55 protein-coding genes (1 of these 55 running past the window's edge) are annotated in these 54,703 nt (G+C 74.2%); 19 read left to right on the forward strand and 36 right to left on the reverse strand.

Going from position 1 to position 54,703, the window contains the following annotated elements; genetic code table 11:
- Positions 1 to 118: 118 nt before the first annotated feature.
- Positions 119 to 904: a S1 family peptidase gene (locus AC068A_RS22545; protein ID WP_478587494.1), complete on the reverse strand. Its 786-nt coding sequence runs from the start codon at positions 902 to 904 to the stop codon at positions 119 to 121.
- A gap of 123 nt (positions 905 to 1,027) precedes the next feature.
- Here AC068A_RS22545 and AC068A_RS22550 point away from each other — a divergent pair, with 123 nt between their 5' ends.
- Complete coding sequence (locus tag AC068A_RS22550; RefSeq protein ID WP_478587496.1) at positions 1,028 to 1,987, forward strand: hypothetical protein; 960 nt, start codon at positions 1,028 to 1,030, stop codon at positions 1,985 to 1,987.
- A gap of 135 nt (positions 1,988 to 2,122) precedes the next feature.
- Here the strand turns inward: AC068A_RS22550 and AC068A_RS22555 are convergent, their stop codons facing one another.
- The 3 genes from AC068A_RS22555 to AC068A_RS22565 all read right to left on the reverse strand — a co-directional run bounded on the left by AC068A_RS22555 (position 2,123) and on the right by AC068A_RS22565 (position 4,208).
- Positions 2,123 to 2,260 carry a hypothetical protein gene (locus AC068A_RS22555; RefSeq protein ID WP_478587498.1) on the reverse strand — a complete coding sequence of 46 codons (138 nt, stop codon included), beginning with the start codon at positions 2,258 to 2,260 and terminating at the stop codon, positions 2,123 to 2,125.
- Between the two features lie 210 nt (positions 2,261 to 2,470).
- Positions 2,471 to 3,442 (reverse strand): SDR family oxidoreductase, encoded by a 972-nt coding sequence (locus AC068A_RS22560; RefSeq protein WP_478587500.1) that lies wholly within the window; start codon positions 3,440 to 3,442, stop codon positions 2,471 to 2,473.
- Position 3,443: 1 nt separating this feature from the next.
- Complete coding sequence (locus AC068A_RS22565) at positions 3,444 to 4,208, reverse strand: SDR family oxidoreductase (protein ID WP_478587502.1); 765 nt, start codon at positions 4,206 to 4,208, stop codon at positions 3,444 to 3,446.
- Positions 4,209 to 4,264: 56 nt separating this feature from the next.
- Here AC068A_RS22565 and AC068A_RS22570 point away from each other — a divergent pair, with 56 nt between their 5' ends.
- Genes AC068A_RS22570 through AC068A_RS22590 form a run of 5 tightly spaced genes read left to right on the forward strand, consistent with a single transcriptional unit; the run spans position 4,265 to position 8,069 of the window.
- Positions 4,265 to 5,014: an enoyl-CoA hydratase family protein gene (locus AC068A_RS22570; protein ID WP_478587503.1), complete on the forward strand. Its 750-nt coding sequence runs from the start codon at positions 4,265 to 4,267 to the stop codon at positions 5,012 to 5,014.
- The gene (locus AC068A_RS22575) at positions 5,011 to 5,871 is read left to right on the forward strand and encodes a CoA transferase subunit A (protein ID WP_478587505.1); all 861 of its coding nucleotides are present in this window, start codon (positions 5,011 to 5,013) and stop codon (positions 5,869 to 5,871) included. Before AC068A_RS22570 ends, AC068A_RS22575 begins: the two co-directional genes overlap by 4 nt.
- Positions 5,868 to 6,641 carry a CoA-transferase subunit beta gene (locus AC068A_RS22580; RefSeq protein WP_478587507.1) on the forward strand — a complete coding sequence of 258 codons (774 nt, stop codon included), beginning with the start codon at positions 5,868 to 5,870 and terminating at the stop codon, positions 6,639 to 6,641. The genes AC068A_RS22575 and AC068A_RS22580 overlap by 4 nt, the downstream gene beginning before the upstream one ends.
- Before the next feature lie 5 nt (positions 6,642 to 6,646).
- On the forward strand, positions 6,647 to 7,723 hold the full coding sequence (locus tag AC068A_RS22585; protein ID WP_478587509.1) for an NAD(P)H-dependent flavin oxidoreductase: 1,077 nt from the start codon (positions 6,647 to 6,649) through the stop codon (positions 7,721 to 7,723).
- Between the two features lie 31 nt (positions 7,724 to 7,754).
- The gene (locus AC068A_RS22590; RefSeq protein WP_478587511.1) at positions 7,755 to 8,069 is read left to right on the forward strand and encodes a tyrosine-protein phosphatase; all 315 of its coding nucleotides are present in this window, start codon (positions 7,755 to 7,757) and stop codon (positions 8,067 to 8,069) included.
- Positions 8,070 to 8,085: 16 nt separating this feature from the next.
- Here AC068A_RS22590 and AC068A_RS22595 read toward each other — a convergent pair whose 3' ends face one another.
- The 5 genes from AC068A_RS22595 to AC068A_RS22615 all read right to left on the reverse strand — a co-directional run bounded on the left by AC068A_RS22595 (position 8,086) and on the right by AC068A_RS22615 (position 13,008).
- Positions 8,086 to 9,753, reverse strand: coding sequence for a DEAD/DEAH box helicase (locus AC068A_RS22595; protein WP_478587513.1), 1,668 nt, complete (start codon positions 9,751 to 9,753; stop codon positions 8,086 to 8,088).
- Between the two features lie 102 nt (positions 9,754 to 9,855).
- A complete protein-coding gene (locus AC068A_RS22600) occupies positions 9,856 to 10,059 on the reverse strand; it encodes a cold-shock protein (protein WP_008743912.1) in 204 nt (67 codons plus the stop codon).
- A 210-nt stretch (positions 10,060 to 10,269) separates the two neighbouring features.
- Positions 10,270 to 11,427, reverse strand: coding sequence for an acetyl-CoA C-acetyltransferase (locus AC068A_RS22605; protein ID WP_478587515.1), 1,158 nt, complete (start codon positions 11,425 to 11,427; stop codon positions 10,270 to 10,272).
- A gap of 37 nt (positions 11,428 to 11,464) precedes the next feature.
- A complete protein-coding gene (locus AC068A_RS22610; RefSeq protein WP_478587517.1) occupies positions 11,465 to 12,127 on the reverse strand; it encodes a TetR/AcrR family transcriptional regulator in 663 nt (220 codons plus the stop codon).
- 20 nt (positions 12,128 to 12,147) lie between these two features.
- On the reverse strand, positions 12,148 to 13,008 hold the full coding sequence (locus AC068A_RS22615; protein ID WP_478587519.1) for an SDR family oxidoreductase: 861 nt from the start codon (positions 13,006 to 13,008) through the stop codon (positions 12,148 to 12,150).
- 147 nt (positions 13,009 to 13,155) lie between these two features.
- Between AC068A_RS22615 and AC068A_RS22620 the strand changes: the two genes are divergently transcribed.
- Positions 13,156 to 14,337 carry an acyl-CoA dehydrogenase family protein gene (locus AC068A_RS22620; protein ID WP_478587521.1) on the forward strand — a complete coding sequence of 394 codons (1,182 nt, stop codon included), beginning with the start codon at positions 13,156 to 13,158 and terminating at the stop codon, positions 14,335 to 14,337.
- On the forward strand, positions 14,337 to 15,488 hold the full coding sequence (locus AC068A_RS22625) for an acyl-CoA dehydrogenase family protein (protein ID WP_478587522.1): 1,152 nt from the start codon (positions 14,337 to 14,339) through the stop codon (positions 15,486 to 15,488). Before AC068A_RS22620 ends, AC068A_RS22625 begins: the two co-directional genes overlap by 1 nt.
- Here the strand turns inward: AC068A_RS22625 and AC068A_RS22630 are convergent.
- From AC068A_RS22630 to AC068A_RS22645, 4 genes are all read right to left on the reverse strand, one after another.
- A complete protein-coding gene (locus tag AC068A_RS22630; protein WP_478587524.1) occupies positions 15,413 to 15,820 on the reverse strand; it encodes a VOC family protein in 408 nt (135 codons plus the stop codon). The two genes, AC068A_RS22625 and AC068A_RS22630, sit on opposite strands and share 76 nt — an antisense overlap.
- A gap of 105 nt (positions 15,821 to 15,925) precedes the next feature.
- Positions 15,926 to 16,441 carry a hypothetical protein gene (locus tag AC068A_RS22635; protein ID WP_478587526.1) on the reverse strand — a complete coding sequence of 172 codons (516 nt, stop codon included), beginning with the start codon at positions 16,439 to 16,441 and terminating at the stop codon, positions 15,926 to 15,928.
- Positions 16,438 to 17,262 carry a class I SAM-dependent methyltransferase gene (locus AC068A_RS22640; protein WP_478587528.1) on the reverse strand — a complete coding sequence of 275 codons (825 nt, stop codon included), beginning with the start codon at positions 17,260 to 17,262 and terminating at the stop codon, positions 16,438 to 16,440. Before AC068A_RS22640 ends, AC068A_RS22635 begins: the two co-directional genes overlap by 4 nt.
- Before the next feature lie 58 nt (positions 17,263 to 17,320).
- Positions 17,321 to 17,656, reverse strand: coding sequence for a hypothetical protein (locus tag AC068A_RS22645; RefSeq protein ID WP_478587530.1), 336 nt, complete (start codon positions 17,654 to 17,656; stop codon positions 17,321 to 17,323).
- A 111-nt stretch (positions 17,657 to 17,767) separates the two neighbouring features.
- On the opposite strand from AC068A_RS22645, the gene AC068A_RS22650 reads away from it, so the two are divergent.
- On the forward strand, positions 17,768 to 18,496 hold the full coding sequence (locus tag AC068A_RS22650; RefSeq protein ID WP_478587531.1) for a VWA domain-containing protein: 729 nt from the start codon (positions 17,768 to 17,770) through the stop codon (positions 18,494 to 18,496).
- A 36-nt stretch (positions 18,497 to 18,532) separates the two neighbouring features.
- Positions 18,533 to 19,036, forward strand: coding sequence for a pyridoxamine 5'-phosphate oxidase family protein (locus AC068A_RS22655; RefSeq protein WP_478587533.1), 504 nt, complete (start codon positions 18,533 to 18,535; stop codon positions 19,034 to 19,036).
- 756 nt (positions 19,037 to 19,792) lie between these two features.
- Here AC068A_RS22655 and AC068A_RS22660 read toward each other — a convergent pair.
- The 3 genes from AC068A_RS22660 to AC068A_RS22670 all read right to left on the reverse strand — a co-directional run bounded on the left by AC068A_RS22660 (position 19,793) and on the right by AC068A_RS22670 (position 26,931).
- Complete coding sequence (locus tag AC068A_RS22660) at positions 19,793 to 21,256, reverse strand: glutamate synthase subunit beta (protein ID WP_478587535.1); 1,464 nt, start codon at positions 21,254 to 21,256, stop codon at positions 19,793 to 19,795.
- The gene (gltB, locus tag AC068A_RS22665) at positions 21,249 to 25,790 is read right to left on the reverse strand and encodes a glutamate synthase large subunit (RefSeq protein ID WP_478587640.1); all 4,542 of its coding nucleotides are present in this window, start codon (positions 25,788 to 25,790) and stop codon (positions 21,249 to 21,251) included. The genes AC068A_RS22660 and gltB overlap by 8 nt, the downstream gene beginning before the upstream one ends.
- 409 nt (positions 25,791 to 26,199) lie before the next feature.
- Positions 26,200 to 26,931, reverse strand: coding sequence for a VIT1/CCC1 transporter family protein (locus AC068A_RS22670; protein WP_478587537.1), 732 nt, complete (start codon positions 26,929 to 26,931; stop codon positions 26,200 to 26,202).
- A gap of 268 nt (positions 26,932 to 27,199) precedes the next feature.
- Here AC068A_RS22670 and AC068A_RS22675 point away from each other — a divergent pair, with 268 nt between their 5' ends.
- The 7 genes from AC068A_RS22675 to AC068A_RS22705 all read left to right on the forward strand — a co-directional run bounded on the left by AC068A_RS22675 (position 27,200) and on the right by AC068A_RS22705 (position 35,616).
- Positions 27,200 to 28,207 (forward strand): ADP-ribosylglycohydrolase family protein, encoded by a 1,008-nt coding sequence (locus tag AC068A_RS22675; RefSeq protein ID WP_478587539.1) that lies wholly within the window; start codon positions 27,200 to 27,202, stop codon positions 28,205 to 28,207.
- On the forward strand, positions 28,204 to 29,553 hold the full coding sequence (locus AC068A_RS22680; protein WP_478587540.1) for an ADP-ribosylglycohydrolase family protein: 1,350 nt from the start codon (positions 28,204 to 28,206) through the stop codon (positions 29,551 to 29,553). Before AC068A_RS22675 ends, AC068A_RS22680 begins: the two co-directional genes overlap by 4 nt.
- Before the next feature lie 7 nt (positions 29,554 to 29,560).
- Positions 29,561 to 30,703 (forward strand): ADP-ribosylglycohydrolase family protein, encoded by a 1,143-nt coding sequence (locus AC068A_RS22685; RefSeq protein ID WP_478587541.1) that lies wholly within the window; start codon positions 29,561 to 29,563, stop codon positions 30,701 to 30,703.
- An 80-nt stretch (positions 30,704 to 30,783) separates the two neighbouring features.
- Positions 30,784 to 32,355, forward strand: coding sequence for an ADP-ribosylglycohydrolase family protein (locus AC068A_RS22690; RefSeq protein ID WP_478587642.1), 1,572 nt, complete (start codon positions 30,784 to 30,786; stop codon positions 32,353 to 32,355).
- Positions 32,352 to 33,257, forward strand: a complete 906-nt coding sequence (gene rbsK / locus AC068A_RS22695) for a ribokinase (protein WP_478587543.1) — start codon at positions 32,352 to 32,354, stop codon at positions 33,255 to 33,257. The genes AC068A_RS22690 and rbsK overlap by 4 nt, the downstream gene beginning before the upstream one ends.
- 374 nt (positions 33,258 to 33,631) lie before the next feature.
- Complete coding sequence (locus AC068A_RS22700; protein WP_478587644.1) at positions 33,632 to 34,798, forward strand: CaiB/BaiF CoA transferase family protein; 1,167 nt, start codon at positions 33,632 to 33,634, stop codon at positions 34,796 to 34,798.
- On the forward strand, positions 34,795 to 35,616 hold the full coding sequence (locus tag AC068A_RS22705) for an HpcH/HpaI aldolase/citrate lyase family protein (protein WP_478587545.1): 822 nt from the start codon (positions 34,795 to 34,797) through the stop codon (positions 35,614 to 35,616). The genes AC068A_RS22700 and AC068A_RS22705 overlap by 4 nt, the downstream gene beginning before the upstream one ends.
- A 29-nt stretch (positions 35,617 to 35,645) precedes the next feature.
- On the opposite strand, the gene AC068A_RS22710 is transcribed toward AC068A_RS22705, so the two are convergent.
- From AC068A_RS22710 to hisI, 12 genes are all read right to left on the reverse strand, one after another.
- Entirely contained in the window at positions 35,646 to 36,995 is a 1,350-nt protein-coding gene (locus AC068A_RS22710) for a glycosyl hydrolase family 28-related protein (RefSeq protein WP_478587547.1), read from the reverse strand.
- 134 nt (positions 36,996 to 37,129) lie between these two features.
- A complete protein-coding gene (gene lgt / locus AC068A_RS22715; RefSeq protein WP_478587548.1) occupies positions 37,130 to 38,137 on the reverse strand; it encodes a prolipoprotein diacylglyceryl transferase in 1,008 nt (335 codons plus the stop codon).
- Between the two features lie 124 nt (positions 38,138 to 38,261).
- Positions 38,262 to 39,251 (reverse strand): DsbA family protein, encoded by a 990-nt coding sequence (locus tag AC068A_RS22720; protein ID WP_478587550.1) that lies wholly within the window; start codon positions 39,249 to 39,251, stop codon positions 38,262 to 38,264.
- A 110-nt stretch (positions 39,252 to 39,361) separates the two neighbouring features.
- On the reverse strand, positions 39,362 to 40,198 hold the full coding sequence (trpA, locus tag AC068A_RS22725) for a tryptophan synthase subunit alpha (protein ID WP_478587551.1): 837 nt from the start codon (positions 40,196 to 40,198) through the stop codon (positions 39,362 to 39,364).
- Positions 40,195 to 41,445, reverse strand: a complete 1,251-nt coding sequence (trpB, locus tag AC068A_RS22730) for a tryptophan synthase subunit beta (protein WP_478587553.1) — start codon at positions 41,443 to 41,445, stop codon at positions 40,195 to 40,197. Before trpB ends, trpA begins: the two co-directional genes overlap by 4 nt.
- A gap of 214 nt (positions 41,446 to 41,659) precedes the next feature.
- Positions 41,660 to 41,872: a tryptophan biosynthesis modulator TrpM gene (gene trpM, locus AC068A_RS22735; RefSeq protein WP_478587555.1), complete on the reverse strand. Its 213-nt coding sequence runs from the start codon at positions 41,870 to 41,872 to the stop codon at positions 41,660 to 41,662.
- Between the two features lie 8 nt (positions 41,873 to 41,880).
- Positions 41,881 to 42,690 (reverse strand): indole-3-glycerol phosphate synthase TrpC, encoded by an 810-nt coding sequence (gene trpC / locus AC068A_RS22740; RefSeq protein WP_361088113.1) that lies wholly within the window; start codon positions 42,688 to 42,690, stop codon positions 41,881 to 41,883.
- Positions 42,691 to 42,851: 161 nt separating this feature from the next.
- Entirely contained in the window at positions 42,852 to 43,340 is a 489-nt protein-coding gene (locus AC068A_RS22745) for a DUF2752 domain-containing protein (RefSeq protein WP_478587557.1), read from the reverse strand.
- Between the two features lie 73 nt (positions 43,341 to 43,413).
- Positions 43,414 to 43,656 (reverse strand): HGxxPAAW family protein, encoded by a 243-nt coding sequence (locus AC068A_RS22750; protein WP_478587559.1) that lies wholly within the window; start codon positions 43,654 to 43,656, stop codon positions 43,414 to 43,416.
- Positions 43,657 to 43,739: 83 nt separating this feature from the next.
- Positions 43,740 to 44,438 (reverse strand): TIGR02234 family membrane protein, encoded by a 699-nt coding sequence (locus tag AC068A_RS22755; RefSeq protein ID WP_478587561.1) that lies wholly within the window; start codon positions 44,436 to 44,438, stop codon positions 43,740 to 43,742.
- Between the two features lie 22 nt (positions 44,439 to 44,460).
- Positions 44,461 to 45,951 (reverse strand): anthranilate synthase component I, encoded by a 1,491-nt coding sequence (locus AC068A_RS22760; protein ID WP_478587563.1) that lies wholly within the window; start codon positions 45,949 to 45,951, stop codon positions 44,461 to 44,463.
- Positions 45,952 to 45,959: 8 nt separating this feature from the next.
- Positions 45,960 to 46,337 carry a phosphoribosyl-AMP cyclohydrolase gene (hisI, locus tag AC068A_RS22765; RefSeq protein WP_360635151.1) on the reverse strand — a complete coding sequence of 126 codons (378 nt, stop codon included), beginning with the start codon at positions 46,335 to 46,337 and terminating at the stop codon, positions 45,960 to 45,962.
- A gap of 85 nt (positions 46,338 to 46,422) precedes the next feature.
- Here hisI and AC068A_RS22770 point away from each other — a divergent pair, with 85 nt between their 5' ends.
- The gene (locus tag AC068A_RS22770; RefSeq protein ID WP_478587565.1) at positions 46,423 to 47,055 is read left to right on the forward strand and encodes a TIGR03085 family metal-binding protein; all 633 of its coding nucleotides are present in this window, start codon (positions 46,423 to 46,425) and stop codon (positions 47,053 to 47,055) included.
- 163 nt (positions 47,056 to 47,218) lie between these two features.
- Here AC068A_RS22770 and hisF read toward each other — a convergent pair whose 3' ends face one another.
- Genes hisF through hisD form a run of 8 tightly spaced genes read right to left on the reverse strand, consistent with a single transcriptional unit; the run spans position 47,219 to position 52,986 of the window.
- Entirely contained in the window at positions 47,219 to 47,974 is a 756-nt protein-coding gene (gene hisF / locus AC068A_RS22775) for an imidazole glycerol phosphate synthase subunit HisF (protein ID WP_478587567.1), read from the reverse strand.
- Positions 47,974 to 48,375: a RidA family protein gene (locus AC068A_RS22780; RefSeq protein ID WP_478587569.1), complete on the reverse strand. Its 402-nt coding sequence runs from the start codon at positions 48,373 to 48,375 to the stop codon at positions 47,974 to 47,976. Before AC068A_RS22780 ends, hisF begins: the two co-directional genes overlap by 1 nt.
- A complete protein-coding gene (priA, locus tag AC068A_RS22785) occupies positions 48,372 to 49,115 on the reverse strand; it encodes a bifunctional 1-(5-phosphoribosyl)-5-((5-phosphoribosylamino)methylideneamino)imidazole-4-carboxamide isomerase/phosphoribosylanthranilate isomerase PriA (RefSeq protein ID WP_478587571.1) in 744 nt (247 codons plus the stop codon). The genes AC068A_RS22780 and priA overlap by 4 nt, the downstream gene beginning before the upstream one ends.
- Complete coding sequence (gene hisH, locus AC068A_RS22790; protein WP_478587573.1) at positions 49,115 to 49,765, reverse strand: imidazole glycerol phosphate synthase subunit HisH; 651 nt, start codon at positions 49,763 to 49,765, stop codon at positions 49,115 to 49,117. The genes priA and hisH overlap by 1 nt, the downstream gene beginning before the upstream one ends.
- Positions 49,762 to 49,929: a hypothetical protein gene (locus tag AC068A_RS22795; RefSeq protein WP_478587575.1), complete on the reverse strand. Its 168-nt coding sequence runs from the start codon at positions 49,927 to 49,929 to the stop codon at positions 49,762 to 49,764. The genes hisH and AC068A_RS22795 overlap by 4 nt, the downstream gene beginning before the upstream one ends.
- Positions 49,930 to 49,931: 2 nt before the next feature.
- Positions 49,932 to 50,531, reverse strand: a complete 600-nt coding sequence (gene hisB / locus AC068A_RS22800; protein WP_385430402.1) for an imidazoleglycerol-phosphate dehydratase HisB — start codon at positions 50,529 to 50,531, stop codon at positions 49,932 to 49,934.
- The gene (locus AC068A_RS22805; RefSeq protein WP_478587577.1) at positions 50,528 to 51,667 is read right to left on the reverse strand and encodes a histidinol-phosphate transaminase; all 1,140 of its coding nucleotides are present in this window, start codon (positions 51,665 to 51,667) and stop codon (positions 50,528 to 50,530) included. Before AC068A_RS22805 ends, hisB begins: the two co-directional genes overlap by 4 nt.
- On the reverse strand, positions 51,664 to 52,986 hold the full coding sequence (gene hisD, locus AC068A_RS22810) for a histidinol dehydrogenase (protein WP_478587579.1): 1,323 nt from the start codon (positions 52,984 to 52,986) through the stop codon (positions 51,664 to 51,666). The genes AC068A_RS22805 and hisD overlap by 4 nt, the downstream gene beginning before the upstream one ends.
- Before the next feature lie 125 nt (positions 52,987 to 53,111).
- Between hisD and AC068A_RS22815 the strand changes: the two genes are divergently transcribed.
- Positions 53,112 to 54,703: the 5' portion of an oxidoreductase gene (locus AC068A_RS22815; protein ID WP_478587580.1), read on the forward strand. 10 nt of this gene lie beyond the right edge of the window; the window shows 1,592 of its 1,602 coding nt (coding positions 1-1,592); the start codon lies at positions 53,112 to 53,114; the stop codon falls past the right edge of the window.

The following is a 54,703-nucleotide window of genomic DNA, read 5'->3' on the forward strand; positions in this document are numbered from 1 at the left end:
CACTCCGCACGGATACGCGGCCCGCCCCCCCCCCCCCCCCACCCCCCCCCCCCCCCCCCCCCCCCCCCCCCCCCCCCCCCCCCCTCCCCCGCCCCCCCCCCCCCCGGGCCGGTTTCGGTCAGAGGTTCGCGGCTGCCGCCTTGATCTCGGCGGCGAAGGTCGAGACCTCGGTGTAGACGCCGGGGTAGTTGGGCCGGGCGCAGCCCTGGCCCCAGCTGACGATGCCGACCTGGATCCAGTTGTTGCTCTCGTCGCGGCGGAACATGGGGCCGCCGGAGTCGCCCTGGCAGGTGTCGACGCCGCCCTGGGCGTAGCCGGCGCAGATTTCCTCGGCGGGGACGAGGGAGCTGCCGTAGGAGCTCTGGCAGGAGGCGTCGGAGACGAAGGGGACGGTGGCCTTGAGCAGGTAGCGCTGCTGGCCGCCGCCTTCGCGGGCGGCGCCCCAGCCGGCGACGGTGAAGGTGCCGTTGTCGTACTGCTTGGTCTCGGCGATCTTGAGGGTGGGCAGGTTGACGGGCCTGGCGAGCTTGATCAGGGCCCAGTCCTTGCCCTGGCCGTCGTAGCCGGGTGCCTGGAGGACCTTGGTGGACTTGACCTTGATCGCGCTGGGGCTCCTGAGGTCGACGACTCCGGCGGTGGCGGTGATGGAGGTGTTGTTGCCGGAGCCGTCTACGCAGTGGGCGGCCGTCAGGACGATCTGCTGGGTGTAGAGGGCGCCGCCGCAGCCCATGGAGAGGCGGACCATGAAGGGGAACTCGCCCTGGGCGGCGCGGGTGCCGCCGACGACGGGGTTCGGGGAGGCGGTGGCGGTGCCGGGCTGGAGGCTGGCGGCGGCGAGGGCGACGGCGCCGACGGCGAGGGTGCGCTTGAGGAGGGTGCCGAGGGTCTTGGACACGGTCAACACACTGCCTTTCGTGGGGGGTTGGGCGGTGCGCGTCATCGGGGTGAATGACGAGTACATGTCACACCCGCGGCTGTGCGGGCATCAAGGGCCCGTTTTCGGACACCGGCCGTCGGGGGGTGCGGCATGACCGCGTACCGCAGGCGGGGCACCCCCGTCGAGCACGGCTTTCCCCACCTCGCCACCGTCCGCGCGGCGATCACCGCCCTGCTGCGGCGGCTGCCGGATGACGGGATCCGGCCGTACGCCGTGAGCCTCTCCCCCGCCGATGCCGCCTTCACCGACGCCGACGACCTCCATCTCGGGGCGCACCGCGTGGCCTCCGCGGTCGTCGCCGCGCTGGGGCTGCCCGATGCCCGGATGGTGGTCGCGTTCCGGCCGGTGCGGGAGGCGGCCACCGTCGAACTGGCCGCCGGGCCCGAGTACTTCATCGAGGTCAACGACCGCTTCCGCACCCACCGCGGCGACCTGGCGGCGGCCCTGGCGCACGAGGTCACCCACGTCCTGCTGCACCGGCTGGGCCTGCGCTTCCCCGCCACCGCCGACGACGAGATCCTCACCGACACCGCCGCCGCCCTGCTGGGGGTGGGCTGGCTGCTCCTCGACGCCTACCGGGAGGACGCGCTCGGCCACCAGAAGCTGGGCTACCTCACCCCGGAGGAGTTCGGGTACGTCCTCGCCAAGCGGGCCGTGCTGGTGGGCGAGGACCTCTCCGCCCGGTTCACCAGCCCGCAGGCGTACGAGGCCTACGTACGCGGGTGCGCCCTCGCCGACCGGGACCTGCGCCGGGCTCCCCTGGCGGCGGCGGACCCGGTGGAGCGGCGCCGGTACGCGCGTGAGCGCCGCGCCTGGACACAGGCGGACGGACCGGGCGCGGGCGGGGGCGCCTCCGGGGGCGCCGGTGCCGCCGGTACCGGCCCGGCCGCCCGCGGCGCCGCCCCCGAGTACCGCTTCGAGCGGCACGGCGGCGGGCTGCGGGTGACCTTCGGCTGCCCGGTGTGCGGGCAGCGGCTCCGGCTGCCGGTGGCGGGCCGGCTGCGGGCCCGGTGCGGGCTGTGCCGAACGGTCCTGGACTGCGACACGTAGCGGACGGACGGGGGTGCCCGGGCCTGACCGCCCGCGTCCGCCCGGCCCGGGTCCGCCCGGCCCGGGGGCGGTCAGGCCCGGCAGCGGTCAGGCCCGGCCGCCGTCAGGCTTCGGCGCCGTCAGGCCCGGGCGCCGTCAGGCCTCGTCGGCGACGCCGTCGTTGTCGTCCTCTCCCGTGCCGCGGGGCCCGTGGTCGGAGCGGATCTCCGCAACGGCGATCCTGAGGGCGATGTACGCCAGACAGATCCACAGCAGGGCATGCGGCCAGTCCATGCACCCGGCCTGCCCGGCCCGGTCGGCCGGAACACCCGCGTCCGGCGGATGCACCGCACAACTTGTCGCCGCGGACGCGGTTCGGCCAGGGGGTGCAGTGGGTAGTGATACCTCACCGCACGAGTGCCGGACCGGTCCCGACCCCTCGCCAGGGGGCCGGGGCCGATCCGCGACCGGGCCCGGTCGCCCCGAGGCCGCGCCGCCCCGTTGTCACGGCGCCGGCTCCGCCCCGTAGACCGGGTGCGGCAACCGGGCCGCGGCCAGGAGGCCCGCCGCGGCCTCGCCGGCCTCCGCCGGGGTCCAGCGGGCGCCGCGGTCGGCGGTGGGGCCGGGGTGCCAGCCCTCCATCACCGTGATCCGGCCGCCCTCCGCCTCGAAGACGCGGCCCGTGACCCCCGCCGAGGCGTCGCTGCCCAGCCACACCACCAGCGGGGAGACGTTCTCCGGGGCCATCGCGTCGAACTTCCCCTCCCCCGGGTCCGCCATCGTCCGCGCGAAGACCTCCTCCGTCATCCGGGTCCGCGCGGCCGGGGCGATGGCGTTGACCTGCACCCCGTACCGGCCCATCTCCGCCGCCGCGACCAGCGTCAGCCCGAGGACGCCCGCCTTGGCCGCGCTGTAGCAGCCCTGCCCGACCGAGCCGGCCAGACCCGCCCCCGACGAGGTGTTCACCACCCGCGCCGCGACCCGGCGGCCCGCCTTCGCCTCCGCGCGCCAGTACGCCGCCGCGTGCTTCAGCGGCAGGAAGTGCCCCTTGAGGTGCACCCGCACCACCGCGTCCCAGTCGTCCTCCGCCAGGTTGACGAGCATCCGGTCGCGCAGGAAACCCGCGTTGTTGACCAGGGTGTCCAGCCGGCCGAAGGCGTTCCGCGCGCAGTCGACCAGCGAGGCCGCGCCCTGCGCGGTGGCGATGTCCCCGCCGTGCGCCACCGCCTCCCCGCCGCGCGCCCGGATCTCGGCGACGACCTGCGCCGCCGGGCCGCCGGAGCCGTCCGCGCCGTCCCCCTCGGTGCCGGGTTCCCCCTTCCGGCCCACGCCCAGGTCGTTGACGACGACCTTCGCGCCCTCCGCCGCGAACGCCAGCGCATGGGCCCGGCCCAGCCCCCGCCCCGCGCCCGTCACCGCGACGACCCGCCCCCGCGCCATGCCGCCGGCCGAGCCGCCTGCCGTGCCATCCGCCATGTCAGTCCTCCTTGTTGACCGTTGCCGCGTCCAGGAAGGCCGGGCGTTCGCCGCCCCCGTGCACCAGCAGGCTCGCCCCGCTCACGTACCCCGCCCGGCCCGAGGCCAGGAACACCGCCGCCGCGCCGACGTCCGCCGGCTCGGCCAGCCGGCCCAGCGGGACCGTGGCCGCCACCGCCGCCACCCCGGCGGCGTTCCCGTAGTGCAGGTGCGCGAGCTCGGTCCGCACCATGCCCAGGACCAGCGTGTTCACCCGTACCTCGGGCGCCCACTCGACCGCCATGGAGCGCGCCAGGTGCTCCAGGCCCGCCTTGGCGGCCCCGTACGCCGCGGTCCCCGGCGAGGGCCGGGAGCCGCTGACGCTGCCGACCATCAGCACCGAGCCGCGGGCGGCGCGCAGCAGCGGGTAGGCGGCGAGCGAGGCGGCCATGGGGGCGAGCAGGTTCAGCCCGAGCACCCGGGTATGCCGCTCGGCGCCGCCGTCGGCCAGGGGCCGGTACGGGGTGCCGCCGGCGTTGTTGACCAGGCAGTCGAGGCGTCCGCGGGAGCGGGCGAGCATGTCGAAGAAGTCCTGTACGGCGGCGGGTTCGCGCAGGTCGAGCGGGGCGTAGGCGGCCGTGCGGCCGCCCGCGGCGACCGGCCGGTCGGGCGGGCGGCGGGCGCAGACGACGACGTCCGCTCCGGCTTCGAGGAACGACCGGGCGATGCCGGCGCCGACGCCGCGGGTGCCGCCGGTGATGACGGCGACCCTCCCGTCGAGCTCCATGGGCTGCTACCTTCCTCACCTAACAAACGTTTGGTGGAAAGGTAGCTGATGCGCTCATGGGTGTCTCCACCTCACGCGCCGGCAAGGGCATCGCACTGGTCACCGTCGACTACCCGCCCGTCAACGCGCTGCCCGTCCGGGGCTGGTACGAGCTCGCCGACGCCGTGCGCGCGGCCGGCCGCGATCCGGACCACCGGTGCGTGGTACTGGCCGCCGAGGGCCGCGGCTTCAATGCCGGGGTCGACATCAAGGAGATGCAGCAGGACCCGGGGCACGACCGCCTGATCGGGGCCAACCGCGGCTGCTACGAGGCGTTCGCCGCCGTGTACGAGTGCGAGGTGCCGGTGGTGGCGGCCGTGCACGGGTTCTGCCTGGGCGGCGGCATCGGGCTCGTCGGCAACGCGGACGCGATCGTCGCCTCCGACGACGCCACGTTCGGCCTGCCCGAGCTCGACCGGGGGGCGCTCGGCGCCGCGACCCACCTGGCCCGGCTGGTCCCGCAGCACCTGATGCGCGCCCTGTACTACACCTCGCGCACCGCCACCGCGGCAGAGCTGCACGGGCACGGGTCGGTGTGGGAGGTGGTCCCGCGGGAGCGGCTGCGGGAGGCGGCCCTCGGCCTGGCCGCCGAGATCGCCCGCAAGGACGGGTACCTGATCCGGCTGGCCAAGGCGGCGATCAACGGCATCGACCCGGTGGACGTGCGCCGCAGCTACCGCTTCGAGCAGGGGTTCACCTTCGAGGCCGGCCTCAGCGGGGTGGCCGACCGGGTCCGCGGCACCTTCGGAAGGGCGGGCAGCGCATGACGGCCGACGACGGCAAGGTGATGTCCCCCGAGGAGGTCGTGGGGCGGCTGCGCAGCGGGATGACGCTCGGCATCGGGGGCTGGGGGTCGCGGCGCAAGCCCATGGCCCTGGTGCGAGCACTGCTCCGCTCCGACATCACGGATCTCACCGTGGTCTCGTACGGCGGCCCCGACGTCGGCCTGCTCGCGGCCGCCGGCCGGATCCGCCACCTCGTGGCCCCCTTCGCCACCCTCGACTCCATCCCGCTGGAGCCGCACTTCCGCGCCGCCCGCGAGAGCGGCGCCCTCACCCTGACCGAGCTCGACGAGGCCATGTTCATGTGGGGCCTGCACGCCGCCGCCAACCGGCTGCCGTTCCTGCCCGTGCGCGCCGGCCTCGGCTCCGACGTCATGCGGGTCAACCCGCACCTGCGGACCGTGACCTCGCCCTACGCCGACGGCGAGGAACTCGTCGCCGTGCCCGCTCTGCGGATGGACGCGGCGCTCGTCCACCTGAACCGCGCCGACCGGTTCGGCAACGGCCAGTACCTGGGCCCCGACCCGTACTTCGACGACCTGTTCTGCGAGGCGGCCGGCACCGCGTACGTCTCCTGCGAGCAGCTCGTCGAAACCGCCGACCTCGCCAAGGCCGGGCCGCCGCAGTCCCTGCTGGTCGGCCGGCACAGCGTCACCGGCGTCGTGGAGACCCCGAACGGCGCGCACTTCACCTCCTGCGTCCCCGACCACGGGCGCGACGAGGCCTTCCAGAAGCTGTACGCGACCACCCCCTGGCCCGAGTTCGCCGCCCGCTTCCTGTCCGGGCCGGACGAGCAGGCGTACCAGAGCGCGGTCCGGGCCTGGCACGAGGAGCAGCATTGACCACACCCGTACCCCCCTCCCCCTCCCCCGCCCCCGACCTCTCCCCCGCCGCGAGCCGCGCCGAGTACTGCGTGATCGCCTGCGCCGAGGCGTGGCGGGGCGACGGCGAGGTGCTCGCCAGCCCCATGGGCCTGATCCCCTCGCTGGGGGCCCGCCTGGCACGGCGGACCTTCTCCCCCGACCTGCTGCTGACCGACGGCGAGGCCCTGCTCGTCGGGCCGGACGGGGAGGTCGAGGGCTGGCTCCCGTACCGCCGCCACCTGACGATGGTCACGGGCGGGCGGCGGCACGTGATGATGGGCGCGAGCCAGCTCGACCGGTTCGGCAACCAGAACATCTCCTGCATCGGCGACTGGGAGCGGCCGGCCCGCCAGCTCCTCGGGGTGCGGGGCGCGCCCGTCAACACCCTCAACAACCCGGTGAGCTACTGGGTGCCCCGGCATTCGCCCCGGGTGTTCGTCGAGCGGGTCGACATGGTCAGCGGCGTCGGGTACGACCGGGCGGCGGCGGCCAGGGTGACCCGCTTCCACCGGATCCGGCGGGTGGTCAGCGACCTCGGGGTCTTCGACTTCGCCACGCCCGACCGGTCGATGCGGCTGGCCTCCCTCCACCCGGGGGTGACCGTCGAGGAGGTCCTGGCGGCCACCGGGTTCGCGCCGGCGGTGCCCGAGGAGGTCCCGTACACGCGGGAGCCGACCGGGGAGGAGCTGCGGCTGATCCGCGCCGTCCTGGACCCGGAGGCCCTGCGCGAGCGCGAAGTGCGGGGCTGAGGGCCGTGGAGACGGCACTGACCAGGCTGGTCGGGGTGCGCCACCCGATCGTGCAGACGGGCATGGGCTGGGTGGCGGGGCCCCGGCTGGTGTCGGCGGCCGCGCGGGCCGGCGCGCTGGGCATCCTGGCGTCGGCAACGATGGCGCCGGAGCAGCTGCGGGCGGCGGTGCGCGAGGTGAGGTCCCGTACGGATGCCCCGTTCGGGGTCAATCTGCGGGCGGACGCGGGGGACGCGGCCGAGCGGGTGCGGCTGATCGTCGAGGAGGGCGTACGGGTCGCGTCGTTCGCGCTCGCGCCGTCCAGGGAGCTCATCGCCCGGCTGAAGGACGCGGGCGTGGTGGTGATCCCGTCGGTCGGGGCCCGCCGGCACGCCGAGAAGGTCGCGGCCTGGGGGGCCGACGCGGTGATCGTGCAGGGCGGCGAGGGCGGCGGCCACACCGGGGACGTGGCCACGACGGTGCTGCTGCCCCAGGTGGCCGATGCCGTGGACATCCCGGTGGTCGCGGCGGGCGGCTTCCACGACGGCCGCGGCCTGGTCGCGGCGCTGTCGTACGGGGCGGCGGGCATCGCGATGGGCACCCGGTTCCTGCTGACCTCCGACTCCACGGTGCCGGACGCCGTCAAGGCCCGCTACCTGGCGGCCGGCGTCAAGGACATCACCGTCACGACGGCCGTCGACGGGCTGCCGCACCGGATGCTGCGCACCGAGCTGGTCGCCGCCTTGGAGCGGTCGGGCCGGGCCGGGGCGCTGCTGCGGGCGGTCCGGCACGCGGCCGGGTTCCGGAAGCTGTCGGGCCTGTCGTGGTCGCGGATGGTGCGCGACGGGCTGGCGATGAAACACGGCAAGGACCTGTCCTGGAGCCAGGTGCTGCTCGCCGCGAACACCCCCATGCTCCTCAAGGCGTCCATGGTCGAGGGCCGTACGGACCTCGGCGTCATGGCATCGGGCCAGGTCGCCGGTGTGATCGAGGACCTGCCGTCGTGTGCGGAGCTCGTCGGCCGGGTCATGGCCGAGGCGGAGTCCGTGCTGGCCCGGCTGGAGCAGCTGCACGTGTCCGGCACCCTGCCGCCGGCAGGGTGATCCCCCTTCTGTGCCACAGGAGTCGACACCGATGAGCCGTGCCCGAACCCGCGCCACGCTGCTGCGCGCCCTGGCGGTGCCCGAGGAGGCCGCGGAGCGGGACTACCTGGCGTCGAACACCTTCCGGGCGGCGTACGACGCCCGGCTGCGGGAGGCGCTCAAGCAGTCGGGGCGGATGCAGAACCCGGACCTGCTGATCCCGCTCCAGGAGGTCCGCGGCGACTACCTGGACGCGGCGAACGCCCAGCTGGAAGCCGACTACGGCGGCCTCTACGGCTATCTGACGGACGGACTGGGCCTGGACCTGCGCACACTGGCGAAACTCCAGTCCCGCCTGGTCCGCTGAGCGGCCTCGGGGCCGCTCAGGCAGCCCCGCCGGCAGACCGGCGGCCGGCGCCGGCACCGCTCGAGCGGGCACCGCCCGAGCGGCCGCCGCCCTGGGGCGCGCCGCTGCGGCCCGCGGTGGTGCGGCCCGCGGCGGTGCGGGTCCGGCGCGGGCGGGCCTCGCCCGTGCCGGTGGCGGCTGCGGCGGGAGCGCCCTGGGCGCCGCCCTGGGCGCCGCTGCGGCTGCGGCCGGAGCGGCGTCGGCCGCCGCCCGAGCCGGAGCCCGAGCCGGAACCGGAGCCGGAGCCGGAACCGGAGCGGCCGCCGCTGCGCGGCTTCGGCGGGGTGGGCTGCGGCACCTCCAGCACGACGGGGATGCCGGAGGGCAGCCGGGCGCCCGTCAGCCGGGCCAGTTCCTCGTCGGAGGACTTGATCTGGGCGGTGCGCGGGGAGATCCCGGCGTCCGACATCAGGCGGGTCATGTCCCGCTTCTGGTCGGGCAGCACCAGCGTCACGACGCTGCCGGACTCGCCGGCGCGCGCGGTGCGGCCGCCGCGGTGCAGGTAATCCTTGTGGTCGGTGGGCGGGTCCACGTTGACGACGAGGTCGAGGTCGTCGATGTGGATGCCGCGGGCGGCCACGTTGGTCGCGATCAGCGCGGTGACCTCGCCGGTCTTGAACCAGTCGAGGGTCCGGTTGCGCTGCGGCTGCGAGCGGCCGCCGTGCAGCCCGGAGGCGCGTACGCCGTCGGCGAGGAGCCGCTTGACCATGCGGTCGACGCCGCGCTTGGTGTCCACGAACATGATCACGCGGCCGTCGCGGGCGGCGATGCGGGTCGCCACGGCCCGCTTGTCGGTCTCGTCCATGACGTACAGGACGTGGTGCTCCATGGTGGTGACCGCGCCCGCCGACGGGTCGACGGAGTGGCCGACCGGGTCGTTCAGGAACATCTTGACGAGCCTGTCGATGTTCTTGTCGAGCGTCGCCGAGAACAGCAGCCGCTGGCCGTCCGGCTCGACGAGCTTCAGCAGGGCCGTGACCTGGGGCATGAAACCCATGTCGGTCATCTGGTCGGCCTCGTCGAGGACGGTGATCGAGACCTGGTCGAGGACGGCGTCGCCGCGGTCTATGAGGTCCTTCAGGCGGCCCGGCGTGGCGACGAGCACCTCGGCGCCGCGGCGCAGGGCGCCCGCCTGCCGGTTGATGGACATGCCGCCGACGACGGTCGCGATGCGCAGGCCGAGGGAGGCTGCGTACGGGGTGAGGGCGTCGGTGACCTGCTGGGCGAGTTCGCGGGTCGGTACGAGGACCAGCGCGAGCGGCGCCTTCGGCTGTGCGCGGCGGCCGGCGGTGCGGGCGAGCAGGGCCAGGCCGAAGGCGAGGGTCTTGCCGGAGCCGGTGCGGCCGCGGCCGAGCAGGTCGCGGCCGGCGAGGGAGTTCGGAAGGGTGGCGGCCTGGATGGGGAAGGGCTCGGTGACGCCCTGGGCCGCGAGGGTCTTCAGCAGTGCCTCGGGCAGGTCCATGTCCTCGAAGGCGGCGGCCGGCGGGAGTGCGGGCACGACCGGCTCGGGCATGGTGAATTCCTGGGGCCTGGGGACGGCGGGCGCAGACTTCTGCCGTCCCGCGCCAGTCTTCGGACGTCCCTGGGCCGCTTCTCGACCCCGGCTGGGGCGGCGGCTGGGTCGTGCGGAGCTGGAGCTGGTCATGCGAGAAAGCCCTTCCTGAAACCGGCAGGTACAACAAAGGTCGAGACAGCACGCACGCCGGGGCCCGCACCTCTCGGTGCGGGCCCCGGCGTGTGGTACGCGTCAGGCAGGCAGGATGTTCTCGGCCTGCGGGCCCTTCTGGCCCTGGGTGACGTCGAAGGACACGCGCTGGCCCTCGGTGAGCTCACGGAAGCCCTGGGTGGCGATGTTCGAGTAGTGGGCGAAGACGTCCGGGCCGCCGCCGTCCTGCTCGATGAAGCCGAAGCCCTTTTCCGAGTTGAACCACTTCACGGTACCGAGTGCCATGTTGAATCTCCCTGATCAGGCGGCAGGGCCCCATCCGGCGATTCCGGCGAGAAAACAGTAAAAGCGCCTGAGGAACATGTCCCGTCAGGCGCACATAAAGTTCATGGGTACCACAACTGCAACGCCCCCTAAGCTAGCACACATCGCCGGAGCCGGACCGGAGCCGCAACGGGAGGCGGAGCCGGGGGGCGCGGACCCCGGCACCGCCCGTCACAGCCGCTCGATGACGGTGACGTTGGCCTGGCCTCCGCCCTCGCACATCGTCTGCAGGCCGTAGCGGCCGCCGGTCCGCTCCAGTTCGTGGAGCAGCGTGGTCATCAGCTTCACGCCGGTCGCTCCCAGCGGGTGGCCGAGGGCGATGGCGCCACCGTTGACGTTGACCCGCTCGGGGTCGGCGCCGGTCTCCTTCAGCCAGGCCAGGACGACCGGGGCGAAGGCCTCGTTGATCTCCACCAGGTCGATGTCGTCGAGCGCCATGCCCGTCTTCTTCAGGGCGTGGGCGGTGGCGGGGATCGGCGCGGACAGCATGCGGATGGGGTCCTCGCCGCGGACCGACAGGTGGTGGATGCGGGCCCGCGGGCGCAGGCCGTGCTCGGCGACGGCCCGCTCGGAGGCGATCAGCAGTGCCGCCGCTCCGTCGGAGACCTGGGAGGAGACCGCCGCGGTGATCGTGCCGCCCTCGAGGACCGGCGGCAGGGCGGCCATCTTCTCCGGGCCGGTGTCCCTGCGGGGGCCCTCGTCGTGCACGACGTCCCCGTACGGGACGGTCTCGCGGTCGAAGCGGCCCTCGTCGATCGCGCGGACCGCCCGCCGGTGGGAGCGGAGGGCGTACTCCTCCATGTCCCGGCGGGAGATCCCCCACTTGCGGGCGATCAGCTCGGCGCCGTGGAACTGGTTGACGGGGGCGTCGCCGTAGCGGGCCCGCCAGCCGCTGCTGCCCGCGTACGGGCCCTCGGTCAGGCCGAGCGGTTCGGCGGCCTGCCGCGAGGCGAAGGCGATCGGGATCATCGACATGTTCTGGGTGCCGCCGGCGACCACCAGGTCCTGGGTGCCCGACAGCACGCCCTGGGCCGCGAAGTGGACGGCCTGCTGCGAGGAGCCGCACTGGCGGTCCACGGTGACGCCCGGCACCTCCTGGGGCAGTCCCGCCGCCAGCCAGGCCGTCCGGGCGATGTCGCCGGCCTGCGGGCCGACCGTGTCGAGGCAGCCGAAGACCACGTCGTCCACGGCGGCCGGGTCGATCCCGGTGCGCTCGACGAGGGCGGTGAGGACGTGGGCGCCCAGATCGGCCGGGTGGACCGCGCTGAGCCCTCCCCCGCGCCGCCCCACGGGGGTGCGTACGGCGTCGACGATGTAGGCCTCGGGCATGGCGGCTCCTCCGGTCGTGGCCCGCGCGGGTCGCGGGTCAGCTGCGCAGGGAGATCCCGTACAGGACCATCGAGAGGTACTGGCGGGCGATCTCCTCGGGGCTGTGCTGTCCTCCCGGCCGGTACCAGGACGCCGCCACCCACACCGTGTCGCGGACGAAGCGGTAGGTGAGGCGGATGTCGAGGTCGGCCCGGAAGACCCGGGCGGCGACCCCGCGTTCCAGCGTACCCAGCCAGGCCTTCTCGAACTTGGCCTGCGATGCGGCGAGGTAGTGGAAGCGGGGCTGGTCGGTGAGGTGGCGTGCCTCCTTCTGGTAGATCGCGACGGCGGCGCGGTGCCGGTCGATCTCGCGGAAGGACTCGGTGACGAGGGCTTCGATGGTCTCCCGGGGGCCGAGCCCGGCGGCGAGGACGGCGTCGTAGCCCTCCCACAGCTCGTTCAGGAAGGTGGAGAGGATCTCGTCGAGCATCGATTCCTTGGAATCGAAGTGGTAGTAGAGGCTGCCGGCGAGCATGCCGGCCGCGTCGGCGATCTTGCGGACGGTGGTGGCGTTGTAGCCCTGGGCGGCGAACACCTCGGCGGCGGTGTCGAGGAGCTCGCGGCGGCGTTCGGGGGTGGCCGCCGCCTGGGCCTTCTTCTTGTCCGCCGGCTTGCCCGTCGGCCGGTTCGTCGTCTTGTTCGTCGTCTTGTTCGTTGGCACGCGCCCATTCTCGGGGCCGCTCAGGCCCGCTGGCTGCTGACCGACACGGTCTCGCCGGTCATGTACGAGGAGTAGCCGCTGGCCAGGAAGACGATGACGTTGGCGACCTCCCAGGGCTCGGCGTACCGGCCGAAGGCCTCGCGGGCCGTCAGCTCGCGCAGCAGTTCCCCGCTCGTGACCTTCGCCAGGTGCGGGTGCATGGCCAGGCTGGGGGCAACCGCGTTGACCCGTACGCCGAACGCGGCCGCTTCCAGCGCCGCGCAGCGGGTCAGGGCCATCACCCCGGCCTTGGCAGCGGCGTAGTGGGCCTGGCCGGCCTGGGCGCGCCAGCCGATGACGGAGGCGTTGTTGACGATGGCCCCGCCGCCGTGCGGGGGCGGGGCGGACCGGGTTTCGGCGGCGGCTTTGAAGGAGCGCAGGGCCGCGCGGGTGCAGCGGAAGGTGCCGTTCAGGGTGACGTCGAGGACCTTGCCCCACTGCTCGTCGGTCATGTCGACGAGGGCGGCGGTGCCGCCGAGGCCGGCGTTGTTGACGACGATGTCGAGGCGGCCGTGGGTGTGTTCGGCGTGCGCGAAGAGGGCCCGGACCTGGGCCTCGTCGGTGACGTCGCAGGGCAGGGAGGTGACGCGGTCCGGTCCGAACTCGGCGGCGAGTGCCTCCTCGGTCTCCTTCAGGCGGCGGGCGTGGGCGTCGCCGAGGACGATGCGGGCGCCTTCCTGGAGGAAGCGGCGGGCCGTGGCCCCGCCGATGCCGGCTCCGGCGGCGGCGGTGACGACGGCGCTGCGGCCGTCGAGCAGCCCGTGTCCGAGGACGGGAACGGGGACGGGGGGTGCGGGAGGCCCGGGGGGTGCGGGCGGTGTTGGCGGTGCGGGGGTGCTCACGTCGGTGCCTCCTCGACGCCTGCGCCTGCTCCCGGTCCGCGTCCGTACGGCCGGCCGCGGTTCCGGTGGCGGCGCCCTCGACTCCGGTCACGCCCGCACGTTAACCTACCAAACACTTGTTAGGGAAGCGCGGGAGGCGAGCACCTGATGGACCTGACCCATCCGCCGGAGGTGGAGGCCTTCCGGGCCGAGGCCCGGGACTGGCTCGCCCGCCGCGTCCCCGCCTCCCCGCTGCCCTCCCTGGAGACCGAGGAGGGCTTCGCCGCCCACCGCGCCTGGGAGGCGGAGCTGCACGCAGACCGCTGGTCGGCGGTGGCCTGGCCCGAGGAGTACGGGGGCCGGGGCGCGGACATCGAGCGGTGGCTGGTCTTCGAGGAGGAGTACTGGGCCGCGGGCGCGCCCGGCCGGGTCTCGCAGAACGGCATCGGCCTGCTCGCGCCCACCCTGTTCGACCACGGGACGCAGGAGCAGCGGGCCCGGGTGCTGCCGTCCATGGCGAGCGGGGAGGTGGTCTGGGCGCAGGCGTGGTCCGAGCCGGAGGCCGGCTCCGACTTGGCCTCGCTGACCTCCAGGGCGGTCCGCACGGACGGCGGCTGGCTGCTGTCCGGCCGGAAGACCTGGTCCTCGCGGGCCGCGTTCGCCGACCGGGCTTTCGGGATCTTCCGCACCGACCCGGGGGCGGCCCGGCCGCACCACGGGCTGACCTGCCTGATGTTCGGCCTGCGGGCGCCGGGTGTGGCGGTCCGGCCGATCGGGCGCCTCGACGGCAAGCCCGCCTTCGCCGAACTCTTCCTCGACCGGGTCTTCGTGCCGGACGAGGACGTCATCGGGGAGCCGGGGCAGGGCTGGCGGATCGCGATGTCCACCACCGGGAACGAGCGGGGGCTGACCCTGCGCTCCCCCGGACGGTTCCTGGCCGCGGCGGACCGGCTGGCCGCGCTGTGGCGGGCCGGGGGCGGGCCGGGGGGCACCGCGCTGCGGGACCGGGTGGCGGACGCACTGGCCGGGGCCCGCGCCTACGAGCTGTTCACCTGGGCGAGCGCCTCGCGGTTCGCGGCGGGCGGCGGGGGCACCCCCGCTCGAGCGGAGCCGGGAGTCCGGGAGATCGACGCCGAGTCCAGCCTCAACAAGGTGTTCTGGAGCGAGTACGACATCGCCCTGCACGAGACGGCGCTGGACCTGCTCGGCCCGGACGGCGAACTGGCCGACGGGGAGTGGGCCGAGCCGTGGGTGTTCTCCCTGGCGGGCCCCATCTACGCGGGCACGAACGAGATCCAGCGCGACATCATCGCCGAGCGGCTGCTCGGCCTCCCGAAGGGCCGCCGCTGATGCGATTCCTGCCGACCGGCGAGCAGTCGGAGTTCGCCCGTACGCTGCGCCGGCTGCTCGGCGCCTCGGACCTGCCGGGGGCGGTCCGCGCCTGGCAGGCCGGCGACACCGGGCCGGGCCTGGGGGTGTGGCGGAAGCTGGCCGGCACCGGGCTGTTCGCGCTGCCCGTCCCCGAGGCGCACGGCGGGCTGGGCCCGCTGCCGGTGGAACTGGCCATGGGCTTCGTGGAACTGGGCCGGGCCGCAATGCCCGGGCCGGCGGTGGAGACGGCGACGGCGTCCGTACTGCTCGCGGCACTGGCCGGGGAGGACGGCGCGCCGGGAGCGGAGGGGGCGGAGGGCGCGGCCGAGTCGGCGAAACGCTTCCTCCCGGCCCTGGCCGCGGGCGAGGCCCGGGCCGCGGTCGTGCTGCCGGGCGGCGGACCGTACGCGCTGGACGCGGACACCGCGGACCACCGCTTCACGGTGTCGGCCGGCGGGGAGCTCCGGCTGGCCGCGGCGCCGGACGCCGGGGCGGTACGGGTCTCCACGGACCCCGCGCGACGGCTGGCCGCGCTGCCGCCGGGCGGCGAACTGCTGGCCTCCGGGCCGGCGGTGCTAACGGCGGCGGCCACCGCGCTGCGCTGGGCGCGGCTGCTGACGGCCGCGCAGTGCGTGGGGCTGGGCGAGGCGCTGCTGGCCCGGACGGTGGAGTACACGCAACAGCGCACCCAGTTCGGCGCCCCCATCGGCAGCTTCCAGGCGGTGAAGCACCGCCTGGCGGACGTACTGCTCCGCCTGGAGTTCGCCAAGCCGGTGCTCTGGGCGGGCGCACTGGCCCTGACGGACGGCGCGGCGGGCGCAGGCGGCGCCGGCGCCGGCGCCGGCCGGACCGTGGTCGATGACGTGGCCGCGGCAAAGCTCATGGCCGGGGAGGCGGCGTACGCCGCGGCCCGGGCCGCGCTCCAGCTGCACGGCGCCATCGGCTACACCGAGGAACTGGACCTGTCCCTGTGGCTGCGCAAGGCCCGCCCCCTGCGGGACGCCTGGGGCACCCCGCAGGACTGCCGGGCGGCGCTCGCGGCGCAGGCGCCCGGTCAGGCGGGCAGGTTCAGCTGCCAGGAGACGCCGAAGCGGTCGTTGACCCAGCCGAAGCGGGCGCTGAAGCCGTAGTCGCCGACGGGCATCAGCTCGGCGCCCTGCTCGGCGAGGGCCGCGTAGAGGCGGTCGAGTTCGGCCTCGGAGTCGCACCGGACGAAGAGCGAGACCGCCGGCGTGAAGCCGAACTCGTGCTTGACATGGCTGTCGATGCACATGAACTGCTGCCCGGCGAGCGAGAACGTGGCGTGCTGCACGCTGCCCTCCGGGCCGGGCCCCTCGGCGCCGTAGCGGGTGATGTCGATGACCTCGGCGTCGTCGAACAGCGAGGTGTAGAAGGTCATCGCCTCCTCCGCCCTGCCCTCGAACATCAGGAACGTGGTGATCTTCTGGGGTGCCGGGGCCATCGTCGCGCCTGCCTTCCCGGGGGGGGGTGGGAGCCTTCCGGGGCCGAGGTTAGGGCACGCCGGTGACACCGGCCCGGCGGCTCACGGCCCCGCCCGCCCTCCGGGTCAGAGTCGGGCGCAGGGCGGCAGCGGCTCCGGCGGCGCGCCCGGGGGCTCGTTCATCCGTACGCGCCAGCCGTCCTCGCCGCCGTTGCCGTCGAGGCGGACGTGGAGGACCTTGCTCCGGCCCGTGCCGGGGAAGTGCAGCACCACCGTCTGGCGGGCGTCGCCGGGGTCGCAGAAGACCGCCGTGGCCTTCCCCTCGGCCGCCTTGCGGAACTCGGCGACCCAGCGCCGCGCCGTGGAAGCCCGCTCCTGCGGCGTGGCGTCGCTGCTGGAGAGGTCCGCCAGCCGGTCCGGGGCGCCGTCCGCGATCCGCCAGACGACCTGCTGGACGAGGCGCAGCGATCCGGCGGACGGGTAGCCCTGCACCCGCAGCGGCTCGTGGCGGTCGAAGTCCTCGCTGTAGCGGACGTCCGCCTCGGCGGCGCCGAACGGCAGGCACGCGGCCAGGCCCGCGCAGCACAGCACCGGCAGGGCGGCGGCCCGCACGGCGCGGGCGAGCAGCGGTGCCCGTCTCATACGACCGCCACCCCGACGGTGGTGACGTAGCACTCCTCGACCGTGCCGTCGGGGAAGAGCGGGCCCAGCAGGGCCCGTTCGGCGTCCAGGAACTCCCGGGTGCGGTCGGGGCCGAGGACGAGGAACGGGGAGTGGCTGGCGTGGCTGGCGAGGTGCGCTTCGAGGGGGATCCGGCGCGACCACCGCACGGCGCGGGTGGTGAACGGGAGCTCGGCGGGCAGCACATGGGGCACGGTCACGTCGGCGTGGAAGAAGTCGCGGATCCGGGCCTCCTGCCCGGCGATCCAGTCGACGGCGGTGTCCGGGGTGTTCCACCAGAGCGCGAGGGCGCCGCCGGGCCGCAGCACGCGCCGGGCCTCGGGGACGGCTCGGGCGGGGTCGGTCCAGTGCCAGGCCTGGGCGTAGGTGAGCAGGTCGAAGGCGGAGTCGGCGAGCGGCAGGCGGTTGCCGTCGCCGCGTACGAGGGGGATGCGGGGGTGGGCGCGCCGGAACTCGGCGGCCATGCCGTCGCCCGGCTCGACGGCGAGGACGCGGGCTCCGCGGGCGTGGAGCAGGGCGGTGGAGATGCCGGTTCCGGCGCCGATGTCGGCGACCCTGGCCCCGCGCAGCGGGCGCCCGGCGAGTTCCTCGACGGCGCCGAAGAGCCCGTCCGGGTAGCCGGGCCGGTGCGCGGCGTACAGCGGGGCACCGCGGTCGAAGGACCGGGCCCGCTCCCGGGGGTTCAGCTCCGGGACGGCCCCGGCGCCGGCCTGAGGCGCGGACGCGTCCCCGGGCGCGGGCTCGGGTACGGGCGTGGGCTCGGGCTCGGATGCGGGCGTCATGCCGGCATTCTTTTCGATCTCCCGGGCCCTCAGCCAGGGCCGCCGGGCCGGGGCGGCCTCAGGCGCGGCGCCGCCGCCGGCGCGGCCGCCGCGCGTACCGGGCCACGGTGGCCGTCTGGACGACGAGCAGCACCCCGGCCCCCATCCCGGCCGCCATCGCCGGCGGGTCCGGCAGCCCCCAGGCCCGGACGGTGAGTTCGGCGACGCCGACGGCGGCGAGCGCGACCGCGAAGCGCGGGGTGAACTCGGCGTCGGTGCCGTGCAGTACGCCCGAGCCGACGACGAAGACGGCCAGCAGGACCGGGATCCACGGCACGGGTCCGCGCAACAGCAGCACAGCGCCGCACTCCACCGCCAGCAGGAGCAGGGTGCGCGACAGCAACCACATCGGCATGCACACATCATGCCCACCGCGTTCCCGTGTCCGGGACCCGGGCACGGGAACGGGGCGGCCGGGCACCGGTTCCGGCACCGCCGCGCCCGCGCCCTGCCGTACCCTCGCCCCATGACGGGCAGCGCGATCGACCTCCGCAAGATCGAACAGACCGCTCCGGCCCTCGTGAGCCTCTACAAGAGCGCCGGGACCGCACTGCGCGAGCGGGGCCTGGAGGGCGGCCGCGCCTCGGTCTACCTGGTCCTCGACCATTCGGGATCGATGCGCCCGTACTACCGGGACGGCACCGTGCAGGCGCTCGCGGACCGGGTCCTCGGCCTCTCCGCGCACCTGGACGAGGACGGCCGCGTCCCGGTGGTGTTCTTCTCCACCGACGTCGACGCGGTCGAGGAGATCCCGATCGCCGGGCCCGCCGGGCGCGTCGCCGAGATCGCCTCCCGCCTCGGCCACATGGGCAAGACCTCGTACCACGCGGCCATGGACGCGGTCATCGACCACTACCTGGACTCGGGATCGGACGCCCCCGCCCTGGTCGTCTTCCAGACCGACGGCGGCCCGGTCAGCCGGCTCGCCGCGGAGAAGTACCTCTGCAAGGCGGCCAGGCTGCCGCTGTTCTGGCAGTTCGTCGGCTTCGGCAACACCCACAGCAAGCAGTTCGACTTCCTGCGCCGCCTCGACGAACTGCCCGTGCCGTCCCGGCGGGTGGTCGACAACGCGGGCTACTTCCACGCGGGCCCCGACCCCCGCGCGGTGCCGGACCGGGAGCTGTACGACCGGCTGGTCGGGGAGTTCCCGGCCTGGCTGGCGGCGGCCCGGGCGGCGGGCATCGTGCGCGCCTGACCGGCGGCCGCCGGTGCCGCGCGCTTTGATGGAGGTATGACGACGAACAACTGGGCAGCGTTCGAAAAGCAGGAACCGGAATTCGCGGCCACCGTCCGGGCCCGCTTCGCGCAGTACCCCCACCACGTCCTCGGCACCCTCCGCAAGGACGGCTCCCCGCGGCTGACCGGGCTGAACGTCGACATCCGCGGCGGGGAACTGTGGCTCGGCATGATGCAGGGCTCCATGAAGGCCCGCGACCTCCAGCGCGACCCGCGCTTCGCCCTGCACAGCAACCCGGGCGAGGGCGAGACGATGCCCGACGGGGACGCGCGGATCTCCGGGCGTGCGATCGAACAGGTGGACCCGCCCGAGCTGCACCGGTACGCGGAGGAGACGCAGACCCCGCACCCGTTCCACCTGTTCCACGCGGACCTGACGGAGGTCGTCCACGTCAGCGTCGACGGAGACGAGCTGGTGATCCGCACCTGGACCCCGCAGCGCGGGCTCCACACCCTCCGCCGGGGCGACGACGAGCCGCCCCACGAGGACCCGGCGTAGAACGCCCGGGGCGGGGCGGGTGGTGCGCACCCCCGCGGCGCACCCGGCGAAGTCGACCGAGGTCCACTTCAGCGAGGTCGCGCCGCTCCGGAGGCTGACCTGGAGCGGGAAGCCGCCGGTACGTAGCGATCCGTCGCGGTCCCCGCCCCGGACGGCGGCCGGACGCCGACGAAGAGGAGCGCGTAGCGATCTCGGGCGCCTGCCGCGCCCCGATGGGCTTCTGGTCGACATTTCCCGCAGGTTGGGGCTGCATCGCCGCCGAACCGGTCCTCACATGGGACTTTGGGGGCGGCTTTTCGTGCCCGCGCCCCCGGCGCCGGGCAGGCCTGTGGTGGTCCTGGGGCAGCGGCAGGTTGCGGGGCGGAGCCGGGGCCCTGCTGCTCAGGCGGGGGCCGTCCCTCGACCCGTCCCCCTGGCCATCCTTCGGGGGCTTCCCGGCAGCTCTTTGGCATTCCGGGGCGGGTCGGTCCGTCAAGGGTGGAGCGCAGCGACATCGCGCAGCGACGCGACGACGAAGGAGGAGCGCCCTTTACGGGCCGGCCCGCACCGGAAGGACAATCGGCTGCCGGGAAACCCCGGGCACTCCCCCGACCCCGGCCGGCCGCCCGCGGCCTGATGCCGCACGCGCCACGGCGCCCGCCATCCCTTGGTCGAGGACGGTGGCGGGCGCCGTGTCGAGTTCCGTACGCCGTTGTACGGACCGTATGAGGGGCCCCCGGCCGAAGCCGGAGGGTTACTTGTCCGGCGTCCGGAGGATCAGACCGCCAGCGCGCGGTCCGTCGGCTTGACCGGGTACGGGAGGGTGCTGCTGCCGGTCAGGTAGCGGTCGACGCCGCGGGCCGCGGAGCGGCCCTCCGCGATGGCCCAGACGATGAGGGACTGGCCGCGGCCGGCGTCGCCGGCGACGTAGACGCCGTCGACGTTGGTGGCGTAGGAGGCGTCGCGGGCGATGTTGCCCCGCTCGTCCAGCTCGAGGCCGAACTGCTCGACGAGGCCGTTGGACCGGTCGGTGCCGGTGAAGCCCATGGCGAGGGTGACCAGCTGGGCCGGGATGCGGCGCTCGGTGCCCGCGCGCTGGACCAGCTTGCCGTCGACGAAGTCGACCTCGACCAGGTGGAGGGCCTGGACGTTGCCGTCCTCGTCGCCCTCGAAGTGGGTGGTGGAGACGGAGTAGACCCGCTCGCCGCCCTCCTCGTGGGCCGAGGTGACCTTGTAGAGCATGGGGAAGGTCGGCCACGGCTGGGCGACCGGGTTCCGCTCCTCGTTGGGGCGGGGCATGATCTCCAGCTGGGTGACCGAGAGGGCGCCCTGGCGGTGGGCGGTGCCCACGCAGTCGGCGCCGGTGTCGCCGCCGCCGATGACGACGACGTGCTTGCCCTCGGCGGTGATGGGCGGGGCGACGAAGTCGCCTTCCTGGACCTTGTTGGCGAGCGGCAGGTACTCCATGGCGAAGTGGATGCCGTTCAGGTCGCGGCCGGGGACGGGCAGGTCGCGGGAGACCGTGGCGCCGGCGGCGATGACGACGGCGTCGAACCGCTTGCGCAGGTCGGTGGCGGTGATGTCGCGGCCGACCTCGATGCCGGTGCGGAACTTGGTGCCCTCCGCGCGCATCTGCTCGATGCGGCGGTTGATGTGCACCTTCTCCATCTTGAACTCGGGGATGCCGTAGCGCAGCAGGCCGCCGATGCGGTCGGCGCGCTCGTACACGACGACGGTGTGGCCGGCGCGGGTCAGCTGCTGGGCGGCGGCGAGGCCGGCCGGGCCGGAGCCGATGACGGCTGCCGTCTTGCCGGAGAGGCGTTCGGGGGCCTGCGGTGCGACGCCGCCGTTGTCCCACGCCTTGTCGATGATGGAGACCTCGACGTTCTTGATGGTGACGGCCGGCTGGTTGATGCCGAGCACGCACGCCGACTCGCACGGGGCGGGGCACAGGCGGCCCGTGAACTCCGGGAAGTTGTTCGTGGCGTGCAGGCGCTCGGACGCGGCCGCCCAGTCCTCGCGGTAGGCGTAGTCGTTCCACTCGGGGATCAGGTTTCCCAGCGGGCAGCCGTTGTGGCAGAACGGGATGCCGCAGTCCATGCAGCGGCCGGCCTGCTTGCTGATGACGGGGAGCAGGGAGCCGCGGACGTAGACCTCGTTCCAGTCCCTCAGCCGCTCCTCGACGGGGCGGGAGCAGGCGGTCTGGCGGGTGGTGGTGAGGAAGCCCTTCGGGTCAGCCATGGGTCGCCGCCTCCATCATCTTCTCGGTGGTCTCGGACTCGGAGAGTCCGGCCCGCTCAGCGGCGTCCTTGGCGGCGAGCACTGCCTTGTACGTGGTCGGGATGATCTTGCTGAAGCGGGCCGCCGAGGCGGGCCAGTCAGCGAGGAGCTTGGCGGCCACGGTCGAGCCGGTCTCCTCCTCGTGGCGGCGCACCACATCGTGCAGCCACTGCTTGTCCTCTGCGGAGGGGGCCTCGACGGCCCCGACGTTGCCGGCGTTGACGTTGTTGCGGTCGAGGTCGATGACGTAGGCGACGCCGCCGGACATGCCGGCCGCGAAGTTGCGGCCGGTCTCGCCGAGGATGACGGCGGTGCCGCCGGTCATGTACTCGCAGCCGTGGTCGCCCACGCCCTCCGAGACGACCAGGGCGCCGGAGTTGCGGACGCAGAACCGCTCGCCGGTGCGGCCGCGCAGGAACATCTCGCCGCCGGTGGCGCCGTAGCCGATGGTGTTGCCGGCGATGGTGCTGTATTCGGCGAGGTGGTCGGCGGCGCGGTCCGGGCGGACCACGATGCGGCCGCCGGAGAGGCCCTTGCCGACGTAGTCGTTGGCGTCGCCCTCGAGGCGGAGGGTGACGCCGCTCGGCAGGAAGGCGCCGAAGGACTGGCCGGCGGAACCGGTGAAGGTGAGGTCGATGGTGTCGGCGGGCAGGCCCGCGCCGCCGAACTTCCTGGTGACCTCGTGGCCGAGCATGGTGCCGACGGTCCGGTTGATGTTGCGGATGGCGACCTGGGCGCGGACGGGCCGGGCCTCCTCCGCGGTGGCCGCGCCGAGGGCGTCGGCGGCGAGCTCGATCAGCTCGTTGTCGAGGGCCTTCTCCAGGCCGTGGTCCTGCGGGACCAGGGCGTGGCGGACGGCGCCGTCGGGCAGGTCCGGCACGTGGAAGAGCGGCGCCAGGTCCAGGCCCTGGGCCTTCCAGTGGGTGACGGCCTTGGTGGTGTCGAGCAGCTCGGCGTGGCCGACGGCCTCCTCGAGGGTGCGGAAGCCCAGCTCGGCGAGGAGCTCGCGGACCTCCTCGGCGATGAACTCGAAGAAGTTGACGACGAATTCGGGCTTGCCGGAGAAGCGGTCGCGCAGGACCGGGTTCTGGGTGGCGATGCCGACCGGGCAGGTGTCGAGGTGGCAGACGCGCATCATGACGCAGCCGGAGACGACGAGCGGGGCGGTGGCGAAGCCGAACTCCTCGGCGCCGAGCAGCGCGGCGATGACGACGTCGCGGCCGGTCTTGAGCTGGCCGTCGGTCTGCACGACGATCCGGTCGCGCAGCCCGTTGAGCAGCAGGGTCTGCTGGGTTTCGGCGAGGCCGAGCTCCCAGGGGCCGCCCGCGTGCTTGAGCGAGGTGAGCGGGGAGGCGCCGGTGCCGCCGTCGTGGCCGGAGATCAGGACGACGTCGGCGTGGGCCTTGGAGACGCCTGCCGCGACCGTGCCGACGCCGACTTCGGACACCAGCTTCACGTGGATGCGGGCGGCCGGGTTGGCGTTCTTGAGGTCGTGGATGAGCTGGGCCAGGTCCTCGATGGAGTAGATGTCGTGGTGCGGCGGCGGGGAGATGAGGCCGACGCCCGGGGTGGAGTGCCGGGTCTTGGCGACCCACGGGTAGACCTTGTGGCCGGGCAGCTGGCCGCCCTCGCCGGGCTTGGCGCCCTGGGCCATCTTGATCTGGATGTCGTCCGCGTTGACCAGGTACTCGCTGGTGACGCCGAAGCGGCCGGAGGCGACCTGCTTGATGGAGGAGCGGCGCGCCGGGTCGTACAGGCGCTCCGGGTCCTCGCCGCCCTCGCCGGTGTTCGACTTGCCGCCCAGCTGGTTCATGGCGATGGCGAGGGTCTCGTGCGCCTCCCGGGAGATGGAGCCGTACGACATGGCGCCGGTGGAGAAGCGCTTGACGATCTCGGAGACCGGCTCGACCTCGTCCACGGAGACGGCCGGGCGGTCGCTCTTGAAACCGAACAGGCCGCGGAGCGTCATCAGGCGCTCGGACTGCTCGTTCACCCGGTCCGTGTACTTCTTGAAGATGTCGTACCGGCGGTTACGGGTGGCGTGCTGGAGGCGGAAGACGGTCTCCGGGTCGAACAGGTGCGGCTCGCCCTCGCGGCGCCACTGGTACTCGCCGCCGATCTCCAGCGCGCGGTGCGCGGAGGCGATCCCGGAGGCGGGGTAGGCCTTGGCGTGGCGGGCGGCGACCTCCTTGGCGATGACGTCGAGGCCGGCGCCGCCGATCTTGGTGGCGGTGCCCTGGAAGTACGTCTCGACGAACTGCTCGTCGAGGCCGACGGCCTCGAAGACCTGGGCGCCGCGGTAGGACGCGACAGTGGAGATGCCCATCTTGGACATGACCTTCAGGACGCCCTTGCCGAGGGCGTAGATCAGGTTCCGGATGGCCTTCTCGGGCTCGATGCCGTCGATGAACGTCCCGGCGCGCAGCAGGTCCTCGACGGACTCCATGGCGAGGTACGGGTTGACGGCGGCGGCGCCGTAGCCGATGAGCAGGGCGACGTGGTGGACCTCGCGGACGTCGCCGGCCTCGACCAGCAGGCCCACCTGGGTGCGCTGCTTGGTGGCGATGAGGTGGTGGTGCACGGCGGCGGTGAGCAGCAGCGACGGGATCGGCGCGTGCTCGGCGTCGGAGTGGCGGTCCGAGAGGACGATGAGGCGGGCGCCGCCCGCGATGGCGGCGTCGGCCTCGGCGCGGATCTCGGCGATCCGGGCGGCGAGGGCGTCGGCGCCGCCGGAGACCCGGTAGAGGCCCGAGAGGGTGGCGGCCTTCATGCCGGGCATGTCGCCGTCGGCGTTGATGTGGATGAGCTTGGCCAGCTCGTCGTTGTCGATCACCGGGAAGGGGAGCGTGACGCTGCGGCAGGACGCGGCGGTCGGCTCCAGCAGGTTGCCCTGCGGTCCGAGGGAGGACACGAGCGAGGTGACGAGCTCCTCGCGGATGGCGTCCAGCGGCGGGTTGGTGACCTGTGCGAAGAGCTGGGTGAAGTAGTCGAAGAGGAGCCGGGGCCGCTCGGAGAGCGCCGCGATCGGGGAGTCGGTGCCCATGGAGCCGATCGGCTCGGCTCCGGTGCGGGCCATCGGCGCGAGGATGACGCGCAGTTCTTCCTCGGTGTAGCCGAAGGTCTGCTGGCGGCGGGTGACCGAGGCGTGGGTGTGCACGACGTGCTCGCGCTCGGGCAGGTCCGTCAGCTCGATCTCGCCGGAGTCGAGCCATTCGGCGTACGGGGCGGCGGCGGCCAGCTCGGCCTTGATCTCGTCGTCCTCGATGATCCGGTTCTGGGCGGTGTCGACGAGGAACATCCTGCCGGGCTGGAGGCGGCCCTTGCGGACGACCTTGGCGGGGTCGATGTCGAGGACGCCGACCTCGGAGGAGAGCACGACGAGGCCCTCGTCGGTGACCCAGTAGCGGCCGGGGCGCAGGCCGTTGCGGTCGAGGACCGCGCCGACCTGGGTGCCGTCGGTGAAGGTGACGCAGGCCGGGCCGTCCCAGGGCTCCATCATCGTGGAGTGGTACTGGTAGAAGGCGCGGCGGGCCGGGTCCATGGAGGTGTGGTTCTCCCAGGCCTCCGGGATCATCATCAGCACGGCGTGGGGCAGCGAGCGGCCGCCCAGGTGCAGGAGCTCCAGGACCTCGTCGAAGGAGGCGGAGTCGGAGGCGTCCGGGGTGCAGATCGGGAAGATCCGGTCGAGGGCGCCCTGCCCGAAGGTGTCGGTGGCGAGCTGGGACTCGCGGGCCCGCATCCAGTTCCGGTTGCCCTTGACCGTGTTGATCTCGCCGTTGTGGGCGACGAACCGGTACGGGTGGGCGAGCGGCCAGGACGGGAAGGTGTTGGTGGAGAAACGGGAGTGGACCAGGGCGAGCGCCGAGGCGAAGCGGCGGTCGGAGAGGTCCGGGAAGAAGGGCTCCAGCTGGCCGGTGGTCAGCATGCCCTTGTAGACGATGGTGCGGGCGGACAGCGAGGGGAAGTAGACCCCGGCCTCGCGTTCGGCCCGCTTGCGCAGCACGAACGCCTTGCGGTCGAGGGCGATCCCGGTGTTCTCGCCGTCGGCGACGAACAGCTGCGAGAAGGCCGGCATGGTGGCGCGGGCGCCGTTGCCGAGCAGGTCCGGGGTGACCGGGACCTCGCGCCAGCCGAGGACGGTGAGGTTCTCCTCGGCGGCGATGGCCTCGATCTGCTCCACGGCGGCGGCCTGTGCGGTGCCGTCGCCGGGGAGGAAGGCGATGCCGACGGCGTACGCGCCGGCTTCGGGGAGCTCGAATCCGGCGACCTCGCGGAGGAAGGCGTCCGGGACCTGGCAGAGGATGCCGGCTCCGTCGCCGGAGTCCGGCTCGGAGCCGGTGGCGCCGCGGTGCTCGAGGTTCCGCAGTACGGTCAGCGCTTGCTCGACCAGCGCGTGGCCGGCCTCGCCGCTGAGGTTGGCCACAAAGCCGACGCCGCAGGCGTCGTGCTCGTTGCGCGGGTCGTACATGCCCTGTCGGGCGGGGCGACCGTCCATGGGCGACCAGGCGGTGCTGCTGAGGCCGGTCGCGGAGTGCGTGGATGCGGAACGCATCGGCTCTCCCGTCGTCGTCGTGGCATTGGTGCATAGCCGAGGGACGACGTTGGCCCTCTGCGAAATTTCGTGCAGGTTACATGATGGCCGCTATCCCGGGAACCGGATATCGGCGTTTCACCATGCGGACACCGCACGGGGCAGAGAAGGAGCGTTCGAGGGGGTGGCCTAGCAGGTCAGGGTGGGTCGCGGCGCGTGCGGGACACGACGCCGGGCTGGGGTCCTGGCGCAAGAAATGTGGGCATCGTTGCCCGGCGCGCCCTGCTGTGATGCCCGGCGGACACGGGATCGAAACCGCCGGGTAACGGACTACTTATGTTGCGCTCTGCATAGTGTCTCATTCGATGTGCGGTCAGCCTATGGCTGTGCCGATCCAGGTTCCCAGGATGTACGTCACACCGGCGGCCGCGCCACCCAGCAGCAGCTGTCGCAGGCCGCTGTACCACCAGGACCGGGCGGTGACCTTGGAGACGACCGCCCCGCAGGCGAAGAGTCCGGCCAGGGCGAGCAGCACCGCGGGCCACAGGGCCGTGGCGCCGAGCAGGTAGGGCAGTACGGGCAGCAGCGCGCCCAGCGCGAAGGAGCCGAACGAGGAGACCGCGGCGACCAGCGGCGACGGCAGGTCGTCGGGGTCGATCCCGAGCTCCTCGCGGGCGTGGATCTCCAGCGCCCGGTCGGGGTCTCGGGACAGCTGCATGGCGACCTCGCGGGCGAGGGCCGGGGCGACGCCGCGGGAGACGTACAGCTCGGCCAGCTCCTCCATCTCGTCGACCGGGTGCTTGCGCAACTGCTGCCGTTCGACGTCGAGTTCGGCGAGGACCAGCTCGCGCTGCGAGGCGACGGAGGTGTACTCGCCCGCGGCCATCGAGAAGGCGCCGGCCGCGAGGCCGGCCAGCCCGGTGATGACGACGGCGTGCGGGGCGACGGCGCCGCCGGCCACGCCGGTCATCAGGGCGAGGTTGGAGACGAGCCCGTCCATGGCACCGAACACGGCCGGCCGCAGCCAGCCGCCGTTGACGTCCCGGTGGGTGTGGTTGTCCCGGTGGGCCGTGTGCAGCGGTGCTTCGATGTCGATGATGGACATGCGGCGTATCTCCCCCTGTGCGCGTACGGGGGCACACGGGAGCCCTGAAACGCTCCGCTCCCCCTCAACACCTCGAAACTACGCACGATTTCTGTCGCCCGCCAGCAAGGAAGGCCGTACTTACCTGGGCATTTGCAGGTCGGCGACCGGGTGACGACGGTGCGGGCGGGGTGTTTCGCGACGACCCGCAAACCGTATGTCATGGCACAAATCCCCCTAGGGGTCGTGATGGCCCCGCCAAGCCCCCTCGGATGGAGAGGCGCGCGCCATGGAGCTGACCGCTGCATGCACTCCGGGCAGTCCCTGCCCCCCGCAGGTCCTCCTCGAACGGTCCAGGGGCGCCCTCCTGGGCCTCGCGGTCGGAGACGCGCTGGGCGCGCCCGCGGAGAACATGAAACCGTCGGAGATCCGTGCGACATGGGGCCGGATCGAGGGTTTCGTCACCGAGGACCCGACGGGCACGGACGACACCGAGTACGCGATCTTCTCGGGGCTGCTGCTGGCCCGCCACGGGTCGGCGCTCACCGTCGCGCACGTGGAGCGTGCCTGGCACCACTGGATCGCAGACCTGGACGAGGGGCCGTTCCGCGGGGCGGGGTTCTCCGAGCGGGGCACGCTGGAGAACCTGCGGCGGGGCCTCGCGGCGCCCATCTCCGCGCAGCACCGGCACGCCTGGTCGGACGGCCTGGCGATGCGGGCGGCGCCGTTCGGGGTGTTCGCGGCGGGCCGGCCGGCGGAGGCCGCCCGGCTCGTCGCGATCGACGGCACCGTCAGTCACGACGGGGAGGGCATCTACGGCGGCCAGGCCGTCGCGGCGGGCGTCGCGGCGGCGATGGCCGGCGCCGGGCCCGCATCGGTGGTCTCCGCCGCCCTCTCGGTCATCCCGTCGGACTCCTGGACCGCCCGGTCCCTGCGCCGGGCCGTCACCGCCGCCCCGCGCGGCGAACGGGCGGTCCGCTCGGCGGTGGTCATCGGCGGCTACCCGTGGACGGACCTGGCCCCGGAGGCCGTCGGACTGGCCTTCGGGGCGTTCGCCGCCTGCCGGGGGGATTTCGCCGACTCGGTCCTGACCGCGGTGAACATGGGCCGCGACGCGGACACCACGGCGGCCGTGGCGGGCGCCCTCGCCGGGGCGCTGGGCGGCGTCGGCGCGATCCCCGAAGCGTGGGCTTCGGCGATCGGGCCGGTACGTGGCCGGTGCCTGCCCTCGATGCGCGGCTACCACGTCCTGGACGTCGCCGACCTCCTCACCCCGGAATACGAGACCCCCCGATGACCCCGCCCCCCGACCCCGACCCCGACCCTGCCCCTGCCCCGTCGCCGGCTCCGGCTCCCGGCGGCGGGCCCGGGGCCGTGCCCGGCAGCGGGCCGGGGACCGTGCGCGGCAGCGGGCCGGGGGCCGGGGCGAGCAGCGGGACCGGGGGCGTACCCCGCGGCGTGGTCGACGGCGTGCCGCACGGCGGGGCCGGGGGTGGGTCCGGGGGCGGGGGGCGGCGGATCGAGGGGCGACGGATCGAGGGGTTGCTGCTCGGGCTGGCCGCCGGGGATGCCGCCGGGTGGCCCGCCGCCCGGCACCGGGCCAGCCGGATGCCCGAATGGACCCGCCGTCTCACCCGCGAGCTCGACACCTTCGCCGAGCAGAACGCCACGACCACCCTCCCCGTGCCCATCGCCCTGAACCAGCCCCCGGAGCCGCTGCTCCTCGGCCCGTCCGACGACGCCGAGTGGGCCGCCTTCGCCGCCGAGTCGGTGCTCACCGCCGCCGAGGGCCTGCTCAGCGACCTCAGCCGACCCCGCCGGATGCGGGCCGCGATCGACCTCGCCTGGAACGCCCTGGCCAGCGAGATCGCCGCCGCCGCGGAGCGCGCCCCCGAGGTGGAGTCGGCCGTGCTGCCGCTGCGCGCGCGGATCTCCGTCCGGGCGGGGCTCGGCAACCTCGCCGCCGGGCTGCGCCCGCCCGCCACCGGCCACGACAACCCGCACTACTTCGACGACGCCGCCTGCGTCCGCGCCTGCGTCCTCGCCGTCGCCCACCCCGGCGACCCGGCCGCGGCCGCCGACCTCGCCGAGTTCGACGCCCGCTACACCCAGGACGGCGACGGCGTCCACGGTGCCCGCGCCATGGCCGCCGCCGTCGCCGCCGCACTCGCCGGCGCGGACACCGACACCGCCGTCGAGGCCGCCCTCGCCCAGCTCCCCGGGGCCACCGAGATCGGCCGGAACGCCCGCCACGCCGTCAAGCTCGCCCGTACCCACACGGAGGGCGGCGGCGCCTTCGCCATCGTCCCCACCCTCGAACACGAGATCGTCGACCACGTCTACAGCTACGGCATCGCCGCCGCCGAGACCGTCCCGGTCGCCCTCGCCCTGGCCACCGCCGCCCGCGGCCGGGCGGTCGACGCCGTCCCGGCCGCGGCCTGCCTGTCCCGGGTGGCGGACTCCGCGCCCGCGCTCGCCGGGGCGCTCACCGGCGCCCTCGGCGGCGGCGACTCGGTCCCCGCCGCCTGGCGCGAGGCCTGCCGCGTCCTGTCGGGCTGCGCCCTGCCCCGCCTCGCCGGCACCGACCTCGTCGAACTCGCCGCGCTGCTCGCTCGCACGGAACTCACCTCACCCAAGGGATGATTCGGACATGACGCTCACTCTGGAAGACCGGGCGGCCGGCTGCCTCGTCGGGGCCGCCGTCGGCGACGCCCTCGGCGGCCCGGTGGAGGGCTGGTCCCCGGACCAGATCGCGCAGCGCCACGGCGGCCGCGTCCACGGCATCGTCGGCCCCTGGTACGAGGACTGGCGCACCGCCCGGCCCATCGCCCCGTACCACAAGGGCGACGGCCACGTCACCGACGACACCCTCATGACGCACGCCCTGGTCCGGGTCTACGAGGCCGTACGGGACCACCTGGACGCGTACGCGGTCGCCGAGCACCTCGTCCCCGACCTGATGGCCACCCCCCGCTGGATCCCCGAGCTGGAGGCCGAGGCCCTCCCCCTCCAGCGGGTCTTCCTCGCCGAGAAGTGGATCGTGGCCCGCCTGCACTACGGGCACGCGGACCCGCGCGAGGCGGGCAGCGGGAACATCGTCAACTGCGGGGCGGCGATGTACATGGCACCGGTCGGCATCGTCAACGCGGGCAATCCGGCGGGCGCGTACGCGGAGGCCCTGGACATCGCCGGAGCCCACCAGTCCTCGTACGGGCGGGAGGCCGCGGGCGTCCTCGCGGCGGCGGTGGCGGCGGCGTGCACGCCGGGGGCGACGGTGTCGTCGGTGGTGGACGCCGCGCTCGCCCTGGCCAAGGACGGCACGCGGACCGCGATCGAGGCGGTCTGCGAAGCGGCCGGACGCCACCGGGACTTCGAGTCGGCGCTGGGCCCGCTGCGGGCGGCGGTGGCCCCGTACGACTCGGTCGGCCCCGACTACCGCACGCCGTCGCTCGGCGCCCGCAGGCCGTCCCGGCTGCACTCGGTCGAGGAGCTGCCGGTCGCGCTCGGCATGCTGGTCGTCTCCGGCGGCGCATACGAGGAAGCCGTGCTCGGAGCGGTCAACTACGGCCGGGACTGCGACTCCATCGCCACCATGGCGGGGGCGGTCGCCGGGGCGCTGGCGGGCGAGGCCGCGGTCCCGGCGGGCTGGGCCAAGCAGGTCGCCGAGGCCAGCCGGCTCGACCTGCACGCGCCGGCGGCGGCGCTGGCCGCGGTGGCCCGGGAGGTCTTCGCCCTGGACCGGTCCCGCCGCCGCGCCCACGAGGCGGCCTTCGCGACGATCGCCGCCCTGTGACGGGCGAACCGGGCGAACCGGGCGGACCGGGCGGACTGCGGCTGACCTGGGTGCAGCCGGAGGACCTCGTCGGCCACGAACTGCGGCAGGCCGCCGAGGACGGGCGGGACGCGGAGCCGCTGCTGCGCCGCTGGCTGGCGGCGGGCGGCCGCCCGGCCCCCGCCCGGGCCGGCGCCTCCGCCGACCCGGCCCTGCCGCAGCTGCGGGACCTGGCCGGCCGGCTGCTGGACGGGCTGGCCGCGCTCCCCTGCCCGACAGCCGCCGCCGAACCGTCCGCCTGGCCGGCCATCACCGCCGCCTGCGCCGTCGGCCGCACCGCATCCGGGCCCACCGGGTCCGGAACCGAGCCCGCCCCGACCGGCCCCACCGACCCCACCGACCCCGGAACCGTGCGCACCGCCGCCGGGCCCACCGAGACCGTGCCCCGGACCACCGCCGACAAGCCGGCCACGGCCCGGCCCCCCGGGGCCGGGCCCACGACCGCCGGGGCCAGGACCGCCGGACCCGCCGGACCTGTCGAAACCAGGGCCACCACGCCGGGACACAACGCGGTCCGGCCCGGCGCGGCCGGGCGCGCCGCGGCACCGGCTGCCGGGGGCGGCGGCGGGCTGCCGGGGCGGCTGGAGGCGGCCTGGGTGGGGCGGGCCGCGGGCTGCGTGCTCGGCAAGCCGGTGGAGAAGCTGCCGCTGGAGGGGATCCGGGCGCTGGCCCGGGCGGCCGGGAACTGGCCGCTGGACGACTGGTTCACCGCCCGCGGCGTGCCGCCCGCCCTGCTGTCCGCGTACTCGTGGAACCGCCGCTCCGCCGCCACCTCCCTCGCCGAGAACATCGACGGCGCGCCCGAGGACGACGACCTCGACTACCCGCTGCTGAACCTGCTGCTCCTGCGCCGCCACGGCCGCCGCTTCACCACCGCCGACGTCGGCCGGCTCTGGCTCGACGAGCTCCCCGCCGGCCGGTCCTTCACCGCCGAGCGCATCGCGTACCGGAACCTGCTGCTCGGGCTGGAGCCGCCGGAGACCGCCACCCGCCACAACCCCTTCCGCGAGTGGATCGGCGCCCTCATCCGCGCCGACGTGCACGGCTGGACCAACCCCGGCGACCCGCGGGCCGCCGCCGAGCAGGCCTACCGGGACGCCGCGCTCAGCCACACCGGCAACGGCCTGTACGCCGCCCTGTTCGCCGCGGCGGCCATCGCGGAGGCGGCCTCCGGCCGGGCCGACGTCCACACCGCGCTGCGGGCCGGGCTGGCCGCCGTACCACCGGGCGCGCGCCTCGCCGAGGCCGTCCGCCACGCGATCCGGGCGGCGCGCGAGGAACGGGACTTCGACCGCGTCGTGGACCGGCTGCACGCCCGCTACGGTCACTACCACTGGGTCCACTCCGTCCCCAACACCGCCCTCGTCGCCGCCGCCCTGACCCACGCCGACGGCGACTTCACCCGCTCGATCTGCCGTGCCGTCTCCGGCGGCTGGGACACCGATTCCAACGGGGCGACCGCCGGCTCGATCGCCGCCCTGGTGGCCGGCCGGGTCCCGGACCGCTGGGCCGCGCCCCTGAAGAACCGCCTGGCCAGCACCATCGCCGGGTTCGACGGCATCGGCTTCGACACCCTCGCCCAGCTCACCGCACAGGAGGCAGCACGCTCATGACGGCCATCGCCGTGCTCGGCAGTACGAACATGGACCTCGTCGCCTACGTACCCAAGGCCCCCCGCCTCGGGGAGACCGTCACCGGCCGCGCGTTCCGTACCGTCCCCGGCGGCAAGGGCGCCAACCAGGCCGTCGCCGTCGCCCGGTGCGGGGCGGAGGTGGTGATGATCGGCGCGGTCGGCGCCGACGAGTTCGGCGTACGGCTGCGCTCCGCGCTCGCCGCGGCCGGGGTCGACACGGCGGGCCTGCGCACCGTGGAGGGCGCCAGCGGCACCGCGCACATCACCGTGGACGACGAGGGCGGCAACAGCATCATCGTCATCCCCGGCGCCAACGCCCGGGTGACCGGCCTCGAGGAGGGCGACGAGGCGCGGATCGCCGCCGCCGGGGCACTGCTGCTCCAGCTGGAGGTGCCGCTGTCCGCGGTGCAGGCGGCCGCCCGCGCGGCCCGCGCGCACGGCGTACGGACGGTGCTGACGCCCGCGCCGGCGCAGCCGCTGCCCGCGGAGCTGCTGGCCTCGGTGGACCTGCTGGTCCCCAACGAGCACGAGGCGGCGGCGCTGACCGGCCTGACGGACCCCCGCCAGGCGGCCGCGGCGCTGCTGGAGCGGGTCCCGGAGGTGGTGGTCACGCTGGGCGCGGCGGGCGCGCTGTACGCGGCGCGCGGGCGGGAGCCGTACGCGGTGCCCGCGCCGCGGGTGCGGGCGGTGGACTCCACGGCGGCCGGGGACACGTTCGTCGGGGCGCTGGCGGTGGCGCTGGGCGAAGGCCGGCCGGTGCGGGAGGCGCTGGCGTGGGCGGCGACGGCGGCGTCCCTGTCCGTGCAGCGGCCGGGGGCCCAGGACTCGATGCCGGCACGGGCCGAGACCGACGCGGCGTTCGCCGCCGGCGGCGGGTCGTGACCCCGCCCCGGGGCCGGACCGCCTCCCCGGGCGCCGGCCGGACCGCGCCCTCCGGGGCCGACCGGGCGGCGGGCTCCCGGCCGACGGCCGAGGCCGCGCCCGACACCGAACCACCCGCCCCGGGCCCAAGCCCCGACCCGGGCACCGGCCCCGGCACCAACCCCCGGCCGCGGACCGAAGCCGCGCCCGACACCCAGCCACCCGCCCCGGGCCCAAGCCCCGACCCCGGCACCGGCCCCGGCCCCCGCCCGGGCCCCAGAGCCGGGGCCTCCCCCAGGCCCGACCCCGCCCCGGGCCCCGCCCCGGGCCCCGCCCCGGGCCCCGCAGCCGAGGCCGGGTCCGGGCCTGCGGTCGGGGCCGGGCCGCTTGCCGGGCTGCGGGTGCTCGACCTCGCCACGCTGTTCGCCGGTCCCCTCGCCGCCACCCTGCTCGGCGACTTCGGCGCCGAGGTGGTCAAGGTCGAGCACCCCGGCCGCCCCGACCCCTCCCGCGGGCACGGTCCCGCCAAGGACGGGATCGGCCTGTGGTGGAAGCTGCTGGGCCGGAACAAGCGGACGATGACCCTCGACCTGTCCACGCCCGGTGGCCGGGACACCCTGCTGCGGCTGGCCGCCACCGCCGACGTGGTCGTCGAGAACTTCCGCCCCGGCACGCTGGAGCGGTGGGGCCTGGGCTGGAGCGAGCTGTCCGCCGCCAACCCGCGGCTGGTCCTGGCCCGTGTCACGGCCTTCGGCCAGCAGGGCCCGTACGCCCGCCGGCCCGGGTTCGGCACCCTCGCCGAGGCGATGAGCGGCTTCGCCGCGATCACCGGGGAGCCGGACGGCCCGCCGACCCTGCCGCCGTTCGGGCTCGCCGATTCGATTGCCGCGCTGACCTGCGCGTACGCCGTGATGACGGCACTGGCCGGCCGCGACCGCACCGGCCGCGGGCAGGTCGTGGACCTGGCGATCATCGAGCCGATCCTGACCGTGCTGGGCCCGCATCCGCTCTGGTACGACCAGCTCGGCTACGTCCAGCCGCGCACGGGCAACCGCTCCGTCAACAACGCCCCCCGCAACACCTACCGCAGTGCCGACGGCCGCTGGCTGGCGGTCTCCACCTCGGCGCAGTCCGTGGCGGAGCGGGTGCTGCGCCTGGTCGGCCGACCCGAGCTGGCCGCGGAGCCGTGGTTCGCGACCGGCTCCGGCCGGGCCGCCCACGCGCCCGTGCTCGACGAGGCGGTCGGCAGCTGGATCGCCCGCCACAAGGCCGACGACGTGGTCGCCGCCTTCGAGGAGGCCGAGGCGGCGATCGCCCGGGTGTACGACGTACGGGACGTCCTGGCCGATCCGCAGTTCGCGGCCCTGGACACCGTCACCGAGGTCGAGGACCCGGAGCTCGGCCCGCTCCGGATGCAGAACATCCTGTTCCGCCTGTCCGAGACGCCGGGAGCGATCCGCTGGGCGGGCCGCCCGCACGGCGCGGACACCGACGCCGTCCTCACCGAGCTCGGCCTGACCGAGGCCGAGATCAGCGCACTCCGGATGGAGGGGGCCTTGTGATCCTGACCTGGCTCTACGTACCCGGCGACCGCCCGGAGGTGGTCGCCAAGGCCCTGCGCTCGGGCGCCGACGCCGTCATCGTCGACCTGGAGGACGCGGTGTCGGCCTCCCGCAAGGAGTACGCCCGGGCGGCCACCGCCGAGCTGCTCGCCGACCGGCCCCCGGTCCCCGTCCACGTCCGCGTCAACGCCCGCGACTCCCCCTGGGGCGGCGCCGACCTGGCCGCGCTGACCGGGCTGCGGGGGCTGGCCGGGCTGCGGCTGCCGAAGATCACCGCCCCGGAGCAGATCGTCCAGGCCGCGGACCGCACCGGCGGGGTGGCGCTGCACGCCCTGCTGGAGTCGGCGCTGGCCGTGGAGCGGGCGTACGAGATCGCCCGCGCGCACCCCGCCCTGCGCGGGCTGTCCCTCGGGGAGGCCGACCTCCGCGCCGACCTGGGCATCAGCGCGGAGGCGGGGCTGGACTGGCCGCGCTCACGGGTGGTGGTCGCCGCCCGGGCCGCCGGGCTGGCGCCGCCCGCCCAGTCGGTGTTCCCGGACATCCGGGACATGGAGGCGCTCGCCGCCTCCTGCGCCCGGGGCCGGGCGCTGGGCTTCCTCGGCCGGGCGGCGATCCACCCGCGGCAGCTGCCGGTGATCGAGCGGGCCTACCTGCCCGCCCCGGAGGAGGTCAGAGCCGCCGAGGAGATCGTTGCGGCGGCGCGGCGCAGCCCGGGTGCGGTGGCCCTGCCCGACGGCCGGTTCGTCGACCCGGCGGTGCTGGCGGGCGCGGAGCGCATCGTCGCCCTATCCCGCCGGGAGTCGCCGGCCTTCTCCTGAGCCGCGCCGGCCGACCGTGTCCCGGGGGCTCAGCTGTTGAGGGGCGACCAGAGCCACTGGCCGCCGACGCGGACGTACAGCCGCGTGTTCGCCGAGTCGACGGCCATGGTGCCGTCCACGGGCTGGCGGGTGAACGAGGCGTCGGTGACCGGGCCGGGGACCAGGCGCAGCGGCGGGTTGGCGGCGTTCGTGACGGGGACGGTGCCGCCGGACTGGCCGCCCCTGGTGCCGTAACTGTTCTCCACCCGGAAGTCGCCGGTGCTCGAGTGCTCGTAATAGATGTGCGGGCCGACGGGTGCGGTCTCGTAGAGGCCGACGACGTTGCGGAGCACGGCGGTGGAGCCTGGTCCGGAGTAGAGGGCGACGCCGGCGTTGACGGTGGGCTTGCCGCCGTTGGCGATGACCACGTTCTCCAGGGCGCCGGCGGCGGCCGCCCAGGCGATGATGTTCTGCGCGGTGGCGGGGGATCCGGCCGCGAAGTCGCCGGCGTAGCAGTAGATGTTCGTGGCGTAGACGTGCCGGCAGCCGGCGTCGGTCTTCAGGTGGGGGCCGCCCTGCATGCGGGAGGTCTCGAACTTGCAGTCCGTGAGGTATATCCCGTTGGGGTTGTTGGTGGTGACGGCGCCCTGGCCGATCCACAGTGCGCCGGTGCCGAAGGCCTCCAGGCGGCAGCCGATGAAGTGGATCTGGTTGATGTTGTCCTCGCTGTGGCCCCAGGAGCCCTTGGTGGCGGAGGAGGCGTTGCGCAGCCAGATGTTGGGCTGCTTGGTGCTGCCGGCCGGGCCGGTGCACTCCTCGATGACGAGGTTGTAGAAGCGGGAGTCCCAGAATTCCACGGCGTCGATGCACATGTCGTTGTTGGCGGACATGAAGAGGTCGCGGAAGTACGAGTTGTTGTTGTAGTAGAGCTCCAGCAGCAGGCCGGTCTTGCGGTTGCCGTTGAAGCCGAGGTTCTCGATGGAGCAGTAGCGGCGGTGGGTCGCGCCGGTGGAGTAGGCGGGGCCGGTGCCGGACATCTTCAGCAGGGTGCAGTCGGCGCCCTTGATCAGGGTGGAGGTCTTGGCGCCGGAGCCGGTCAGGCGGATTCCGTCGCCGTCCACGCTGAGTGCCGCGGTCTTCCCGGCGGCGGGCCGGACCAGATACTTGCCGGCCGGGAAGTGGACGGTGCCGCCGCCGGCGGCCCGGGCGGCGTCCAGGGCCCGCTGGATGGCGGGCGCGTCGTCGGTGGAGCCGTCGCCGACGGCCCCGTGCGCCTTGACGTCGAACCAGTCCGGAGCCGACGCCGCGGCGGCGGGTGCCGCGGCGGTCATGGAGGCCGCCCCGGCCAGTCCGGCGATGGCTCCGGCCCCGGTGAGCAGCACCCTGCGGCGCTCGGTCATGTCGTCCCGCCCCTCATGTTGTGGATCTTGGGGGTGATCATGCCAAACGGGGGACGGCGAGAGGGGCGCCACGCTGCGGCGTGGCGCCCCTCTCGGCGGTGAGCTGTCCGGCGGCCTGGCCGGGCCGGATCGGGTCAGAGCTTCTTGGCCCCGGGCTGGGCGTCCCCGGTGTTCGCGGCCGGGGCCGGAGCCTCGGCGGGCTCGGCTCCCCCGGCCTCGGGCTGCGCGGCCTTCGCGGCGACGTCCTTCGCGTCCGCGCTCTTCGCGTCCGCGTCCTTCGCGTCCGCCCCGGCGGCCCCGGTCTTCGCGGCGGCGTCCCCGGAGGGGCCGCGGTCGGGCTCGACGACCGTCTCGCGGCCCGGCCGCAGCTTTGCGGAGAGCACGAAGTAGGTCACGGCCAGCAGGAAGACGACGATCGAGGTCCAGACGTTGAGCCGCACGCCAAGGATGTGGTGGGCCTCGTCGACCCGCATGTACTCGATCCAGCTGCGGCCTACGCAGTACGCGGCGACGTACAGGGCGAAGGCGCGGCCGTGGCCGAGCTTGAACCGCTTGTCGGCCCACAGCACCAGCCCGGCGACGCCGAGGCACCACAGCGACTCGTACAGGAAGGTCGGGTGGTAGGTGCCGGCGACCCGGTTGGCACCGTCGCTGATCTTCACCGCCCACGGGAGGTCGGTGGCGCGCCCGTAGAGCTCCTGGTTGAACCAGTTGCCCCACCGGCCGATGGCCTGGGCCAGGGCGATGCCGGGGGCCAGGGCGTCGGCCCAGGCCGGCAGCGGGATGCCGCGCAGGCGGCAGCCGATCCAGGCGCCGAGCGCGCCCAGGGCGATCGCACCCCAGATGCCGAGGCCGCCCTCCCAGATTTTGAAGGCGTCGACCCAGTTGCGGCCCTCGCCGAAGTACAGCTGGTAGTCGGTGATCACGTGGTACAGGCGGCCGCCGACCAGGCCGAACGGAACCGCCCACACGGCGATGTCCGCGACCGTGCCCGGCTTTCCGCCGCGTGCGATCCAGCGCTTGCTGCCGAGCCAGACGGCGACGAAGACACCGATGATGATGCAGAACGCGTAGCCGCGCAGCGGGATCGGTCCGAGGTGGACCACGCCGGTCGACGGGCTGGGGATGTAGGCAAGTTCCATGGCAGGACCGACGCTACCCTGCCGGGCGGTGCGGATCGCAACCCGCCCGGCAAGCTGCCATCAAATCGACACCTGGCGCGCACGGCGCTCCCGGAGCGGAGCGCCTCCTTCCACCGGCCTGCCGTCAGCCCGGCCCTGCCGTGCCCGGCGCCGCCGCGGGCGGGCTGCCGGCCCGTGAGCCGCTGCTGCCGGTGCCGGAGGTCTTCGCCCGCGACCCCGGCGAGGCCGAAGCGGAGGCAGAGGCAGAGGCGGGGGAGGCAGAGGCAGAGGCGGAGGCGGACGCCCCGGAGGCCGGGCCCGACGGGGACGCGGACGCCTTCCCGCCGCTCGTGGTGCCCTTCGCCGCGGCCTCCACCTGCTCCTTCAGCTTCTGCGGGGTGGGCGGGTCGGCCTGGTCGGCGAAGATGTCCTTGCCGTTCAGCAGGACGGTCGGGGTGCCGCGGAACTTCCCCGCCCGGAACGCCTCGTGCGACGCGGCCACCCAGCTGTTGTGCGTCCCGTCCTCGACGCAGCGGCGGAAGGCGGGGGTGTCCAGCCCCTCGACCTTGCCGGCCAGCTCGATCAGCCTCGCGTTGTTGCCGTAGGCGTCGTCGGTCTCCTCCGGCTGGTTCTGGAACAGCACGTCGTGGTACGCGGTGAACTTCCCGGCGTCCTGCGCGCACGCGGCGGCGTTGGCGGCCTTGAGGGAGCCGCTGCCGCCCATGTTCCCGTCGATCAGGGTGACGAGGTGGTACTCGCCCTTGAGCAGGCCCTTGGCCTCCAGTTCGTGGATGGTGTCCTTGTAGCTGACCTCGAAGGACTTGCAGGCGGGGCAGCGGAAGTCCTCCCACACGGTCAGCGTGGACTTGGCCTCGCCGCTGCCGGTCGGGACGGCGAGGGCGTCCTTGCCGGCGGCCCCGGAGGGGACGGTCACCGGGCCCGCCGTGTCCTTGCCGCCCTTGCCGGCGTTGGCCGCGATCAGGCCGACGACGGCCGCCAGGCCCAGTACGCCGACGATCGCCGTCGCCACGACGAGCGTCCGCCGGCGCTTGTCCCTCTTCTTCTCCCGCTCGCGCTCCGCTTGGAGCCGCTCCCGGGCCGATCGTTTCGCTTGGCGGTTCGCACCGTCGTTCATCTCGCTCACGGTCGGCCAAACGAAGCAGGGAGGCACTCCCGTGCCCCCCTGCTCCCAGATCCACCCGATCGGGCTAGAGAACCTCTGTGAGGCCCGCGCCCGCGGCCGCGTCAGCCCCTGCGTACGCCTTCCGCGAGCTCGCCCGCCAGCGCCCGTACGGCCGCCAGCCCGGCCGGCAGGTCCGGCGCGTCCAGCAGCAGCTTCACGAACGCCGAGCCGACGATCACCCCGTCGGCGAAGCCGGCGACCTCCTTGGCCTGTGCGGCGTTGGAGACACCGAGGCCCACGCACACGGGGAGCCCACGGCGGGCACCAGCGGTGCTGCGGGTGCGGCGGACCAGCTCCTGCGCCTCGTGGCCGACCGACTCACGGGTGCCGGTGACGCCCATCAGGGAGGCGGCGTAGACGAAACCGGAACCGGCGGCCGTGATGGTCGCCAGGCGCTCGTCCTTGCTGCTGGGGGCGACCACGAAGACGGTGGCCAGGCCGTTGCGGTCGGCGTGCTCGCGCCACAGCGCGGACTCCTGGACCGGCAGGTCCGGCAGGATGCAGCCGGCGCCGCCCGCCTCGGCGAGCTCGGTGGCGAACCGCTCCACGCCGTACCGGTCGATCGGGTTCCAGTACGTCATCACCAGGACCGGGGCCCCGGTCGCCTCGTGCGCCTCGCGCACGGTGCGCAGCACGTCGGCGATCTTCACGCCGCCGCGCAGGGCGATGTCGTCGGCGGTCTGGATGACCGCGCCGTCGAGGACGGGGTCGCTGTGCGGGAGACCCACCTCGACGATGTCGGCGCCGCCTTCGACGACGGCCTTGACGGCCTCGATGCCGCCGTCGACGGTCGGGAAGCCCGCCGGGAGGTAGGCGACGAGGGCGGCGCGGTCCTCGGCCTTCGCCTTGGCGAGGGTGTCGCTGAGCAGCTGGATGCGCCCGGTCTTCTCGTTGCTCACTTCGACTCCCCCTCGGTGTTGTCGTACAGCCCGAAGTAGCGGGCGGCGGTGTCCATGTCCTTGTCCCCGCGGCCGGACAGGTTGACCACGATCAGGCCGTCCTTCCCCAGCTCGCGGCCGAGGTCGAGGGCGCCGGCGAGGGCGTGCGCGGACTCGATGGCCGGGATGATGCCCTCGGTGCGCGAGAGCAGGCGCAGGGCCTGCATCGCGGCGTCGTCGGTGATCGCGCGGTACTCGCCGCGGCCGGTGTCCTTGAGGAAGGAGTGCTCCGGGCCGATGCCGGGGTAGTCCAGGCCGGCCGAGATGGAGTACGGCTCGGTGATCTGGCCCTCCTCGTCCTGGAGGACGTAGGAGCGGGAGCCGTGCAGGATGCCGGGCTCGCCGGCGGTCAGGGTGGCCGCGTGCTCGCCGGTCTCGACGCCGTGCCCGGCGGGCTCGAAGCCGACCAGGCGGACCTCGGTGTCCGGGATGAAGGCGTGGAAGAGGCCGATGGCGTTGGAGCCGCCGCCGACGCAGGCGGCGACGGCGTCGGGCAGCCGGCCGGTGCGCTCGAGGATCTGGCGGCGGGCCTCGACGCCGATGACGCGGTGGAAGTCGCGGACCATGGCCGGGAAGGGGTGCGGGCCGGCGACGGTGCCGAAGAGGTAGTGGGTGCGGTCGACGTTGGCGACCCAGTCGCGGAAGGCCTCGTTGATGGCGTCCTTGAGGGTGCGCGAGCCGGACTTCACGGCGATGACCTCGGCGCCGAGCATGCGCATGCGGGCCACGTTCAGGGCCTGGCGCCGGGTGTCGACCTCGCCCATGTAGATGGTGCAGTCGAGGCCGAAGAGGGCGCAGGCGGTGGCGGTGGCCACGCCGTGCTGGCCGGCGCCGGTCTCGGCGATGACGCGGGTCTTGCCCATGCGCTTGGTGAGCAGCGCCTGGCCCAGCACGTTGTTGATCTTGTGCGAGCCGGTGTGGTTGAGGTCCTCGCGCTTGAGGAAGATCCGGGCGCCGCCGGCGTGCTCGGCGAAGCGCGGCACTTCGGTCAGGGCGCTGGGGCGGCCGGTGTAGTTGACCATGAGGTCGTTCAGCTCGGCCGCGAAGGCCGGGTCGTCCTTGGCCTTCCGGTACTCGACGGCCACCTCGTCCACGGCGGCGACGAGCGCCTCCGGGATGAACTTGCCGCCGAAGTCGCCGAAGTAGCCTTCGGCGTTCGGGACGTGACCCTCCGGGTCCGGGATGAAGAACTCGCTGGCGCTGGACATGCCCAGTCACTCCTACGGATGCGTGGTGCGGCGGGTGGTGGTCACCGTAGTGCGCCGCCCGCCCGTGACACGCACACCGCACGCCCGCGGGGGTGTGGTGGGTACGGTGCGGGGGCCCGTGCCCCGGGGCGGCCGGCGGGCCGGCCCGTACGGGGCCGAGGGCCGTGCGGAACCGGGCCCGCGGCAGGTGTGCCTGCCGGGCGGGTCGGGTCCGCTACAGCGCGTCTCCGCGACGCCATCGCATGCCGTTGACCTGGCCGGGTTCGGAGCCGATCACGTACCGCACCCGCCGCCCGTGGACGCGCCGGGCCGGTGCGCGGCAGCCGCGGGGGCGGCAGCCGCGCGCCAGGGGCGCGTGGGCCGTCGGCACGTCGGCGGCCGGGCCGTGGCCCGGGCGCGTGCGGACGGAGGGGCGGGGGGTGGGCATGGGGCGGGTCAGCTCCGGCCGTGGCGCAGGGCGGGGTGGGCGCCGGCGGCGACGAGGTCGGCCACGGCCGCCTTCGGGTCGCGGCCGGTCACCAGGGACTCGCCGACGAGGACGGCGTCCGCGCCCTCGTTGGCGTAGGCGATCAGGTCGTGCGGGCCGCGGATGCCGGACTCGGCGACCTTGACGATGTGGGCCGGGATCTCGCCGACGACGCGCTCGAAGGTGGAGCGGTCGACGGTGAGGTCCTTGAGGTTGCGGGCGTTCACGCCGATGATCTTCGCGCCGGCGGCGACCGCGCGCTCGATCTCCTCCTCGTCGTGGACCTCGACGAGCGGGGTGAGGCCGATGGACTCGGCCCGCTCGATGAGGGAGACGAGGGCCTCCTGCTCCAGGGCCGCGACGATCAGCAGCACGAGGTCGGCGCCGTAGGCGCGGGCCTCCCACAGCTGGTACGCCGTGACGATGAAGTCCTTGCGGAGGATCGGGATGTCCACGCGTGCGCGGACGGCCTCCAGGTCGGCCAGCGAGCCGCCGAACCGGCGCTGCTCGGTGAGGACGGAGATGACCGCCGCACCGCCCGCCTCGTAGTCGGCGGCGAGTCCGGCAGGGTCGGCGATCGCTGCCAGCGCACCTTTGGAGGGGCTGGATCGCTTGACCTCGCAGATCACCTTGACGCCGTCGCCGCGCAGGGCTGCGACGCCGTCCTTGGCCTGGGGCGCCTTGGCGGCACGCTCCTTGAGCTCGTCGAGGCTCACGCGGGCCTGCCGTTCGGCAAGGTCTTCGCGGACCCCTTCGATGATCTCGTCGAGCACACTCACGCGAGCGGCCCCCTTCCGGGTCGATGACGGTCGGCCGCCTTGCAGACACGTACAACTGCAAGGTCAGCAATCAAATGGTATCCGCCCCGGGCGTTGCTCTCCGCACGCAGTTGACGGCGTCCCATTAAATGGACATTCGGAATCTCGGCTTCATATAGGCCTCACGGGGCCAGTGCGGATCCGAACGGCAGGTTCCGGACGATCGAGAAGACCAGCGCAACCCCGCCGAGGGCCCACCAATACGGTGCGGGCAGGGCAAAACGCGGGGTCGGAGCGCCACGCCAGGCCCGGACCAGCCACCCGGCCATGACGCCGGCGAAGATGAAGTAGCCGATCACGGCCAAGGCATTTGCCCCGAAAGCCGTGATCAGATCGCCGTGGGCGAACGCATGGGCGCTGCGCAGTCCGCCACATCCGGGGCACAGGATTCCGGTGACGCGGAAAAGCGGGCAGACGGGATAGTGGCCGGGTTCGTTGGGATCCACGGCGCCTACGTACGCAAATGCCGCGGCGGCCGGGAACAGCCAGAGGGCCGGGGGGGCCAGCCTGCGGAGCCGGGAGACGGGCTCGGCGGGTGCCGCGGGCGCCGCGGGGGCCGGCGGTACGGGCGGCCCGGCGAAGGGCGCGGGCGGGGTGCGGGGGGCGTCCACGCGCTGATTCTCCTCGGTGACGGCAAAAGGCGCAGCCCGACCGGGCCGCGCCTTTGCGTGTCCGCTGCGGGACTCAGGCCGCCTTGGAGGCGGCGACGACCTTGGCGAGGTCGTCGTGGGCGGGCTTCGGAGCACCCATGCCCGCGGCGCGCATGGCCAGGCCCACGACACCGCCCAGCGCGACGACGGCCAGGCCGGCCCAGAACCCGATCGGGTTCGCCAGCACCATGAAGGCGCCGGCGACGCAGAAACCGATGAAGGCGATGACGACACCGGTCCAGGCGGCCGGGGTGTGTCCGTGGTTGCTGCCCGCCATGAGTTGCTCCTCGTTTTGCTCTGTCGCACGTGCTGTTGTCGCACGCTCGGTGCTCATTGTCCCGCACCGGGTGCGGTGGGTGGTCAGCGGGTGGGGTCCTCGCCGCGGTCCAGGGCCTTCCACAGGTCCTCGGGCCGGTCCGGGTCCACCGCCGCGGGCCGGGGGGTCCGGGCGACGCCGCCGTCGCGCTCGTACCGCCCGCCCATCGCGGGCCAGGCGCGGCCGTGGCGCAGGGCGAGCAGGCCGGCGGCCAGGATCAGGACGCCGCCGACCGCCGTGACGTACGGCCAGGTGGTGTGTGCCAGGGCGCCCACCTGCGCCGCGGTGTCCGCGCTGGCCTTGGCGGCCTGCGCGTCCAGCGCCTGCCGGTCGTCGGCGGCGAGGACGGCGGCGAGGGCCGCGCCCAGGCCGCTCAGTGCCAGCAGGACGGACACCAGCAGCCGGCCGGTGCCGCGTACGGCGAACACCGCGACCAGGGCGGCGAGGCCCACGATGGCCAGGGCGGCGGGCAGACCGGTGACGGCCTGCCCGTCGGCGGTCACCGGGAGCGAGCCGCCGCCGACGGCGGCGGTGCCCCGGGCCCACACGCGGCCGGAGCCGAGCAGGACGACGGTGGCGCCGAGCGCGCCGAGCAGCAGGGCGGCGGCCACGCTGCGGCGGCCTCCGCGGCCCGCGGGGGCCGCGGGCGCCTCATGCGCCTCGGGCCCCTCGGCGGGGGTCCCGGGGGCTTCGGGGCCCTCGGGGGCGCCGGTGTCGTTTCGGGGTGGGGGTACGGCACTCACGTACCCACTATCCCCTACGGCCTCAGGAGCCGTGGAGGCGGTTCGCCGCTGCCACCGCGCGCAGCACGGCGGCCGCCTTGTTGCGGCACTCGTTGTCCTCCAGCTCCGGCACCGAGTCGGCGACCACGCCCGCGCCGGCCTGCACGTACGCGGTGCCGTCGCGCAGCAGGGCGGTGCGGATGGCGATGGCGGTGTCGGAGTCCCCGGCGAAGTCGAGGTAGCCGACGCAGCCGCCGTACAGGCCGCGGCGCGAGGGCTCCAGCTCCTCGATGATCTGCATGGCGCGGGGCTTGGGCGCGCCGGACAGGGTGCCGGCCGGGAAGCAGGCGGTGAGCACGTCGAAGGCGGTCTTGCCCTCGGCGACGCGCCCGGTGACCGTGGAGACGATGTGCATGACGTGCGAGTACCGCTCGATGCCCATGAAGTCGACGACCTCGACGGAACCCGGCTCGCAGACCCGGCCGAGGTCGTTGCGGCCCAGGTCGACGAGCATCAGGTGCTCGGCCCGCTCCTTGGGGTCGGCCAGCAGCTCCTCGGCGAGCTCGTGGTCCTCCTGCGGGGTGGCCCCGCGGTGGCGGGTGCCCGCGATGGGGTGCACCATGGCCCGGCCGTCCTCGACCTTGACCAGGGCCTCGGGGCTGGAGCCGACGACGTCGAAGCCGTTCTCGAAGCGGAAGAGGTACATGTACGGGGACGGGTTGGTGGCCCGCAGGATCCGGTACACGTCCAGCGCGGCGGCGTGGCAGGGGGTCTCGAACCGCTGCGAGGGCACCACCTGGAAGGCCTCGCCGGCCCGGATCCGCTCCTTGATGTCCTCGACGGCGGCCTGGTACTTCTCGCCGCCCCACAGAGCGGTGAACTCGGGCAGCTCGGAGGCGGGCAGCGGCGCGGGCGTGTACGGGGCGGGCCGGGCGAGGTCGGCCTCCATGGCGTCGAGGCGGGCGACGGCGTCGGCGTACGCCTCGTCCACGCCCGTGTCGAGGTCGTTGTGGTTGATCGCGTTGGCGATGAGCTGGACGGTGCCGTCCCAGTGGTCGAGGACCGCCAGGTCGGAGGTGAGCAGCATGGTCAGCTCGGGCAGCTTCAGGTCGTCGGCGCCGTGGTCGCCGATGCGCTCCAGGCGGCGCACGATGTCGTAGCCGAGGTAGCCGACCATGCCGCCGGTGAAGGGCGGCATCCCGGCGGCGAGGTCGCGGGGGGTGTGCAGGGCCTGGACGGTGGCGCGCAGGGCGTCCAGCGGGTCGCCGTCGGTGGGGACGCCGACGGGCGGGCTGCCGATCCAGTGGGCGCGGCCGTCGCGGACGGTGAGCGTGGCGTCGCTGCGGACGCCGACGAAGGAGTAGCGCGACCAGGAGCGGCCGTTCTCGGCGGACTCCAGCAGGAAGGTGCCGGGGCGGTCGGCGGCCAGCTTGCGGTAGAGGGCGACGGGGGTGTCCCCGTCGGCCAGCAGCTTGCGGCTGACGGGGATCACCCGGCGGTCGGCGGCGAGCTTGCGGAACTGTTCGAGATCCATGGGATGGGTCACCTGTCTGCCTGGTCGGCGGCCAGCGGAAGGACATCGGCGTCGAAGCACGTGCGGGCGCCGGTGTGGCAGGCGGCGCCGACCTGGTCGACCTTGACGAGCACGGTGTCGGCGTCGCAGTCGAGGGCGACGGACTTCACGTGCTGGACGTGGCCGGACGTGTCCCCCTTGACCCAGTACTCCTGCCGGCTGCGCGACCAGTAGGTGCAGCGGCCGGTGGTCAGGGTGCGGTGCAGCGCCTCGTCGTCCATCCACCCGAGCATGAGCACCTCACCGGTGTCGTACTGCTGGGCGATGGCCGGGACCAGGCCGTCGGCGGAGCGCTTGAGCCGGGCGGCGATGGCGGGATCGAGGGAGGAGGTGCTCATGCGGGCCATTGTGCCGCGCCGGACGGGCGGTTATGGATCACTGTCCGTCTGATGGGAAGGCGGACGGACGGGTTCCGGCCGTAGGCTTGCCCACATGTCGATGCATGCGAAGCGTGAACGCCTGCTGCTGGCGGACCTGTTGGAGGCGGCGGGGCCGACGGCGCCCACGCTGTGCGAGGGCTGGCTGACCCGGGACCTGGCCGCGCACGTGGTGGTACGGGAGCGCCGGCCGGACGCGGCGGGCGGCCTGCTGCTGAACGTGCTCAAGGAGCGGCTGGACAAGGCGATGGCCGAGTACGCGGCCAAGCCGTACGAGGAGCTGATCCAGCTGATCCGGACCGGCCCGCCGAAGCTGTCCCCGTACGCGCTGAAGCAGATCGACGAGGCGGCGAACGCCGTGGAGTTCTACGTGCACGCCGAGGACGTCCGGCGGGCCCAGCCCGACTGGTCGCCGCGCGAGCCGGACCCGGTCTTCTCGGACGCGCTGTGGTCCCGGCTGGAGAAGCTGGCGCGGCTGACGGGCCGCCGCTCGCCGGTGGGGCTGGTGCTGCGCCGCCCGAACGGGCAGACGGCCGTGGCCCACAAGGGCACGCCGGTGGTGACGGTGACGGGCGAGCCGGGTGAGCTGACGCTGTTCTGCTTCGGGCGGCAGGCCGCGGCCTCGGTGGAGCTGGACGGCCCGAAGGAGGCCGTTGCCCGCCTCACGACGGCCCAACTGGGCATCTAGCCCCTGCCCGGGCCGCCTGCCGCCTGCCTGCCGCCTGCCGCTGCGCGGAGCCCTCTCCCCACCCCGCCCCTTCCCGAAACCGTGGGCTCCGCCCCCGGACCCCGCGCATCAAACGCCGGCGGGGCTGGAAAATCCAGCCCGCGCGGCGTTTGAGCGCACCGGGTCAGCGGACCGGGTGGCCGGCCTCGCGGAGGGCGGCCTTCACCTCGGAGATGCGGAGGTCGCCGAAGTGGAAGACGGACGCGGCGAGGACCGCGTCGGCACCGGCCTCGACGGCCGGCGGGAAGTGCTCCAGCCTGCCGGCGCCGCCCGAGGCGATCACCGGGACGCTGACGTGCCTGCGCACGGCCGCGATCATCTCGGTGTCGTAGCCGTCCTTGGTGCCGTCGGCGTCCATCGAGTTCAGCAGGATCTCGCCGGCGCCCAGTTCGGCCGCCCGGTGGGCCCACTCGACGGCGTCCATGCCGGTGCCCCGGCGGCCGCCGTGCGTGGTCACCTCGAAGGAGCCGGACTCCGTGCGCCGGGCGTCGACGGACAGGACGAGGACCTGCCGGCCGAAGCGCTCGGCGATCTCCTGGATCAGCTCGGGCCGGGCGATGGCGGCGGTGTTGACGCCGACCTTGTCCGCGCCCGCCCGCAGCAGCTTGTCCACGTCGTCCGCGGTGCGGACGCCGCCGCCCACGGTCAGCGGGATGAAGACCTGCTCGGCGGTCCGCCGCACCACGTCGTAGGTGGTCTCGCGGTTCCCGGACGAGGCGGTGATGTCGAGGAAGGTCAGCTCGTCGGCGCCCTCGGCGTCGTACAGCCTGGCCATCTCGACGGGGTCGCCCGCGTCGCGCAGGTTCTGGAAGTTGACGCCCTTGACGACGCGGCCGTTGTCCACGTCCAGGCAGGGGATCACCCGTACGGCGAGTGACATCAGGACTCCCCTCGGAAGGCTTCGACCTCGACTTCGACGACCAGGCCGGGGTCGATGAAGCCGGACACGATGATCATGGAGGCGGCGGGGCGGACGTCGTCGAAGAGCTCCTTGTGGGCCCGTCCGACCTCGTCCACGTCCCGCGCGTGGGTGAGGTACATGCGGGTGCGGACGACGTGCTCGGCGCCCAGTCCCGCCTGCTCCAGCGCGTCGATCGCGACGCGGAAGGAGTTGACCGCCTGCTCGTACGGTCCGCCGGCGACGACCTTGCCGTCGACGACCGAGGTGCAGCCGGAGACGAGCACCAGCCCGTTCGGCAGCTCGACCGCGCGGGCGTAGCCCACGGCGTCCTCCCAGGGACCGCCGGAGGAGTACCGGCGGATTCCGTCGGCTCCGCTCATGCGCCGCCCACCGCCCGCAGCGCCTCCTGGAGGGTGAAGGCCTCCGCGTACAGGGCCTTGCCGACGATGGCGCCCTCGACGCCCAGCGGCACCAGCTCGGCCAGCGCCCGCAGGTCGTCCAGCGAGGAGATCCCGCCGGAGGCCACGACGGGCCGGTCGGTGGCCGCGCAGACGCCCCGCAGCAGTTCCAGGTTGGGGCCGGTGAGGGTGCCGTCGCGGCCGATGTCGGTGACGACGTAGCGGGCGCAGCCCTCGGAGTCCAGGCGGGCGAGGGTTTCGTACAGGTCGCCGCCCTCGCTGGTCCAGCCGCGGCCCTTGAGGGTGGTGCCGCGGACGTCGAGGCCGACCGCGATCCGGTCCCCGTACTCGGCGATGGCCTTGGCGGCCCACTCGGGGGTCTCCAGGGCGGCGGTGCCGAGGTTGACGCGGGTGCAGCCGGTGGCGAGGGCCGCGGCGAGCGTGGCGTCGTCGCGGATGCCGCCGGACAGCTCGACCTTGATGTCCATCGCGCGGGTGATCTCGGCGACCAGGGCCCGGTTGTCGCCGGTGCCGAAGGCGGCGTCGAGGTCGACCAGGTGCAGCCATTCGGCGCCGGCGCGCTGCCAGGCGAGGGCCGCCTCCAGCGGGGAGCCGTAGGAGGTCTCGCTGCCGGACACGCCGTGCACGAGGCGGACGGCCTGGCCGTCACGGACGTCGACCGCGGGGAGGAGTTCCAGCTGCTTCGCTGCGGGCTCGGTCATCACAGGGTCTCGATCCAGTTGGAGAGGAGCTGGGCTCCGGCGTCGCCGGACTTCTCGGGGTGGAACTGGGTGGCCCACAGGGCCCCGTTCTCCACCGCCGCGACGAAGCGCTCGCCGTGGGTGGCCCAGGTGATCTTGGGCCCGGCGATCCGCGGGTTGGTGACCTCCAGGGTCCAGTCGTGGGCCGCGTAGGAGTGCACGAAGTAGAACCGGGCGTCGGCGTCCAGGCCGGCGAAGGCCTGGCTGTCGGCGGGGGCCTCGACGGTGTTCCAGCCCATGTGGGGCACGACGGGGGCCTTGAGCGGGCCGACGGTGCCGGGCCACTCGTCGAGGCCCTCGGTCTCGACGCCGTGCTCGATGCCGCGCTCGAAGAGGATCTGCATGCCGACGCAGATGCCCATGACGGGGCGGCCGCCGGAGAGCCGGCGGCCGATGATCCAGTCGCCGCGGACGGACTTCAGGCCCTGCATGCAGGCGGAGAAGGCGCCGACGCCGGGCACGAGGAGGCCGTCGGCGTCCATGGCCTTGTCGTAGTCGCGGGTGATCTCGACGTCCGCGCCGACGCGCGCGAGGGCGCGCTCGGCGGAGCGGACGTTTCCGAAGCCGTAGTCGAGGACGACGACCGTCTTGGTGGGTCGGGATGCGCTCATGACCAGATTCCCTGGATCCGCAGGACTCCGGCGGCAAGACACATCGCGGAGCCGATGGCGAGCAGCACGACGACCGACCTGGGCATCTGCTGCTTCTGGAAGGAGTAGACGCCGCCGGCCAGGAACAGGCCGACGACGATGAGGACGGTGCTGAGGCCGTTCACGGCTAGAGGGCGCCCTTCGTCGAGGGGAGGATGCCTGCCGCGGCCGCGCGCGGGTCGAGCTCCGCGGCGTAGCGCAGGGCCCGGGCCAGCGCCTTGAACTGGCACTCCACGATGTGGTGGGCGTTGCGGCCGTACGGGACGTGGACGTGGAGGGCGATCTGCGCCTGGGCGACGAAGGACTCCAGGATGTGCCGGGTCATCGTCGTGTCGTAGCTGCCGATCATCGGCGCCATGTTCTCGGGCTCGGTGTGCACGAGGTAGGGGCGGCCCGACAGGTCCACGGTCACCTGGGCGAGGGACTCGTCCAGCGGGACGGTGCAGTTGCCGAACCGGTAGATGCCGACCTTGTCGCCGAGGGCCTGCTTGAAGGCGGCGCCGAGGGCGAGGGCGGTGTCCTCGATGGTGTGGTGGCTGTCGATGTGCAGGTCGCCGTCGGTCTTGACGGTGAGGTCGAACATGCCGTGGCGGCCGAGCTGGTCGAGCATGTGGTCGTAGAAGCCGACGCCGGTGGAGACGTCGACCTGCCCGGTGCCGTCGAGGTTTATCTCGACGAGGACGGAGGTCTCCTTCGTGGTCCGTTCGACCCGTCCGATGCGGCTCATGCGTGCTGCTCCTTCTTCAGTGCGCGAACCGCTTCCAGGAACGCGTCGTTCTCGGCCGGGGTGCCCGCGGTGACCCGCAGCCAGCCCGGTACGCCGTTGTCCCGGACCAGGACGCCCCGGTCGAGGATCTGCTGCCAGGCGGTGTGGGAGTCCTCGAACCTCCCGAACTGGATGAAGTTCGCGTCGGACTCGGTGACCTCGTAGCCGATCGCCCGGAGTTCGGCGACGAGGCGGTCCCGCTCGGCCTTGAGCTGCTCGACGTAGCCCAGCAGGGTGTCGGTGTGCTCCAGGGCCGCGAGGGCGGTCGCCTGGGTGACGGCCGACAGGTGGTACGGCAGGCGCACCAGCTGGACGGCGTCGACGACGGCCGGGTGCGCGGCGAGGTAGCCCAGGCGCAGTCCGGCGGCGCCGAAGGCCTTGGACATGGTCCGGGAGACCACCAGGTTCGGGCGGCCCTCGATCAGGGGCAGCAGGGAGTCGCGGTGGCTGAACTCGACGTAGGCCTCGTCCACGATCACCAGGGACGGTTTGGCCGCCTGCGCGGCCTCGTAGAGGGCGAGGACGGTCTCCGCCTCGACCGCGGTGCCCGTGGGGTTGTTGGGCGAGGTGATGAAGACGACGTCGGGCGCGTTCTCGGTGATGGCCTGCTCGGCGGCCGCCACGTCGATGGTGAAATCCTCGCGGCGCGGGCCGGAGATCCAGCCGGTTCCCGTGCCGCGGGCGATCAGCGCGTGCATCGAGTACGAGGGCTCGAAGCCGATCGCGGTGCGGCCGGGCCCGCCGAAGGTCTGCAGCAGCTGCTGGATGACCTCGTTGGAGCCGTTGGCGGCCCACACGTTCTCCCGGGCGACCGGGTGCTTGCCGGTACGGGTGAGATAGGCGGCCAGCGCGGTCCGCAGCTCGACGGCGTCCCGGTCGGGGTACCGGTTGAGGGTGCGGGCCGCCTCGGCGACACGCTCGGCGATCCGCCGCACCAGCTCTTCGGGGAGCTCGTACGGGTTCTCGTTGGTGTTCAGCTGGACGGGCACGTCGAGCTGCGGGGCGCCGTACGGGCTCTTACCGCGCAGCTCGTCGCGGATGGGCAGGTCGTCGATGCCGATGCCGCCCGTCCCGTGAGTTCTGTCGTACGTGTTCACCGGCCCGGCACCTTCCAGCCGAAGCGCGCCTTGAGGGCGGCGCCGTGCGCCGGCAGGTCCTCGGCCTCGGCCAGGGTCACCACGTGGTGGGTGGCCTCGGCGAGCGCGTCGCGCGTGTAGTCGACGATGTGGATGCCGCGCAGGAAGGACTGCACGGACAGGCCGGAGGAGTGGCAGGCGCAGCCGCCGGTGGGCAGGACGTGGTTCGACCCGGCGCAGTAGTCGCCGAGGGAGACCGGGGCCCACGGGCCGACGAAGATCGCACCGGCGTTGCGGACGCGGGCGGCCCGGGCCGCGGCGTCGGCGGTCTGGATCTCCAGGTGCTCGGCGCCGTACGCGTCGACGACCTTCAGGCCGTCCTCCAGGCTGTCGACCAGCACGATCGCGGACTGCTTGCCGGCGAGCGCCGGGCGGATCCGGTCCTCGACGTGCTTGGTGGCCGCGACCTGCGGTTCGAGCTCCTTCTCGACGGCGGCCGCGAGGTCCTCGGAGTCGGTGACCAGGACGGCGGCGGCCAGCGGGTCGTGCTCGGCCTGGCTGATCAGGTCGGCGGCCACGTGCACCGGGTCGGCGGTGGAGTCCGCGAGGACGGCGATCTCGGTCGGACCGGCCTCGGTGTCGATGCCGATCTTCCCGGTGAAGTAGCGCTTGGCGGCGGCGACCCAGATGTTGCCGGGGCCGGTGACCATGTTGACCGGCAGGCAGTCCTCGGTGCCGTACGCGAACATCGCGACGGCGACGGCGCCGCCCACCGCGTACACCTCGTCCACGCCGAGCAGGGCGCAGGCGGCGAGGATCGTCGGGTGCGGCAGGCCGTCGAATGCGGCCTGCGGCGGGGAGGCCAGGGCGATGGACTCCACGCCCGCCTCCTGGGCCGGCACGACGTTCATGACGACGGAGGACGGGTACACGGAGCGGCCGCCGGGCGCGTACAGGCCGACGCGCTCGACCGGCACCCACTTCTCGGTCACGGTGCCGCCGGGGACCACCTGGGTGGTGTGCTCGGTGCGGCGCTGCGCGCGGTGGACGGTCCGGGCGCGGCGGATCGACTCCTCCAGGGCGGCGCGGACAGCCGGGTCGAGCTCGTCGAGGGCCTTGGCGAGGGCCTCGGCGGGCACCCTGACCTGTTCCAGCCGTACGCCGTCGAACTTCTCCGCGTACTCGATCAGCGCCGCGGTGCCACGATGATGGACGTCCTCGCAGATGGGCCGCACCTTCTCCAGGGCGGCTTCCACGTCGAACTCGGCACGGGGGAGCAGGTCGCGCAGGGCCGCGCCCTCGGGGAGGGCACCGCCGCGCAGATCGATACGAGAGATCACCTCCCAATTCTCTCAGACCGGCTCCCACAGCCGTCCGCCCGTATCACTGGCTGATACACGCCCCGGCTGTCACCGCCTCCGCCTAACGTTCCCCCTACACGTATGCACAGCGGAGGGGGACCGCCATGGCCGAGGCACCGCGCGCGGACGAGGAGCCGGCGGACCTCGGCGACGCCGAGCGCCTGATGTGGCGGGCGTTCCGCACGGGGAGCGTGTGCGACCTGAGTGCCCGGGCCGCCGAGGTGGACGACCCGCACGGCGACCGGACCTGGGACGCCCGGCGCAGCGTCCGCGCCGACGTGGTGTCGCTGCTGCTGCTCCACGGGCCGCCGCCGGTGCCGGGCCGGGTGGCGTCGCTGAAGCTGCGCGGGGTGCAGATCACCGGCCGCCTGGACCTGTCGGGCGGCACCGTCGAGCCGTACGTCGAACTCCAGTCCTGCCGCTTCGACAGCGAGGTCCAGCTGTCCGAGACCCGGTTCGGCACGCTGCGGCTGATCGACTGCGCGATCCCCCGGCTGGACGCCTCCCGCCTGCACACTGAGGGCGACCTGCACCTGCCGCGCTGCCGGGTGGCGCGCGGGATACGGCTGACCGACGCGCAGATCGGCACGGACCTGCTGATCAGCCAGGCCGTGGTGCAGCGGGACAGCCGGGGCCGGGCCATCGCCGCGGACGGCATGTCGGTCGCGCAGGACTTCCAGGGCGAGCTGCTGGAGACGTACGGGGAGGTGAGCCTGCGCGGCGCGAAGGTCGGCGGGTCGATGAACCTGCGCGGGGCCCGGCTGCGCAACCCGCACGGGCGGCGGGCCCTGAACGCCCCGCAGCTGACCGTCGAGCGGACCCTGTACCTGACGTCGATCGCGCTGGACTACGTGCCCGGCGACTCCGGTTCCTCCACTCCCCCGTACGGCTTGGGCCAGACGCCGGTGCGCGGGCAGCGGGCCCGGCGCTTCGAGTGCCGGGGCGGGCTGCGCCTGGACGACGGCCGCTTCGGCGACGCCGTGGACCTGTACGGGGCCCGGTTCGCCCTGGCCGCGGAGCAGGAGGTGTCGCTGCGCCGGATCCAGACCCCGGAGCTGCGGTTCGTCGGCGAGCGGCCGGAGCGGGGCCGGGTGGTGCTGTCGGGGGCCAAGGTGGTCAAGCTGGTGGACGCCTCCACGAGCTGGCCCGGCCCGGGCGGGGTGTCGATCGAGGGCTTCGTCTACGAGAACCTCGCGCCCCGCGGCCACTTCCCGCTGGTGCGCCGGCTGGAGTGGGTGGCGGCGGCCACCCCGGAGTTCTCGCCGGAGCCCTACGAGCGGCTGGCGTCCGTCCTGCGCGCCAGCGGCGAGGACGCCGACGCCCGCGAGGTGCTGCTGGCCAAGCAGCGCCGGCGGCGGGCGACGCTGCCGCCGGCGGCCAAGGCGTGGGGGTACCTGCAGGACTGGACGGTGGCCTACGGGTACCGGCCGGGCCGGGCGGCGCTGTGGATGGTGCTGCTGTGGGCGGCGGGCGCGCTGCTGTTCGCCCGGCTCACCCCGGCGGCCATCAAGCCGGACGAGCACCCCGCGTGGAATCCGCTGCTCTACGCCTTGGACCTGCTGCTTCCGGTCATCGACCTGGGCCAGCAGGGCCAGTGGATGATGAAGGGCTACTGGCAGTGGGGCTCGGCGGTGCTGATCCTGCTGGGCTGGATCCTGGCGACGACGGTGGCGGCGGGGGCCTCGCGGATGCTGCG

Source organism: Streptomyces sp. NPDC043854 (assembly GCF_056436005.1).

What these genes read in the sequence shown, in the direction of transcription:
- AC068A_RS22550 (WP_478587496.1), top strand. Translation starts at nt 1,028, where the DNA reads ATGACCGCGTACCGCAGGCGGGGCACCCCCGTCGAGCACGGCTTTCCC.
- AC068A_RS22555 (WP_478587498.1), bottom strand. Translation starts at nt 2,260, where the DNA reads ATGGACTGGCCGCATGCCCTGCTGTGGATCTGTCTGGCGTACATCGCC.
- AC068A_RS22560 (WP_478587500.1), bottom strand. Translation starts at nt 3,442, where the DNA reads ATGGCGGATGGCACGGCAGGCGGCTCGGCCGGCGGCATGGCGCGGGGG.
- AC068A_RS22565 (WP_478587502.1), bottom strand. Translation starts at nt 4,208, where the DNA reads ATGGAGCTCGACGGGAGGGTCGCCGTCATCACCGGCGGCACCCGCGGC.
- AC068A_RS22570 (WP_478587503.1), top strand. Translation starts at nt 4,265, where the DNA reads ATGGGTGTCTCCACCTCACGCGCCGGCAAGGGCATCGCACTGGTCACC.
- AC068A_RS22575 (WP_478587505.1), top strand. Translation starts at nt 5,011, where the DNA reads ATGACGGCCGACGACGGCAAGGTGATGTCCCCCGAGGAGGTCGTGGGG.
- AC068A_RS22590 (WP_478587511.1), top strand. Translation starts at nt 7,755, where the DNA reads ATGAGCCGTGCCCGAACCCGCGCCACGCTGCTGCGCGCCCTGGCGGTG.
- AC068A_RS22595 (WP_478587513.1), bottom strand. Translation starts at nt 9,753, where the DNA reads ATGACCAGCTCCAGCTCCGCACGACCCAGCCGCCGCCCCAGCCGGGGT.
- AC068A_RS22600 (WP_008743912.1), bottom strand. Translation starts at nt 10,059, where the DNA reads ATGGCACTCGGTACCGTGAAGTGGTTCAACTCGGAAAAGGGCTTCGGC.
- AC068A_RS22605 (WP_478587515.1), bottom strand. Translation starts at nt 11,427, where the DNA reads ATGCCCGAGGCCTACATCGTCGACGCCGTACGCACCCCCGTGGGGCGG.
- AC068A_RS22620 (WP_478587521.1), top strand. Translation starts at nt 13,156, where the DNA reads ATGGACCTGACCCATCCGCCGGAGGTGGAGGCCTTCCGGGCCGAGGCC.
- AC068A_RS22625 (WP_478587522.1), top strand. Translation starts at nt 14,337, where the DNA reads ATGCGATTCCTGCCGACCGGCGAGCAGTCGGAGTTCGCCCGTACGCTG.
- AC068A_RS22630 (WP_478587524.1), bottom strand. Translation starts at nt 15,820, where the DNA reads ATGGCCCCGGCACCCCAGAAGATCACCACGTTCCTGATGTTCGAGGGC.
- AC068A_RS22635 (WP_478587526.1), bottom strand. Translation starts at nt 16,441, where the DNA reads ATGAGACGGGCACCGCTGCTCGCCCGCGCCGTGCGGGCCGCCGCCCTG.
- AC068A_RS22640 (WP_478587528.1), bottom strand. Translation starts at nt 17,262, where the DNA reads ATGACGCCCGCATCCGAGCCCGAGCCCACGCCCGTACCCGAGCCCGCG.
- AC068A_RS22645 (WP_478587530.1), bottom strand. Translation starts at nt 17,656, where the DNA reads ATGCCGATGTGGTTGCTGTCGCGCACCCTGCTCCTGCTGGCGGTGGAG.
- AC068A_RS22650 (WP_478587531.1), top strand. Translation starts at nt 17,768, where the DNA reads ATGACGGGCAGCGCGATCGACCTCCGCAAGATCGAACAGACCGCTCCG.
- AC068A_RS22655 (WP_478587533.1), top strand. Translation starts at nt 18,533, where the DNA reads ATGACGACGAACAACTGGGCAGCGTTCGAAAAGCAGGAACCGGAATTC.
- AC068A_RS22660 (WP_478587535.1), bottom strand. Translation starts at nt 21,256, where the DNA reads ATGGCTGACCCGAAGGGCTTCCTCACCACCACCCGCCAGACCGCCTGC.
- gltB (WP_478587640.1), bottom strand. Translation starts at nt 25,790, where the DNA reads ATGGACGGTCGCCCCGCCCGACAGGGCATGTACGACCCGCGCAACGAG.
- AC068A_RS22670 (WP_478587537.1), bottom strand. Translation starts at nt 26,931, where the DNA reads ATGTCCATCATCGACATCGAAGCACCGCTGCACACGGCCCACCGGGAC.
- AC068A_RS22675 (WP_478587539.1), top strand. Translation starts at nt 27,200, where the DNA reads ATGGAGCTGACCGCTGCATGCACTCCGGGCAGTCCCTGCCCCCCGCAG.
- AC068A_RS22680 (WP_478587540.1), top strand. Translation starts at nt 28,204, where the DNA reads ATGACCCCGCCCCCCGACCCCGACCCCGACCCTGCCCCTGCCCCGTCG.
- AC068A_RS22685 (WP_478587541.1), top strand. Translation starts at nt 29,561, where the DNA reads ATGACGCTCACTCTGGAAGACCGGGCGGCCGGCTGCCTCGTCGGGGCC.
- rbsK (WP_478587543.1), top strand. Translation starts at nt 32,352, where the DNA reads ATGACGGCCATCGCCGTGCTCGGCAGTACGAACATGGACCTCGTCGCC.
- AC068A_RS22710 (WP_478587547.1), bottom strand. Translation starts at nt 36,995, where the DNA reads ATGACCGAGCGCCGCAGGGTGCTGCTCACCGGGGCCGGAGCCATCGCC.
- lgt (WP_478587548.1), bottom strand. Translation starts at nt 38,137, where the DNA reads ATGGAACTTGCCTACATCCCCAGCCCGTCGACCGGCGTGGTCCACCTC.
- AC068A_RS22720 (WP_478587550.1), bottom strand. Translation starts at nt 39,251, where the DNA reads ATGAACGACGGTGCGAACCGCCAAGCGAAACGATCGGCCCGGGAGCGG.
- trpB (WP_478587553.1), bottom strand. Translation starts at nt 41,445, where the DNA reads ATGTCCAGCGCCAGCGAGTTCTTCATCCCGGACCCGGAGGGTCACGTC.
- trpM (WP_478587555.1), bottom strand. Translation starts at nt 41,872, where the DNA reads ATGCCCACCCCCCGCCCCTCCGTCCGCACGCGCCCGGGCCACGGCCCG.
- AC068A_RS22750 (WP_478587559.1), bottom strand. Translation starts at nt 43,656, where the DNA reads ATGGCGGGCAGCAACCACGGACACACCCCGGCCGCCTGGACCGGTGTC.
- AC068A_RS22760 (WP_478587563.1), bottom strand. Translation starts at nt 45,951, where the DNA reads ATGGATCTCGAACAGTTCCGCAAGCTCGCCGCCGACCGCCGGGTGATC.
- hisI (WP_360635151.1), bottom strand. Translation starts at nt 46,337, where the DNA reads ATGGCCCGCATGAGCACCTCCTCCCTCGATCCCGCCATCGCCGCCCGG.
- AC068A_RS22770 (WP_478587565.1), top strand. Translation starts at nt 46,423, where the DNA reads ATGTCGATGCATGCGAAGCGTGAACGCCTGCTGCTGGCGGACCTGTTG.
- hisF (WP_478587567.1), bottom strand. Translation starts at nt 47,974, where the DNA reads ATGTCACTCGCCGTACGGGTGATCCCCTGCCTGGACGTGGACAACGGC.
- AC068A_RS22780 (WP_478587569.1), bottom strand. Translation starts at nt 48,375, where the DNA reads ATGAGCGGAGCCGACGGAATCCGCCGGTACTCCTCCGGCGGTCCCTGG.
- priA (WP_478587571.1), bottom strand. Translation starts at nt 49,115, where the DNA reads ATGACCGAGCCCGCAGCGAAGCAGCTGGAACTCCTCCCCGCGGTCGAC.
- hisH (WP_478587573.1), bottom strand. Translation starts at nt 49,765, where the DNA reads ATGAGCGCATCCCGACCCACCAAGACGGTCGTCGTCCTCGACTACGGC.
- hisB (WP_385430402.1), bottom strand. Translation starts at nt 50,531, where the DNA reads ATGAGCCGCATCGGACGGGTCGAACGGACCACGAAGGAGACCTCCGTC.